Origin of the sequence: Thermoleptolyngbya sp. C42_A2020_037 (assembly GCF_015272455.1) — a bacterium.
Taxonomy (GTDB): Bacteria; Cyanobacteriota; Cyanobacteriia; order Elainellales; family Elainellaceae; genus Thermoleptolyngbya.
The window spans coordinates 57,672-115,045 of sequence record NZ_JACYLP010000032.1 but is presented as its reverse complement, the minus strand read 5'-3'; the positions used below and the strand labels follow the sequence as shown (position 1 = coordinate 115,045).

Sequence of the window (57,374 nt, the reverse complement as noted above, 5' to 3'; positions counted from 1 at the left end):
AACATTGGGAAAAACCTGGCGATCGCCATCCGATACAGCATTTTTGGCAGCCAGAAATTCTCACATTCAAAAGTTCTCACCTTGCCGTCATCACTCCCAGACAAAACATCTACAAAACCGGCTCGCAGTCAACAACCTTGCTAAGTTTAGAATGGTCTCTCTAGGCAAAGTAATTGCCGACTGACAATACCCCTGCCTGGGCATCGCCCGGATTAAAGGCGATCGCCGTAACGTTGATTAGCAAATCACGACCAGCAGAAAAGCCCGCTTGATTATCGTTCACCGACAGATAGGTACGGTTTCGCCATTCAAAGAAGACCGCTTGGTTTGCCAGGAGTCGCTGATTGCCTCGCCGGGCCTGGTTTTTGTCGAGGTAGGCGGCTTGGACTGCGGCTTCGAGCGATCGCCCAGTTTTCACCCCGGCATTAAACAAACTGCGGGGCAGATCGGGCGTAGCCAGGTTGTTGTCAAAGTCAAGCAGGATGCGATCGCCCTCCGTGGCATCAAAATCTTGAATGCGATCTGGGTTTGCCAGCCGCGACTGGCTAAAGGCTGCCTGCTGTGTGCGTCCAGAATACACAAAGCGATCGGCCCCGGCCCTGCCCGTCAAGGTGTCGCCACCTTTGCCGCCGATCAGCGTATCGTCGCCATCGCCGCCCCGCAGCAAGTCTCTACCGCTGCCGCCTCGCAAGGTTTGGTTGACCGGAATCTGGGCGCTGGCGACGGTCAGCCCCACTAGCCCAGTGCTGCCATTTCCCACGTTGCCCAACCGTGTGGCTGCCCCTGTGCCCAGGTTGATGCTGTAAAGACCCGTGATTCCATCCACCGTCAGCGCCGCGATTCCTTCACCTACCGCAGGCGCATTTGCCGTCGCCACCTGCACCAACGCAGGAATATCGAACCCATTGACGCTGCTAAAGTCCAGCCGCGCCCCGTTCAGCGTCACCATCAGCGGATTAGTCTGAACCCCGTTGTTGGGCGGGTTTTGGATAAACAGCGTATCGGTAGCAGAATCCAGCGTGTATTGAGTCGTGACGGTCGCCCCGGCAAAACTGTTGGTATACGCCGTCGCGTCAACTGTTGTCGTACCGCCGCTGATTGGGCCGTCGGGCTGTACCCCCGGATTCGCCGAGTCACCGTCTACAAGCGCCCCGTTGTTAGGGTTCATGCGAAAATTGAGTCCTGTCGAGGTGACAATCCGCAGCCGATCGACCGTGGGGTTAAAGTCCAGCCCAAACTGGCTATTGCTCAGGCTAATGGGGTCGCCGTTTGTGTCAACAGGCTGCTGGAAGGAGTCTGTCAGAAAAGTTGCTGCCCCCGTCTGCGGATCAAGAATCGCCAACCGCACTCCCGCACCGTTGCTGGTCAGCGCAAACAATTGCCCCGTCGCTGGTCGAAAGTCGATGCCCACCACCCGTTCGCCAGTGGTCAACCCAGTAATGGCGACGCTGACCGGGGAACCGGGCGCAGTGCTGTTGAGCCGCAGCAGATTATTGTTGGTGTCTACTGCCACGATCGGCAAGCTGCCGCCGCTCTGGTTTGCAAAGCCCTGTACCAGAGCCGTCCCAGTGCCCACCCGGCCCAGGAACGTCGCTGCTCCAGTCGATAGCTCAATGGCGTATAGCCCCGTCACTCCGCCCACCGTCAGCACGGCCAACCCCTGCCCAGTAGCAGGCGTGTTGGCGGTGTTCACGGCCACGCTGGGGGGAATGTCGAATCCGTTGGCAGATGTGAAGTCTAGCGGGCTGCCGTTGAGCGTAATTGGCAGCGCCGTTGTTTGTGTGCCAGCGTTGGGGGGATTCTGGATAAACAGGCTGTTGGTGGCGGCATCTAGAGTGTATTGCGTCGTAACGGTGGCATTGGGAAAACTGTTGGTATAGGCTGTGGCATCGACCGTCATTGTGCCGCCGTTAATTGTGCCGTCGGGTTGAGTTCCCGCGATCGCCATGTTGCCGTCCACAATTAGCCCCGTGTTGGGATTAAGGCGGAAGTTGATACCTGCGTCAGTGACCACGCGGATGCGGTCAACGGTTGGGTTAAAGTCAAAGTCAAAATTGCTGCCTAAGATTGGCCCGTCGCTGAACTGCACCACATCCCCCGTGAGCGCAGTTGCTACACCCGTGCGGGGACTGATCACATACAGCCGCACGCCGCCTGCGCCATTGGAAGCAAGGCCATAGAGCAGTCCGTTTTGGGGACGCACGTCGATGCCGACGAGGGTTTCGCCCGCGCCCAGCCCGGTAATGGCGATCGCTGGAGCAGGGTTGCTTGGGTTAGACGTGTCGAAGGCGATCAGCGTGTTGTTGCTCAGCACATAGCCGGTGCCAAACGTGCCCGCATAGTGCTGCTGGAGTTGAGGAGAGAAGGCCAGACTGGCAGCGATCGCCCCTATTTGCTGATCCAGTTGCCAGTTGCCCTGTCCCACCGGCTGACTTGCAGCGGCGATGCTGGCTCCCGTCAGGGTGTGCAGCGCGTTCACTAGGCCCAACCCCTCCGCCGCAACACGACAGCCATAGAGCAAGATATTCGCGCCCTGGGCGATCGCCCCCCGCCACTGCCTCAGCCGCGCCGCATATTGAGGCAGCGTCTCCAGGCTCAGCCACGCATTGCCCAGGTATAGACAATCAGGACTGCCGTGCGCCACCAGGTGAATTTCGCTGATGTTTTGGTGGTGCTGAAGTACCTGGCTGATTTGTTCAATCCCATCGCGATCGCGCTCCAAAAGCACCACGCGGCTCTCTGGTTTGGCATGGGCCAGCAGTTGGGGTACGTCACAAACCTGACGATCAATAAAAACGTAAGACGTTCCTTTCATGGGGCAACCTTGTATAAATTCCTTGCGTTTTTTCATTCGAGCGAGAGACACTCGCTGCACACACGGGGAGCAACGCAGCGCAACGCGGCATCACCGCGCGTCAACCAACGCGCAGCAACGCCCAAGCCGGATACGACGGCAGCCAATCTTGCTTTTTGCAAAACTTGCGCTACCGAGTGAAAATACGCAGAAATTTCACGGACAGATTTCTCGATTGCCAATCATCAAACTGGCGCTGCGTCCTAAGAGCCGTTGGGCAAATGCACAACAACCGCAGGACAAATGAGTTTGTCTGCGTAACGGACTTCTGTTAAAATGAAGCTTCGGCATCTTGGAGAGATGGCTGAGTGGTCGAAAGCGGCAGATTGCTAATCTGTTGTACGGTTCGAAAGTCCGTACCGAGGGTTCGAATCCCTCTCTCTCCGTTCTGGGTTCCTGGGTTTATAAGCCTTCGGCGCTGCTCGGAGAGCGCTTGGTCATAGCTCACTTGGTCATAGCTCAACAGATCAAGCGCACTCAGTCGTGGAGCGGATCAGAGTTGCTGAGGGTGGGGCGATCGCCTCTACCCGCTGAACGCAGCCTTAGCTGTGTCTATTAAGCTTTTTTGCACTTTTCGTTACATTTGTTGACCGCATAAGCATTGGGCACCGTTCCGGGATAGTCTAGATCCGGCAACGGTGAAAACCGTATGCAGCATCAGTGCTGCGGGTGTTTCGTCGATCATTTCCTTTACTTTTAGCAACTGTTCTTTTTCCATCATGGCAACGTCTCCCTCTCCCGAAGCGACTTCTCCGTCTCCCAGTTCCGTCTCTACAAACGCTGCGGTTAATGTAATGCCCCCTGCGGATTCGCGGGAGCGCGTTAGCACGGCGCTGAAGGCGCTGCAAGACAGCATCTGTCAGGGACTAGAGGCACTGGACGGCGAGGGCAAGTTTCAGGAAGATAGCTGGGTGCGCGAAGAGGGCGGCGGCGGGCGATCGCGCGTGCTGAAGGGCGGTCGTGTGTTTGAGCAGGGCGGCGTGAATTTCTCAGAAGTGTGGGGCAAGGATCTGCCACCGTCGATTTTGGTGCAGCGCCCAGAGGCGGCGGGGCACGGCTTCTATGCCACGGGCACGTCGATGGTGCTGCATCCCCGCAACCCCTACATTCCTACGGTTCACCTCAACTACCGCTACTTTGAGGCGGGCCCAGTGTGGTGGTTTGGCGGCGGCATTGACCTCACGCCCTACTATCCCACCCGCGAAGATGCCGCCCATTTCCACAAAACCATCAAAGCGGCGTGCGATCGCCATCATCCGCACTACTACCCTGCCTTTAAGCGCTGGTGCGACGAATACTTCTATCTAAAGCATCGCGGTGAAACGCGCGGTGTGGGCGGCATTTTCTTCGACTATCAAGACACGCAGGGCATCCTCTATCCCATTTCTTATCCCGGTTCCCACAGCGACACCCCCGCAGCCGACTACAGCAAGCAGGTTGGCCCCGTGCAGGGACGCACCTGGGAAGATCTGTTCGCCTTCGTACAGGACTGTGGAAACGCCTTTTTGCCTGCCTATGTGCCCATCGCCGAGCGCCATCAAAATGACGAGTATGGCGATCGCGAACGCAACTTCCAGCTCTATCGGCGTGGGCGCTACGTCGAGTTCAACCTAGTCTACGACCGGGGCACGATTTTTGGGCTACAAACCAACGGCCGCACCGAATCAATCCTCATGTCGCTGCCGCCGCTGGTGCGCTGGGAATATAACTACAAGCCAGAACCGGGCACACCCGAAGCAGAGCTATACGAGGTGTTTCTGAAGCCGCAGGACTGGGCCGAGTGGAACGGTTAGGGCATCAAAAGCTGAGCATCTCCGGGGCGTGGCTCTAGCGGCAGGGGCTGAGTGGAGCCACGCCCAACGGGGGGCGCGTTCTGCTGGGGCGTTTCGGCGGACACGCCAGAGGGTGTCAACTGGGGCGGCGGATTTAGCACGCTGGGGTTGAAGAATGCAACAAGGGTGTTCACCAGTGCATCGCGCTGGGCACGGGTGAACTGGTTGACGATGGCGGTGTCTGCCTCCAGCGGATTGGTGGTGAGGTTGATAGCACCGGGGTAGGAGCCGGGAACCATCGGCTCGTTGATGCCCAGGTAATCCGCAAGGGTCAGCTTCCAGTCAAACCGGGAGATGGGCGATCGCCCCTTGATCAGCATGTGGTATCGAATCATCCGGCTGAGAAAGGTATCTTCAGGATCGACGGCTCCAGTGCGCTGCGAAACATACTCGTTGGCCAGCGGCATATCCGGCAAGCGGCGATAGATCTCCTCCGCCACGCGGCTGGGAATGGGAACGCCATACTGCTGGGCGATCGCCCGTTGTGCCCCCAGCGGCGAATTGGCATAGCGGGTCTGGGTCGGCGCAATCAGCCCCATCGCCAGCAACATGCCTGCCGCAATCAGCAGTGCGGCAATTAACCGAGAGAGCAGCCGAATCCGGGTTTGTCGGCGTGAGCGCGATCGCATGGTCTCCCCTCCACATTCCTTCCAACTGAGCTTGCGCTATTCACCGATAATTTCTGGTTGAGTTAGCTCGTCCGACATTTCAATAATGGCGCGAATCACGGGCTTCATCTTGGGATCATCCAGGCTGTCAAACTCCTCGAAGCGGCGGCGCTGAGCGCGGTTGGCCACCTGTACCGTGATGCGATACCGATTGGAAGCCGCGTTGATAAGATCCTCAGCCCGACGCATTAAATGGCTGGAATCAAAATGAGACCGTTTCATAGCTGCCAATCCTTAGAACGAGTAAACAGAACAAGTAAACAAGTCAACGCGCAAACCAACTGACGTACTCCAGTGTAGCCAATCGAGTCGCGGTTGATGCCGACCATCAAACCAAAGTTGCGCTCAGAGTAGCGCTGGGTTCATCAATCCATCGCTCTATAGACACTCTGTTGGCAAAGGTTTGAATTCAATCACTGGGCAAAACCTCTGGATCTCTGGATTAAGCTGGATTAGCTGGATCAACGTGATGGAGCAAAATCTCTAGACAAAATCGGAGTGGGCATAGTTTCGGAACCTGACCGCATGTTAAGATATGCACCAACTATGAGATCTGTGTTGGAGAGGTTATTTCACTCATGGAAGCGGCTCTGTTACTCGCAAAACTGCCCGAAGCCTACGCAATTTTCGACCCCCTGGTAGATGTGCTGCCGATTATTCCCGTGTTCTTCTTTTTGCTGGCGTTTGTGTGGCAAGCCGCCGTGGGCTTCCGCTAAGCCGCTTTGCCTAAGCTGCTTTACCGAGGTTTTGATTTTCTCAGGTTCTTTGAAGGGGGTGGGGACAGGTTGGTTCCCGCCTTTTTTCATGCCTTTCATGCCGTAGTTTTTTGTGTCCTGAGGGTCTGCCCCAGTTAGCTGATTCGCCCAGTCCGCCCGATTCGTTTACACAAGGAACTTTCTAATCCGCATCATCCGCTAGTGGTCGCCTGCCAGTAGCCTGCCAAGGGGGCTTTGCTTCTGTATGCCAGTTTTGAGCGCCCAACGTCTGAGAAAAGTCTATCGAGACAAGAAGATAGAAGTGCCCGCCGTGCGAGACGTATCGCTGGTGCTGAGTGCGGGCGAGGTGCTGGCGTTTCTAGGCCCCAATGGGGCCGGCAAAACCACCACTATCAAGATGATTGCAGGGCTAATTTTGCCCGATGCGGGCCAGGTGCAAATCGTTGGGCGCGATCCGCACCGAGACAGCCGGGCGCTGCGATCGCTCGGCGCAGTGCTGGAAGGAAACCGCAACCTCTACTGGCGCTTGACCTGTGAGGAAAACTTGGAATACTTTGGCGTGCTGCGGGGGCTATCGCGACGGGTGGCGCATCAGCGAGGCAAGGCGCTGTTGGAGCGGTTTGGGCTGACGGAAAAGCGCAAAACCGTGGTGCAAGCTCTGTCGCGGGGGATGCAGCAAAAGCTGGCGATCGCCGTTTCGCTGATCCACGACCCGCAACTGCTGCTGCTCGACGAGCCGACCTTAGGGCTGGATGTTGAGGCGACGCAGGCCGTGAAGGCACTGGTGCGAGAAATCGCCGCTGAGGGCCGCGCCATCCTGCTGACCACGCACCAGCTGGACATTGCCGAAGAATTGTCCGATCGCGTTGCCATTATCCGTCAGGGTGAAATTGTGGCAGAAGAAGCCACCCCCGACCTGATTCGCCAGTTTTCTGGCTCTGCCTATCACATCGAGTTGGAGAGTCCGCTCACGGGCGATCGCCTGCAAAAGCTAGACGCGCTGGGGGTTTTAGTGCAGGGTTGCACCCTCACCGTCCCCGATTCGTCCCTGCTGTATCCGGTTCTGGACATCCTCAACCCCCTGCCCCTGCTGAGCATCACCCGCGACGAAGCCAGCCTCACCGATATTTTTCTCAAGCTCACCCGCCTCAAAGCTTGAGTGGATCTGCATACGAACTCCGTACACGAACTCTGCACGCTATTGCTGCACGGCAACACCGCAGCAGAAAAATGTGGGGCACGTCCTGACCTGCTCCATCTCCGGTGTTTCCTGTAGAAATAATGCGAACCAAAGTCGCAATTCTTACCCGAAAGGGGCTGAACTGCTTTCAGTTAAGGGGATACACGCGCCCTCACTATTACATCCCAACACAGCTTTCATTAATTCTTTATGCTGCCCCTACGGATATCTTTAGCATTCATCCCGCATAACAGTATTGGAGACTGTTGGAGCATAGGAGACTGTTGGAGCCATTTCCAAATCACCCGGTTCCAAAGGCGGCAGATGATGCTCACCGATGCCAATCGAGCCGATCGATGTCAATTGCAGTTGTCAATTGCCGTCAATGCAATTGCAGTAAGTGCAAAAGTCAGAATCATGCGGAAGCTCGTAAACCCTAATCAGGCAACCTTCTAGCCCTGCTCGCCCCAGCATGACAGCGAAAGTTCCCTGACCCTCTAGCGTCTGACCCCCAAAATCCCGTTTTGCTATGACTATTTCCGTGCTAATTCCCCCGGTACAAGCCATCTCATCCCCCATCCCGCTAACAGACCTGGCGCTGCTGCACCGATCGCTCCAGCCTCAGCTTGAAGCAGTAATCCAGACGGCAATGCTCCAGGGAGACTTTGTGTTGGGTGGGGCGCTGCTCGATTTTGAAATAGCCTTCGCCCGCGCCTGTGGCAGTGAGCATGGCGTTGGGGTTGGCTCTGGGACGGATGCGATCACCCTGGGGCTGCGGGCCTGCGGCATCGGGCAGGGCGACGAGGTGCTGCTGCCTGCAAATACCTTTGTGGCGACGCTGATCGGCGTGCTGCAATCGGGCGCAACCCCGGTGTTGGTGGACTGCGAACCTGATACCGCGCTGATAGATCTGGTGGCCGCCGAAAAGGCGATTACGCCCCGCACGCGGGCCATCATCCCGGTTCACCTCTACGGGCAAATGGTGTCGCCTCGTCAGTTGCTCGATTTGTCTGGCACCTACGACCTGATGATTTTTGAAGACGCAGCCCAAGCGCATCTGGCGGAGCGCGAAGGCTATCGTGCGGGTTCTGTTGGCATGGCGGCTGCCTTTAGCTTTTATCCCAGCAAGAACCTGGGGGCGCTCGGCGATGGCGGCATGGTGGTGACGCGGGAAGCGCAGATTGCCGAACGGCTGCGATCGCTCCGCAACTATGGCGCACCCTGCAAACACTACCACACCGAGTTTGGCGTAAACAGCCGCCTAGACACGCTGCAAGCCGCCGTGCTGGGCGTGAAGCTGCCCCATCTGCCCCACTGGAACCGCGATCGCCTGCGGATTGCCCAGCGCTACGACGAACTGCTGTCCCCCCTCCAGTTTGCGGGAATCTATCCCATAACCAACAGCAGCGGCGGCGGCCACGCCTATCATCTCTACGTGGTGTGTGTAACCAATGCCTGCCCACTGGAGCGAGTTGCTTTACAGGCTGCGCTAGAGTCTCGCCGCATCAGCACAGGCATTCACTACCCTGTTCCCTGTCATTTGCAGCCCGCCTTCCGCTATCTGGGCTATAAACTGGGCGATTTTCCCAATGCCGAGCGGCTGAGCCATCAGGTGTTATCGCTGCCGATTTACCCCGGTATGACAGACACTCAGATTCAGCGCGTCGTCGGGGCGATCGAAGCAGCGGTGAGTGCGCCGTTTTCAGTGTCGTGCTGAGGCATGGTGGGGTGAAGCATTGGGTGCAGGGGTGTTGGATTGTCAGGGCGCTGGGACGTTAGAGCGTTTGAGTGGTTTAAGTTGTGAATGCTAGAGTAAACTTCTAAACCTCGTCCTTTCCCGCATCCCTGCATCACCTCCCGCACAGGCACTACCATGCATCCTCGCTATTCTGGCTCTGGCATCTGGCGATCGCCCTCTCGATTTCGAGGCTGGCTGCTGCTGGGGCTGCTGGGGCTGCTCTACGGGCCGCTGCTGCTGCACTGGGCAGAGGGCTGGCTGAACAAGACCATCAGCATTGAGCATGAATACTATAGCTATGGGCTGCTGGGGCTGCCGCTGGCGGCATGGCTGGGGTGGCAGCGGCGAGGCGACTGGGAAACGCTGCCGGAGCCGAGCATGGGCTGGGCGCATGGGCTGGGGCTGGGGCTGCTGCTGCTGGGGCTACGGCTCTATCTTCACCCTGCTGCCGAAGCGGTAAACCTGTCGCTGCCGCTGGTGCTGACAGGGCTATGCCTCTGGCTTAGAGGTGGGGCGGGGCTGCGGCTAATGGCGTTTCCGCTGCTGCTGGTGGCGCTGGCCACGCCGACGGCGTTTCCCTATCTGCTGACCCCCTACATCCTGCCCTTGCAACAGTTGATTGCGATCGCCGCTGGGTTTGTGCTGCTCCAAATGGGTATGGATGTGCGCGTGGATCAAGTGTATGTGTATGTGAACAATCAGGTGGTGGAAATTGCGCCCTACTGCGCGGGGCTAAAGCTGTTGTTCACCGGGTTATACGCAGGGCTGATCATCCTCTACGCTACTGAGGGCTGGCAATCGCGCTTCAAGACAGCCTTGTTCCTACTAGGGATTGTCGGATTGACGGCGATCGCCAACATCCTGCGAAACACGATGCTGGCCTACCTGCACGGCACCGAGCAAAAACTTGCCTTCGACTGGCTGCACGAAGGCTGGGGCGGCGATCTCTACTCTGCGCTGACGCTGGGCGGGTTGCTGTGGGTTTGGCGCGGGGTCGAGTGGCTGGGCGATCGCTGGCAGCCTGCCCCAGTAGAACAGACTCCTCTTGCTGAAGGGCCTCGCTCAGAACCGCTGCTGCCGCGCCGTTAGGAGAAATCGCCGTGAAATCGCCCCCTGCCAAACTCACCCTATCCCGCTCGTGGCGCGGCTGGGTGGCGCTGCTGCTGCTGGCGATCGCCCTGGCCGCTGCCCTTCCCGGCTACTTTGGCAAGCCGTGGCCCTGGACACAGCCGCCCCAAATAGCGAATCTGGAGCAAGTGCAGACATTACGGCAAAGCGGGCTGAGCCTTGCCGGATGGCAAACCGAGAGCCACGAGGAGATTCGCATCGGCGTGCGGCGCTGGTCAATGCAGACGATAGTGCGGGAACCGTCTAGCCCTTTAGCCACACCATCGAGCGAGTCTCCTGCATCTGCGATTCTGCTGCTGCGATCGCCCATGCGGTCAGAAGATGCACCTGAAATCGATTGGGTCAGCTTTAGCGGCGAATTTGGGCTGCGGGTGGATTCGCGGCGAAATTTGCGCTTCTCTGTCAACGCTTCTGATGGTCAGCCCATTCCGGTTAATACTCGATTTTCGCGCCACTGGAACGCCGAGCAGACCTACGCCGTCGTGCAATGGTATGCCTGGCCGACGGGCGGCAGTGCCGATCCGGGGCGCTGGTTTTGGGCCGACCAGCGAATGCAGTGGACGCAGCAGCAGCGGATGCCCTGGGTGGCGATCGCCCTACTGCTGCCGATGGAGCCGCTGGGCAACCTGGAGGAATCCCGCGCCGATGCCGAGTTATTGGCAAAGGCCGTACAATCAGCACTGATGGCGGGTGCATTTCGACGAAGATAGAGTCAAATCTAATCAAAATCTAATCAACCCGAGCCAGAATCGATCCTGTGTCTCGAGCTGGCTTGGGTGGAGTTTATCCTGCGTGTTTATGACCGCTCCCGCAACGTGTTTCCCCTGGGCGATCGCCCGTTTGCCTGGCTGGGCTGGTTTGCCCCTGATCTCGCTGACCATCTGGGGCGCTTCTGTCTGGGGCGCTTCTGCGACCGCGCAAACCGTAGACATCCCGGTGCCGCCGCCCTCGCTCGATCGGCTTGATATCAAAAAAGACCCGCCGCCGCCCAACAGCCCGCCACCTGCCAGCCCGCCGCCCGCCGCCCGCACTCGCCCGCCCGCCCGCCCCGCGCCCCTTGCCGATTTCAACCGCTATCGCCTGGGGCCTGGCGACTCGATTTTTGTAAACGTCCTGCGGTTTCCCGACCTCAGCTTTCAGGGCACGCTCGACCTAGAAGGAAACCTGCTGGTGCCGCTGGTCGGGTCGCTGCGGCTAGAAGGTCAAACCCTCAATTCCGCACGATTACAGATTCAACAAGAACTCAACCGCTTTGTGGTGAATCCGCAGGTAGACGTGATTTTGGTGGCGCAGCGGCCCGTCCGGGTAACGGTGTTGGGCGAGGTATTTCGACCAGGCTACTACCCAATGGAAAGTCCGCAACTCTCTACCGCGCTGCTGGCATCAGGCGGCACGACGCGCCAAGCCGATCTTCGGCGCGTCACTATTCGCCGGACTGCCCCAACGGGAGCAGCCCTGGAGCGCACCTTTGACCTGTATACGCCCCTGCGCGACTCGACTGCGCTGCCCGCCGTGCGCCTCAGCGATGGCGACACCATCATCGTACCTGCCCTCACCGCTGCCAACCGAGACGGCTATGACCCTGACCTGACCGCCCGCTCGACCCTCTCCCAGCCGCAGATCAACATCCGCGTGCTGAACTATTCCAACAGCCTGGGCGGCCGCAGCGGCGGACGGGCGATCGCCAACATCACCCTACCCAACGGGAGTGATTTCCTAGATGCGATCGCCGCCATCGGCCCCAACCCCGACACCGCCGACCTGCGCGACATCGCCCTGATTCGCTACGACCCCGACCAGGGCCGCGCCATCCGCTTCGACTTCAACGCCCGCCGGGCCCTGCGCGGCGACCCCGAAGAAAACCCCCGCCTCCAGCACAACGACGTGATTATCATTGGGCGCAACCTGATTAGCCGTGTCACCTACGCGCTCAATGTCTTCACGCAGCCTTTCCGCGATGTGCTAGGCTTCCTGCTATTTTTCGATCGGCTCACCGAAGCGTCGGAAAGCCTCTTCGAGCCATAATCCAGCCTGAGACTTCCGTCTGATGCGTTACGGTGGGTATATCAAATTGAACGTCCTTGAACGTCTGATTTCCGCAGATGCCGCAGATGCCGCAGGAGTCCAGCAGCAACCTTCATCTCCCGTCCCTCGTCCCCAACCCCTGATTCCTCAATGGTTTCCCCTGTGATCAAGCGATATCTCGTAGCGCTAGACCGCCACAAGTGGGCCGGGCTGACGGGGTTTGCGCTGGTAATGGGGCTATCGGGCGTGGCTGCACTCCAGCCTGCGCCGCCCACCAGCTATGCCTCGCGGGGGATGCTTGGCTATGCTGCGCCGCCTGTTACCGTCAGCCAGACCAACACTGCCCTCCAGCAGCAGGCCCAGGTGATGACGGAAGAAACGCTGCTGTCGGATTTTGTGGTGGAAACCGCCGTGCAGCAGCTTGCCACCCAGCAGGTGAGAACTGATGCTTTTATAGTTCGGCGCAACGCCACAGTAGTGGTCAACCCCCGCCCCGAAGGAGAAAATCGCAATCGGAATGCGGAGGAAGTGGGGCTGCGGGTGCTGGTGATCTATCGCGATCCAAACGATCGCGTGGCCCAGGCGACGGTGGTGGCGCTGATGCAGGCAATGGTGGAGCAGAGTCGCCTGTTTAACCGCCAGCAAATCCAGCAAATCATCGACAACCTGAATCGGCTGCTGCCTGTGGTGACGCAGGAGCTACGGCTAGCGGAGCGCGACCTGGAAGAATATGTGCGCGTCGAAGGGCCCGCAATTCAAGCCGCGCAGGACGGGCAACTGGTAGGCGCAATTACCGCTAGCCAGCAGCAGCAGCGCCAGATCCGGCTGAATTTAGAGGCGATCGCCGCCCAGATCCGCAGCCTAGAATCGCGCCTGGGACTTTCCGCCGACCAGGCCTATACCTCTGCCGCCCTCAGCGCCGACCCCATCATTGCCGACCTGCGGGCCAAGATTTACCAAAACGAGCTACAAACCCAGTTGCTCTCGCGCAACCTGCGCCCCGAACATCCCACCATGCTGGACTTGAAGCACCAGCAGCAGTCCTTCGAGGCGCTGTTGCAGCAGCGGGTGACTGAAGTGATCGGTGGCAACCAGCTTGCTGCACCCCTAGCCAGCCTGTCCACGATCCGCCAGGGCAGCAGCCTCGACCCCGCCCGCCAGCAGTTGGCCAATACGCTGGTCAACCTGCAAACCGAACGAGAATCCCTCCAGCAGCAGCTTGAAGCCCTCCGCGCCGCCGAGCAGGAACTCCGCCAGGAATATACCGCCGTGCCCAACCGTCAGTTGGAGCAATCGCGGCTAGAGCAGCAGGTCGTGCTGAAGCGAAACTTCTACGACCAGATCCAGGCAAAGCTGGCGGACGTGCGGCTGGCGGCGGAGGAAACCGTTGGCAGTCTAGTAGTCGTGCAGCCGCCTCAGACGGAGATCGCCAACGCCGAAGGGCGCAACAGTCTGGCGATCTTACTGGTGGGCGGGCTGGTGGGGCTGCTGGTGGGCGGCGGGCTGGTGCTGCTGCTAGATTCGCTAGATGCCACCTTCCACACGCTGCCTGACCTGCAACTGGCGCTGCGCCAGCAGGAAGTGCCAATTTTGGGTTTACTACCTGATTTGTCTGGAGTTGCCGATATGGAGGACATGCCGCTGGTGCTGAAGGCAGATTCGCCCTACCTGGAGCCGTATGAGCGGCTGCGGGGCAATCTGCGGCGGGCAGCGGGAACGGGCGGTCTGAAATCTGTCGTGGTGACCAGTCTGCTGGGCGGCGAGGGCAAAACGGTGACGGCTTACAACCTGGCGATCGCCTCTGCCCGCGCTGGCAAACGGACGCTGCTGATAGAAGCCGATCTGCGATCGCCCTCCCAAGCCACCACTCTGCGCGTTGCGCCCAACCCCGACAGCCAGCTAGAGCCGCTGCAACACTTCGACCGGGGTGAATTTAGCTTGGTGCCTCAGATTGAAAACCTTTACATTTTGCCAAGCCCCGGCCCCCAGCGACAGGCAGCCGCTATTCTAGAGTCGGGCGAGGTCAAGCGCCTGCTCGAAGATGCCTGCGGTCGATTTGACCTGGTGGTGATTGACACGCCTCCCCTCAGCCGCCACACCGACGCGCTGCTGCTAGAGCCGCATACTGACGGGCTGCTGCTGGTGACCCGGCCCGGCATGACGGAAGACGGTCTGCTGACCGAAGCGGTCGATCAGTTCATCGAGTCAGAAACGATCCAGTTTCTAGGTGCGGTGATCAACGGTGCAGACGTGCCTGTGCGTTCCTTCAGCCCCACAGAGCCAGAGATTGAGCCAATTGAAGAACAACCCGACCTGTTTCCCCCCGCCGCCGACCCCAACCCGCTCTCTACCCGCCTGACCCGTGCCGGAAAGCGATAGCTTCGCCGCTGTCTCAGTATCCCAAATCGCCAATCCAAAATCTAAAGTCTAAAATCTGCTCGCCCCACTATTCATTCCTGCGGTGACTCTATGCTGAAAAAACTGGTGACTCTATGCTGAAAAAACTTTTGTTCGTTGTGATGCTCGTCTGCTGTCTGGTCTGCGTTTCCGTTGCTCCCGCCCAGGCCCAAGCCACCCTCAGCGCCGATTCTCGCGTGCAGCTCAAGGGCATTGGCCCGGTGCGCGTGGGCATGACGGTCAACGAAGCCAAGCAGGCGGCAGGCGTTCCGCTGGTGCGGGCCGAAAATGCCTACAGCGAGGGAGATGCCTGCTATTTTCTGAATGCTCAGGGAATCGCCGATCTGGGCTTTATGGTGACCGATGGGCGGATTGCACGAGTGGACGTGGGCAGAAACAGTCCTATCAAAACCCTCAGCGGCGCGGGAATTGGCAGCACCGAGGCGCAAATTCAGCAACTTTATCCGGGTCAAATCGTCTCTAATCCCCATGAGTACTTTGACAATGGCAAGTATTTGACCTTTGTGCCGAAGGATGAAGCGGATAAGAGCTTTCGGGTGATTTTTGAAACGGATCGGGGGCGCGTAGTGGAGTATCGCGCAGGCAAGCTGCCTGAGGTGCAGTATATCGAGGGCTGCGCGTAGTCGAGAGCGTCTTTGGGTCGTTGTGAGAGTCTTTGTAACTTCGGGTGATCGTGTGACTTTGAGTGATCATGAAAATGATGCAGCTTAGGCAGTGTGAACAGATTCGTCGGAGTGTGGGCGTGGCTCTGGCAACCTGCATGGCGATCGCCCTATCCGCAGGGGCCGCCCTGGCCCAGATCGGGCGCGTCACCATCGACGGACTTAGTGTTCGCACTGGGCCCGGCGAAAGCTATCCCATGACCAACGTGTTTCGGCGGGGCGATCGCGTCGAGGTGATTCGCCGCGATGGGGATTGGGTCTACGTGCGGGGCGATCGCGGGGCAGGCTGGGTGCAGCGTCGCCATCTGTCGGTCGAGGAGGGCAGTTCCTCTAGCAGCCGTCCGCCGTCTAGCTCAGACGTGGTCTATGAGTCGCAGGGCCGCATTGAAACCCGGCGCTACCGCACGTCTGGCGTGGCGGAAATCATTCGTCTTCGCCGCGACAATGAGGTGAGCTTGCGGCTCCGCAGCTCCCGCGCTGTGCTGGAATATGTCGGAGAGGTAGGAGAAACCCTGGGCGGCGACTCAGTGCTGCGGGTTCGCTATTTCCGCTCATCGGAATTGGGCGATCGCTATGTGCCTGCCCGTGGCACCTGCGATTTGCAAACCCGCGACGACGATCGCAGCCGCGATCGCATCCGAGAAATTTACTGCGACGTGCAGCCCGACGATCGCTACAGCGAATACTGGGAATACGCCGCTAGTCGGTTTACGACACACTGATTCGATTTTGGGTTTTGGATTGCCGATTTCAGCCGGGCTATCCAAACTCTAAAATCCAAAATCTAGAATCCAAACTCTGAAATCCAAAATCCAAACCCATCCTCCATTTTACCCAATTTCCACCATCAGCCCTCCAACGCGCCCTGGCGGAGGGCGATCGCCAGACCAACAAACACAATCAGCATCACCACCAGCGAAAACGCCGCACCCAGTGGCCAGTTATAGGACACACCGAACTGAGACGAGATCACATTGCCCAGCATAATGCCGCTGGGACTGCCTACCAGACTCGGCGTGATGTAGTCGCCCATCGTCAGCGCGAACACGCTGATAGAACCCGCAAACACGCCCGGTGTCACCAGGGGCAGAATGACTCGGCGAAAGGTTGTGAGTGGCGGCGCGTTCAGATCGGCGGAGGCTTCCAGCAAGTCTTGGGGCAACCGCTCGAAGGCGGTGATGATGGGCAAGATCATGAACGGTAGCCAGACGTGAACAAACGTGAGCACGGTCGAAAACTGGTTGTAGAGGAACACCGTGCTGGGTTCCTGAAGAATGCCCAGCGACAGCAGCGCCGTATTCAACACGCCGTTATAGCCCAGAATGATTTTCCAGGCAAACACCCGCACCAGATAGCTTGACCACAGCGGCAGGATGACGAGAATCGTCAGGAGCGATCGCCACTTGCCGCCAAACCGCGCAATAAAACAGCCCAGCGGCAGGGCCAGCACGATATCAATCAGCGTCACTCCCAGCGCCGTGCCCACGGTTCGCAAAATCACCGTGCGATAGGCGGCATTCGTGAAAATCGTTTTGAAATTGACCAGGCTAAACTCTTTGACAATATCAAACGCCTCCAGCCGCCACACGCTGTAGGAAATCAGCAGCGCCAATGGCACAAAATATAGTAGCGTCGTCCACACCAGCGGCGGCAGCAGCGAGGCGTACAGCCCCATCGGGCGGCGGGTGTGGCGCTGGGGAAACGTCTCAAGCCCCGTCATCTCGTCCTTCCTCACATTCGCTGCATGATTTTACGAAAGGCCTGCTCTCGATCCGTGCTGGCGATCGCCTCTAGTATATTGGCAGCCAGATGGGGCGCGGCCATCACCACCCCCAAATGCACCCGCCACTTACTCCAGTTGGTGAGCGATCGCCTCCAGGGTAGGACATGCCAAAAGCGATTCACCGAGCAAACCACTCCCTGCCCCAGACTCGTGACCTCATGCCACCAGCCCGCAGGCAGAAATAGCGCCTCACCTTCCTTCAGCACCGTCTGCTGGCAATGCTCAAGCGCTTCACGATAGCGCGGAAATGCCTCAAAATCAGGGCGATCGGGATAGACCTGACTGTAAACTGCACGCCGCTTCATGCCGTGGCGCACATAGTTGAATAGGGAAAACGGGTAGAGGTTATAAAGCTGGGACGGCGGAAACAAAATGACCCGCTTTTCACCCTGAAGCTGCATCAGCGTGCCGTCCATTGGGTCATAGTGCAAGCAAGACGTATGGCCCCCTGGCCCAACCCAAAGATTAATCGCCGTTGCGGGCAGTCGGAGTCCCAGCTTGGCTTCGGCCGACCGGATCTGCGGCGCAGCCTCCAGCGGCGTTCCCTTGAGCGAACAGCGCCCCAGATAGGCATCTCTTTTCAGCGCTTCGCCCGATTTCAGCATTTCAACATAGCGCGAAAAGTTGAGGCTTTGCGTCGGTACACCGCTGCCAGTGTCTTGCCAAGTGCGCTTGTCTTGCTGGTAGCGATCGCGCCCATACTGCCGCACCGGAAAGGTCAAATTGCCCAAATGTTTCAGCAGGAAGTCTAAGTTCCAATTCAGCCCATCCAGCAACCCTGTGACCACAACGGGCTTTCCGGGTGCAAGATGCTGTTGTCGAAACTGCCTCTGTGTCAGATTTTGTGCGTCTATTCGGGGAACTGGCTTGGCAAATGTTTGGAGATCAAAATCTTGAGGATCAAGAGGACTGTTAGGGAATGAGTTTGGTTGAATCATAGGAAAATACGCCACGTCACACCACAGTTACAGAATGCGTTCGGGAATGCGTTCAGGAACTCTTTTAAGAATGCGTTCTGCACGCAAGGCGCTGAAATTGCAAACCGCTGAAAAGCATTTCATAACCATTCATATTGGAACGCTGCTAGACGGATATACGAACTGAAATGACATTCCAGCGCACCCGAAGCGAGATTACGCCCGGTCAAAACTAAATCAATCGCAATCAAAAGCAGCCATCAGAACAGCAAAGTCAAGAAAACAGCAAAGCGCCCATTGGTGATGACCTCTGGGTGCGCCGGTATGTTTCAACCTTAAATATTTGCTGCGAAGCTTGCAGCAGTCTAGAAAACAAGACTGCGAAACTTAATCATAAAAATACCAGCTTATGAAAAAGTATTCGAGGGCGATCGCCTACTATACTCTTGAGACTCTTGAGCTTTGCTCCATCTGTATATTTCACATGCAAATCGTCTGCTGATCAGCATTGAGGGCGATATCTTATTTTGAGGCGGTCAGATGAGTCCATCAAAATGGAGTTTCGTATGCACAGAAATATCGAGCCACAGCGCAATTGGATAGTGAGCGCTGGGCTGGGACTGGTGCTGGCAGTGGGGGCCGGATCGCGGGGGGCGATCGCCCTCCCAGTCTTGCTCAGCAGTGACGAGATAGCCCGGCAAATGCAGGATCTATCTGACTGGGATCTAGCGGGACAGGAAATTTCCTGCACCTACTCGTTTGGGAACTTTGTGGAGGCGATCGCCTTTGTGAATCGCCTGGTGGAACCCGCTGAAGCCGCCGCCCATCACCCCGACCTGACGATCGCCTACAACCGCGTCACGCTGCGGCTCACCACTCACGACGCAGGCGGGCTGACGGATCTCGACTTTCGCGTTGCCCAGGCTGCTCGCGCTGCGACCAATCCTGGCGGCTCGCCGCTGACCTGTGCTGCGATGGAATAACGTGAGTGATGCAGAGATAGGGTAACTGACTCCCACAGCCCCGCCCGCTTACCAGGCATCCTGCAAGCTATACAGACTAAACATCCCCCGCAGATACCACGGGCGCAGGTGGGGCAGCGGGAAGCGGCGGAGAGGCTGGCGGAAGGGGGTTGCCAGATCGGTTTCTGAAATCTTGCCAATTAGCAGATAGGCGATCGCCCGGCCGCTCCAAGTGGCGGTGGCCACGCCGTTGCCGTGATAGGCCAGCGCGTAGGAGATTGTGGGATCATCGGCAAGCTGCCCGACATGGGGCACTAGCGCCCTAGAGCCGCAGAGCAGCCCGCTCCAGTAGTGGGAAATTTCCACGTCGCGCCAGGCGGGAAACATTTCGCCTAGCCTCCGCCTCATCCACTGGCGATAGCGGTCGGCTTCTTGGGGGGTGCCCCGTGTGCCGCCGCGCGTCCCCAACAGAAAGCGCCCATCTTTCAGCAGGCGAAAGTAAAACAGCAGATTGCGCGTGTCGTAGATGGGGGTTTCGGTTTTCCAGCCCTGGGCGGCGAGTTCGGCGGCGGTGAGGGGGCGCGTGGTAATGATGTTGGAAACGACGGGCAGCAGGCGGCCAGACATGGCCGGGTGGAGGGAGTCTTGGGTGTAGCCGTTGGTCGCGATAATGACTCGCCGGGCCCGCAGGGTTCCCCCTGGCGTGTGCAGCCGATGTCCATGTCCGTCTGTTTCCCAGCGCTGAACAGGGCTATAGGCGAAGAGGGCAACCGATTTCTGCTGGAGGGCGATCGCCAGTCCGCGACTATATTTCATCGGGTTCAGCCCAAAGCCTACGCCAACATGCAGCGCCCCGTGCGCTTCGGGACTATGGTAGGCCCGTTCGGTCAGTTCCTTGGGCGACCAGAGCTGGCAGGGATAGCCCGCAATGTCGCTAAAAAATTCGTAAGCCGCTTCGAGCGATCGCCATCGGTTGGGGCGATGGGCCACTTCGATCTCGCCGTCGCCCTGCGCGTCCAGGTCAATGCCTTCCTCCTGAGCAATCTGGCGCACTAGCTCCGTGCCCTCCCGCTGTTGCCGAAAAAATCGCCCCACCTCCTCGCGCCCAAACTGGTTCAGCAGTGCTTCCGGGTCGAGCCAGGTTGCCCCGACACAGCAAAAGCCGCCATTCCGCCCCGACGCGCCCCAGGCCGGAGTTCCCGCTTCCAGCACACACGCCTCTACGCCCGCCCGCGCTAAATGCAGCGCTGCCGACAGTCCCGTGATGCCGCCGCCGATAATGGCCACATCGCAGGTGCGATCGCCCGCCAGCGCCGCCCCTTCCACCGGGTCTACCGTGGTTTCCCAAAAGCTGCCGACAGGACGAGTGCGATCGTAGAGGAACGGGGTATACATGAGCTAATGGAGTGACCAGGTGATGAGGTGACAGAGGTAACCGGAGCAACAAGGTAATAGAGTGAAATAGAGTGACGGGGTTGCTTGAGTCTTATTCCCGTACCCCAATTCCCCAAAAGCGTCCCTCCAAAAAACCTGCTATTCTTGTGGATGCTAACCCAGACCATTGTATTTCGTGTGTTCCTGACAAACTGAGTGTCGGCTGCGGGGTTCCGATGAAAACTCTGTATCGAGCATTACGAAACTGGCTGGGAGCGCCCTCTCTGAGGGACGCTAGCTTGAGATTCATAGGCACTTTGCCACGCAAGCCATCTAAACACTGCTCGATTTGGGATTTCGGCGCTCCCGTGTCAACTCACCTGCGTAGTTACCGAAATCTGATGAGTGTTGGGTACTATGGCAGGGTTTCTGGATTTTGGGCATATTTGCTTTGCTGGAAGATAGGCTGCAACGATGTCATGTGCTGAGGAGAGTCCGTGTAGTGAGTCAAGGGAATTTGCCTCAGAATTCGCAGCCTTCGGTTTCAGCACACCCAGCCAACAAGCCTCCTCAAGGATACACGGAGCTGGAGGCGGCGCTGGATCAGGTTGAGCAGTTGCTGTTGCGACTGTCACCAGAGCGTCTTGCTAAGGGGGAGGAGCAGCAGCAGGATCGGGGCGATCGCCCAACCAGTTCCAACGCTTCCAGTACCAAATCCTCTGGAGCCAAAGCCGCTAGCGCCAGATCCTCTCAATCAGCTAAACTCCCTCAAGCCTCTGACTTGCTGCCTGCATCGTCCACTACACCACAGAATATGGACTTTGCAGACGCGCTGTTGCAGATTCGCGCCAATTTGTCGCGCGTGCTAGATAGCTACGATCATCAGGTTGAGCAAATTCAGCAGCAGTCGGCCCAGTCGCACTCGGTCGCCAGCATCACCCAGCGAATTCGTCAGTCACTTGATCCGGGCGAAATTTTGAACAGCACGGTGATCGAGGTGCAGCAAGCGCTCCAGGCAGACCGGGTGGTGATTCACAGCTTTGAAGACGATGCCGGGTCGGTGATTGTGGCAGAGTCGGTAGCTGCCCCGTGGCGATCGCTGTTAGGAGAGCGGGTTAGTCAGGCGATCGCCGAACAGCGCATTGCCTACTTTCGCCAGGGCCACTACCGGATTGTGGATGATATCGAAACGGGCGACTATTCGCCGGAACTGCTGGAACTCTTTCGGCAGCAACAGACGCGGGCGGTGTTGGTCGCGCCGATCCTGCGGGATGACCAGCTTTTGGGGCTACTGTCGGTGCATCAATGTTCTGGCATCCGCCACTGGCAGCCCCACGAGGTGGATTTGCTGCGCTATCTCAGCGAACAGGTGGCGATCGCCCTCCAGCAGTCGCGCCTCTATCAGCAGGCGCAGCAGTTGAATGCCGACCTAGAACAGCAAATCGTGCGCCGCGCCGAGCAGATGGAGCGGGTGCTGAAATACGAATCCATGCTCAAGCGCATTACCGACAAGGTGCGCGACAGCCTCGACGAAAGCCAGATCTTGCAGGCGGCCGTGCAGGAGCTAACGCTGGTGCTGGGGCTGGCGGGCTGCAACTCGGCGCTGTACGACCTAGAGGAAGGCACGTCCACCATCCGCTACGAATATACCCACTCGATTCCCACCTTCTACGGCCGTGTGGCCCAGATGGACGACTCGCCGGATATTTACCACCAGCTCAAGCAGGGGCTATATTTCCAGTTTTGCTCGCTCTATCCCAACCCGCAGCGGGGTCGCGTAGCCATGCTGGCCTGCCCCATTTTCGTCGATGCCAACTCGTCCGAGGGTATGGAGCAGGCAGTGCTGGGAGATCTCTGGCTGATTCATCGCAAGGAGTACGTGTTTAACGAGTTTGAGATTCGCATGGTGCAGCAGGTGGCCAACCAGTGTGCGATCGCCATTCGCCAGGCCCGCCTCTATCAGGCAGCCCAAGCCCAAGTCACGGAACTAGAGCGGCTCAATCAGCTCAAAGATCAGTTCCTTAGCACCGTTTCGCATGAGCTACGCACCCCCATCGCCAACGTCAAAATGGCGATCCACATGCTGAAAACCGCCCCCAGCGAAGCAAAACAAAAACAGTATCTCAGCATCCTGGAAAGCGAACTGGCGCGAGAGGAAGAACTCATCAACGACCTGCTAGACTTGCAGCGGCTAGAGGAATCCGTCTTTCCCATCACCGTCGAGCGCATCGACCTGCCCAACTGGCTGCCCGCCCTCGTGGAACCCTTCCGCACCCGCATCGCCAACTCCCAGCAAACCCTCGAAGTCTCCTGCGCCGAAGATTTGCCGCCGCTAGTGACCGACCCGACCATCCTGCGGCGCATTCTGGCGGAGCTATTGAACAATGCCTGCAAGTATACGCCCAAAGGGCTGAGCATCGCGCTAGATGTCTCGCTCCAGCCGCCTACCGAGGAGAACGGGTTCACAGCCTACACCATCTTCCGACTCCAGAATCAGGCCGAAATTCCCAATGCCGACCTACCCCATATCTTTGAAAAGTTCTATCGCGTCTTGCAAGTCGATCGCTACAAGCACGGCGGCACGGGGTTGGGGCTGGCGCTGGTGCAAAAGCTGGTGGAGCAACTGAGCGGCACGATCAGCGCCGACAGCGCCGACGGCTGGACGAGCTTTACGGTCAAAATTCCGTCTCGCTAGCAGGGCACGGCTGAGCAACCTCTAGTTGAGATTGAGAATTTCGCAGTGGAGAATTTTGCAATTGTGAATTCTGCCCGTCGAGTCGGCTCTACATTCCTGGGATCAACCCGGCACTGAGGCGTTGAATAGCGCGGTTGGCTACATCGCGATAGCCCAGCTTGCCGCAAAGAATTTGCCCCATCCGCTCCGTGGCAGAGGGCCGCTTGATCCCCAGCCGATAGCCCAGGCTGGGAGCGGCGTAGAACACATTGGCCAGCCGTTTTGCCCAGATCATTTCCTGCCCCCACTCTTGCTGAATGGTGTGGGTATAGCCTTCGAGCGCTTCTAGGTTGCCGCTCAGTGCCGCATGAATTGCCTCCGCCGCCTTCACGCCCGTAAAGATCGAAGGGCGAATCCCTTCGGCTGTCATGGGATCAACCACGCAGGCAGCTTCGCCAGCCAGCAGCGCGTTTTGAGTATGCAAGGTCTGGTCACCATCCCACAGACATAGGGGATGCCCGTGCTGCTCGGTGGTTGCAAAATCGACGTTAAACAGCTTTGAATATTCCGTCAGGATGCGCTTGAAGTCCTGCGCTTCGCCGCCGCGAAAGGTGCCAATGCCGACGGAATAGCCGTCTGCCTTGGGAAAGTTCCAGATGTAGCCGTTTTTGACCATGCCAAACTCGAAGTGGATGGTCTGGTCATCGGCAATGGGCTGACGGGCCTCTGCCTCCAGCGCACCGCCCAGTTTCCGCTTGCGGTTGCCAAATCCCAGCCACTTTGCCATGAAGCCCTTTGCTCCATCGGCAGCGATCAGATAGGTTCCTAGAAACGGGCCCTGCGCGGTGTTGACCTGCCAGCCGTTGCCTCGCCATTCAATACCCGATACGGCGGTACGATCTTTGAGCGTTGCGCCCTGTTCCTGCGCTTTTTTGACCAGGAAATGGTCGAACACGTCGCGCCGCACCATCCAGATCGGCTCTAGGTTTTCAAGCTGAGCCACCACCGGATCGTCCATGTTCCAGGTGTAGCGGAGGGTGTTGACCTTGAGCGAAATCGCCGGGCTAAAGTCAAAATCAAACCACTCGGCCACCTGGGGCGACACGCCGCCGCCGCAGGGTTTATAGCGGGGCAGGGATTCCTTTTCTAAAAGCAGCACCGAGCGATCGCGCTTTGCCAGGTGATAGGCAGCACTCGCGCCCGCAGGCCCAGCGCCCACGATGATGCAGTCATACATGAACAGGTCACTCCTGAACGCGGGTCATAACCTCAATATTCCAGTCTGGAGCAGGGTCAAGCGCCATGCCACAAGCTCAACCCAACCTCGATGCACTACTCTAAATCTGGGGCACAGACGAAAATCTGACGGCTAAACCGTCATAATATCAGCCTCTTTTTCTTTCAGCAGCGCGTCGATTTTGGCGACATACTTATCAGTCAGCTTTTGGATGCTGTCTTGCAAATCCAGCGCAGTGTCTTTGGGCAGGTCGCCGTCTTTTTCTTGCTTGCGAACGCTGTCCACGGCATCGCGGCGGATGTTGCGGAGGGCAACTTTGCCTTCTTCGGCGTATTTGGCGGCGATTTTTACCAATTCTTTGCGGCGATCGCTCGTCAGGGGCGGAATATTCAGCCGCACCACAGAGCCGTCGTTATTCGGCGTTAGCCCCACATCAGACATCTGGATCGCCTTTTCGATCAGGTTCAGCGTGCCCCGGTCGTAAGGCTGGATCAAGATCGTGCTGGCATCGGGCGTGCTGATGTTGGCCAGAGACTTTAATGGCGTGGGCGTGCCGTAATATTCCACCTGCACCTTGTCGAGGATGCTCGCATTTGCCCGTCCTGTGCGGATGGTGTTAAACGACCGCTGAGTAGCCTCAATGGTCTTCTGCATATTGCCTTCAATTTCAGCTAATTCCACAAGAGCCTCCAACAAGTGTGCCAATGGGTTCACCCATCAAGGCGCGGCGAATGTTGCCTTCAACCGCCAGGTTAAACACCATGATAGGGATATTGTTATCTTTGCACAGGGCGATCGCCGTTCCATCCATCACCCGCAGGTCTTTTTCCAGCGCATAGCTGTAGGTCAGCGTTTGGAACCTGCGGGCATCGGGGTTCACCTTCGGGTCAGCATCGTAAATGCCATCCACTTTTGTCGCCTTAAACACCACCTCTGCGCTAATTTCCGCTGCTCGCAGGGCCGCCGTCGTGTCCGTCGTAAAGAAAGGATTGCCAGACCCCGCACCAAAGATAACGACTCGCCCCTTTTCCAAATGGCGAATGGCGCGGCGGCGAATGTAAGGTTCTGCCACTTCCTGCATCTCGATCGCCGTCAGCACACGAGTTTGCACGCCCTTTCGCTCCAGCGAGTCTTGCAGCGTCATCGCGTTCATCACGGTGGCAATCATGCCGATGTAATCCGCCGTCGCCCGATCCATCCCCGCCGCCGCGCCCTTGATGCCGCGAAAAATATTGCCGCCGCCCACGACGACGGCCACTTCTACGCCTGTATCGACTACATCTTTAATCTCTGCACAAATTGCATCCACCACTGCCGGGTCAATCCCATAGGAGAGATCGCCCATCAGTGCCTCGCCGCTCAGCTTTAGCAAAACCCGCCGATACGTGTTCCCCATAGGTCGTGACAATTCTCTAGAACTTTAAATTGTTTCCAACCCAAGATAACAGTAGACCGGAAAAATCCGTCAGCGCCAAGCGGCCGGTTTACCACCGGCTCCAGCAGACAGATAGGCATCGCAAAAGGACATCGTAAAAGGACATCGCAAAAGGGCATCGCGAAAGCCGCAAACCCTGCATTCGACCCCAGGGATTTCGCTAAGATTGTTAAGTAATGTTTCAGAGTCCTCGGATTAATCCTGGGTTAACACTATGACTGCCGCTTCCGCCTCTATCTACGACTTTTCAGCCACCAGCATCGACGGCAAGCCCGTATCGCTCGATGCGTTCAAAGACAAGGTGCTGTTGATTGTGAACACGGCCAGCCAGTGCGGCTTTACACCCCAATATCAGGGGCTTCAGTCCCTCTACAGCAAATACGCCGATCGGGGTCTGGTGGTGCTGGGCTTCCCGTGCAACCAGTTTGGTCAACAAGAACCGGGGACAGCAGATCAGATTCAAACGTTTTGCGAAACGCGGTTTGGGGTGACGTTTCCGCTGTTCCAGAAAGTAGACGTAAACGGCAGCAATGCCCATCCTCTATTTCAATATTTGACAAAATCTGCGCCAGGAATCTTTGGCACAGAAGCAATCAAGTGGAATTTCACTAAGTTCCTTGTTGATCGTCAGGGCAATGTGGTGAAGCGCTACCCACCCACGACAAAGCCAGAAGATCTGGAAGCCGATATTCAGGCATTGCTGTAGTGCCGTAATTGGTCTGTAGTGCCGTAACTTGGTGCAGTGCCGTAATTCAGACGGCAGTCCATAGCCGACAGGGAGAGGTTGCTATGCTTCGCTCGGCTGTCGCCATTTTACGGAGCAACCGATGGTGTGCGTGTGGGTGTCGGCGATCGCAGTGCCGGAGAGAATGCTGGCGATCGCCTCTTTCAAATAAGCCTTCTGCACCCCGTCAGGATTCTGCGGGCTATCGTCAATTGCCCCGTTATACCGGAGAATGCCCTCGCTATCCAGCAGGTAAATCTCCGGCGTGCGCTCTGCGCCAAACGCCTCGGCCACCTCCTGCGTCACGTCGCGCAGGTAGGGAAAGTTGATCGCCTGCTCGATGGCAAAAGACTTCATCTTGTCGAAACTATCGTCGGGGTAGCGCGTGTCGTCGTTGGGATTGATGCCGATCAACGTCACGCCCTGCCCCTGAAAGTCGTCCTGAATTTGCTTGAGGCGATCAATATACAGCCGCACATAGGGGCAGTGGTTGCACATGAAAACCACACAAACCGCCCGATAGGATTTCAGATACCGAGCGAGATGATGCACCTCGCCATCTACACCGGGCAGTTCAAAGTCGGGCGCGTAACTACCAATCGCGGTTCCAGTCATACAGCAAGGAAATTTGCAGAAAAAATTTGCAGGAGACACTAGCCATCATACGCGAATCCTTCAGGGACGCTCATTTGCAAGATGGCCGATTCTTTGCCGATGATTTGCAGCCTACTTGCTTTGTAGAGCCGACAGACTCAGGGTATGGTGACTAGGGGCAATCTGAACCACTCGACAACCCAGTTCCCTGCCGCACCCCATTCACACAATCAACCATTTCTCAGCCCTACTCACCGAGGACGCAGGCCATGCTAGAGCTTTATCAATTTGAGTTATCCCACTACTGCGAAAAGATTCGGCTAATTTTGGACTATAAGGGCTTGCCCTATCGCAAGGTGGAAGTGACCCCTGGTGTCGGCCAGCTTGATCTGTTTCGGATGTCTGGCCAGCGCCAGGTGCCCGTGCTGAAAGACGGCTCCACCATCATTGCCGACTCCACCGAAATTGCCGAGTATCTGGAAAAGACCTATCCCGATCGCCCGATTATTCCCACTGACCCCAAGCAGCGCGGGCTGTGTTTATTGATGGAGCAGTGGGCTGACGAATCCATTGGGCTGAATGCCCGCAAGTGCATGATTGGCGCACTGGGCAAAGACCAGAGCTTCCGCCAGTCGTTTCTCCCCAACACGATTCCTGATTTTCTAAAAACGGTCGTTAGCTCTGTGCCCAATGAGCTATTTAGCGTACTGGAACTGGGCGTGGGGTTAACCCCAGATGCCCTCAAAGAAGCCGAAGCATCCATGAAGCGGGATCTGGCGGCGCTCTGCTTTATCTTGCTCGATCAGCCCTACCTGATCACCGACCATCCCACCCTGGCAGATTTTGCTGTGGCGGGGCTGACGATGTACGTCAAGTTTCCCGATGGCGACTACCTGGATATTCCCCAATCGCTGAAGGGCAAGGGCGTTCCGGGCATCGCCGACGTGGGCACGTTTGCGCCGTTTTTTGAATGGCGCGATCGCCTCTACACCAACTTCCGCAAAACTGGGACGACCAGCACCAGCAGCAGCGCCAGTCGCCCCACCTCGATTCAGATCGACTAAATTGACTGGGCGTTTGGAATCAGGAGTCAGGTTTTGGGTTCCATCCTGATTCGCACCTGACACCTCCTCCCTAATCTCTCTCTAGCCTCCATAACCTGCCCATAACCGCCAAACGTACCCTGTTTATGGCACTCTGGAACGTAGAGCCTTGTGAAGGATAGCCTAGTGGCTTTCGCACTGGCTGTCAGTCGCGGTTTCTGCTTTCCAGATTCTCCATCGCCAATCTTTACTCACGCCCAAGGGTATGCAAACGCTTCCTAATCCTGTCAATGCGCCCACTCCTCCGTCTGCCCCTGCCGATGCCAACGTGGGCATTGTGCGCCGCAAAACGCGCCCAGTTCCCGTGGGCGACATTACCATCGGCGGCGACTATCCGGTGGCGGTGCAGTCGATGATCAACGAAGACACGCTGGATATCGAGGGTTCCGTTGCGGCAATTCGGCGGCTGCATGAAATTGGCTGCGAAATTGTGCGGGTGACTGTGCCCAGCATGGCCCACGCCAAGGCGATGGAGGAAATCCGCGATCGCCTCTACAAGTCCTACAAGCCCGTGCCGCTGGTGGCCGATGTGCATCACAACGGTATGAAAATCGCCCTGGAAGTGGCAAACTATGTGGACAACGTGCGGATCAATCCGGGGCTGTACGTGTTTGAAAAGCCCAAGAGCGATCGCACGGAATACACCAGCGCCGAATTTACTGAAATTGGCGAAAAAATCCGCGAAACCCTGGAACCGCTGGTGATCAAGCTGCGTGACCAGAACAAGTCCATGCGGATTGGCGTGAATCACGGCTCTTTGGCAGAACGAATGTTATTCACCTACGGCGACACGCCCGAAGGCATGGTCGAGTCGGCGCTAGAGTTCATCCGCATTTGCGAATCGCTGGATTTCTACAACATTGAACTATCGCTGAAAGCCTCTCGCGTACCCGTGATGATTGCCGCCAACCGCCTGATGGTGAAGCGCATGGACGAGCTGGGCATGGACTATCCGCTGCACTTGGGCGTGACGGAAGCCGGAGACGGCGAATACGGACGCATCAAGTCCACCGCAGGCATTGGCACGCTGCTGGCCGAGGGCATTGGCGACACGATCCGCGTCTCGCTAACGGAAGCCCCGGAGAAGGAGATTCCGGTCTGCTACGGCATCTTGCAGGCGCTGGGGCTGCGGCGAACGATGGTGGAATATGTCGCCTGTCCGTCTTGCGGACGCACGTTGTTTAACCTGGAAGAGGTGCTGGCCAAGGTTCGCGCTGCTACAAATCACTTGACCGGGTTGAATATCGCCGTGATGGGGTGCATCGTCAACGGGCCCGGAGAAATGGCCGACGCCGACTATGGCTATGTAGGCAAGCAGGCAGGCTACATTTCGCTGTATCGGGGACGTGAAGAAATTAAGCGCGTTCCGGAAGATCAGGGTGTGCAGGAGTTAATTAACCTGATCAAGGCAGATGGACGCTGGGTTGAGCCGTAGGGTCTAGAGAGCGAGAGCGCGATCGCCCTCATTCCACCCTGGACATCTCAGCCAACGTCGGTTTTGCTCAGTTCCTCACTCCGATTGGGCGAACTTTGACACGCGAACTTTGACACAGGGATTTTCTCGTCAATGCTTCTGTTGCCAATGCTTCTGTGCTTCTGTAATGATTAAGCAGACCGACCCAAGATGCCTGTGCTAGATTGGGCATACCCTCGTCGTGACCTTCTCCTCCTATCGCTATGGATATTACAAAACGCGGACTCGTTTTGGGCAGCACGGCATTTGCTGTCGCAGCAATGACCGTTACCGGGGCGGGGATGCACCTGTCCAAAGGGCAAGCGTTCTTCCAGGAAAGCCCGAAGGAGCTAATTGACGAGGTTTGGCAACTGATCAATCGCACCTACGTCGATGCCACGTTTAACCAGGTTGATTGGCAGTCCGTCCGACAGGAGTATTTAGGGCGCAACTACACGAACCGTGAAGAGGCCTACGCTGCCATCCGCGAAATGCTGGAGCTATTGGGTGATCCCTACACGCGGTTTATGAACCCGGCTGAGTTTCGGGATATGCAGGTCGATACGTCGGGCGAACTGACGGGGGTCGGCATCCAGCTTTCCCAAGACGAAGAAACCAAAGAACTGGTGGTTGTCGCGCCGATCGAAGACACGCCTGCATCGCAGGCTGGCATTCTGGCTAGAGATGTCATTACCAAAATCAACGATCAGACGACTGAGGGCATGGATGTGAACCAAGCCGTGTCCTTGATTCGCGGCCCGGTCGGCACTGAGGTTACGCTTACCATTCGTCGGGGCGATCAGGAGCTAGAGTTCAAGTTGCAACGGGCCCGGATCGAGCTACATCCAGTTAGGTACTCTCTTCAAGACTCCTCGCTGGGCAAGATCGGCTATATCCGCCTCAACCAGTTCAGCGCCAACGCCTCAGAAGAAATGAAAGAGGCAATTCAAGATCTAGAGCGGCAGCAGGCAACGGGCTACGTGCTCGATCTGCGCTCCAATCCAGGCGGACTGCTCTACGCCAGCATCGACATTGCCCGCATGTGGCTAAATGAAGGCGTGATCGTGTCCACCGTAGACCGCCAAGGCATTGCAGAACAGGAGCGGGCCAACGGCAGCGCCCTGACAGACAAGCCGCTCGTGGTGCTGGTGGACGGCGGTTCGGCTAGCGCCAGCGAGATTTTGTCGGGCGCGCTGCAAGACAATGGTCGTGCGGTGCTGGTGGGAACGCAGACTTTTGGCAAGGGACTGGTGCAGTCGGTGCGGGGACTGGGCGATGGCTCTGGGCTAGCGGTGACGGTTGCCAAATATCTGACCCCAAGCGGGCGCGATATCAACAAGCAGGGGATCGAACCCAATGTGCTGGTTGAGTTGACCGACGAACAGCGGGAAACCCTCAGCCAAAACCGGGATCAAATCGGTACGCTGGCTGATCCGCAATATGCGCGGGCACTGGAGGCCCTGCGGCAGGAAATTGCGGCCCATCGGCAGCGCCGAGCCGAATCGCTGCCCTAGCGCGACACTTTGCGAGCCAACTGTTCTAGCTATTCGATCCCAACTATCTTTAACGCGGCAGACATTTTCCAGCGCGAATCAGCCCCACCCGACGGGCGATCGCCTCGCTTTGGGACGCAAACGGCCCCCACTGCTGGATTTCGGTGTCTCCTGCGGTCTGCGACGGGCTGGCAAGTTCAGGGTTCAGATCGGCCGCAGTCACGATATCGCAGTGGCCTTCGGGCTGCTTGACGATGTACCAGTCGGTAGGAGCATTGGTTGATCCATTCGTCGCTTCGTGGGTCGATGCATTCATAGGGGCAATGGCTTCTGGAGTAGGGCAAGATGCAGGGAAGGGCGATCGCAGGCGATCGCTTCTTGGCGCTTCAATCCTAGCAGCGTCCCTACAAAAATCCCCCCTTAGCCAATAACAGCATAGAGGGGGGATTTTTTGATTAGCCAACCGATTGACTAGCCAACCGACTCCGTCCAGAAATGACAGTCGGCAAATAATTTAGCGGCTACTTCGTGGATTCTACGCGCTCAGACAGCGGATCACCTTCATAGGGCTGCACGCCCGTTTTTGGATATTCGTCTCGGTCAGGGCTGAAAATCTCCGATGCTCCTTCGGTAAGGAATTGAATCGCCTGTCCAATGACCTTAAAAAGATTCATAACGCTGGCCTCAGCAACGAGTGAACGAGGAGCGAGTCATCTGGATAGAGCGGAAATCGAAAGGAAATATAAACTATCCTTAACTTGCTCCACTTCAATCATAGGAAATCCAAGGCTTTTTTTGTTGCGTTCGCTACCATTCTTTACAGGCAGCGCAAAAGCCTTAACCCTAGCCTTAGCCCTGAAACAGCGACAGGCAAACTAGAACCAGCAGCACGCCAATTAGATAGAACCGCCCAACCACCTGAGTTTCTGACCAGCCGGTCAGTTCCAGATGATGATGCAGCGGAGCCATCTTGAAGAGACGCTTGCCGATACCGTTTTCATCCTTCGTGGCTTTGTAGTAGCCGACCTGAGCGATGACGGACAAGGTCTCCACCAGAAAGATACCGCTCAGAATTAACAGACCAAAGAGCGACTGGCTGACGATCGCCGCAGCCGCTAGCGCTCCGCCCAGCGCTAGGGAACCCGTATCGCCCATAAATACGCGGGCGGGGTTATGGTTGTGTACCAAAAAGCCCAAGTAGCTGCCGCCCATCGCCGCACAGAAAACGGCTAGCTCAGGGTGAGCCGGGGCAACGAGTGCCGCCAGACCGAGCAGGGCGATCGCCCCTGTGCCGCCCGCCAGCCCATCCAGCCCGTCGGTCAGGTTAGTGGCGTTGCTCTCGGCCACTAGCACAAACCACGACACTAGCCAGAACAACGCCCCCAAGGGCAGCGCCAGTCCAAAGGGCAGCAGCACCGTGGTCATACCTGGAAATGAGTGGCTAAAAGCCCAGAGGCAGAACAGCCCCCCAAAGCCGATTTGCAGCGCCAGCTTGGTGCGGGGAGAAATGCCTTTATTCGACTTGCGGCGGAGGATTTGCCAGTCATCAAGCCAGCCGATAAACCCATAGGCGAGGGTCAACGCTGCAACCGCCAACACGGTCGGGTGAAACCCGGAGAGCAGCAGGGCGATCGCCACGCCGACGGGAACCACGAAAATGCCGCCCATCGTCGGAGTGCCCGCCTTTTTCAGGTGCGCTTGGGGGCCATCCTCGCGAATCACCTGGCCCGCTTTCCAGGCGCGGAGTTGCGGCACGGCCGCATAGCCCAACGCTCCGACCCCCGCCGCAGACAGGGCAAAGGGCAACGTCAGACTAGCCACTTGCCAGGGCGATCGCCCCGCAGCCACATCCAGCGCCGCCATCAGACAGACCAGAATCGCGGATAACGTCAGGAGCAAGGTGCGCCCCGTTACTGAAATTGACCGACCTGGAGAAATCTTTGCATCCACAGTTTGCGCCTTCACTCCTCACCACAGCCTCCTCTTGCTGCTCAAACCCTCAAAACCTGGACTCAGAAGCCAAGGCGACCTACTTTCGCCCGCCTAGAAACTGTCGAAATGTTTCGAGAACTTAAACCCCAGAAGAGTTATCTAAATTCTGGATTACTCAGCGTAATGCCTAATGCACGATTTGAGCCAAAAATCTAGAAGCTGATATTAAACTTCAAACTCAAACCCGACGAATCCAGAAATCGTAAGCAAACGTCACACCACAAATAATACAGACGGGCAGGCTTTTTTCCACCCCTCATTCGGAAATTTACATTAGTTTACGGCGATCGCGCGTCATTTGAGTCACACATTTGAAAAATAAGCCTTAAAAATGAGCCTGGGAAATTAAGCTCGAAAAATCAGCCCAAAGAAATCGTCCGAATCGCACGAGAACCCAGGCTGAGCAGAAAACAGAAAGACCGGCGGTTTAGAAAGCGCGTGGCTCCAGCCCAGAAAATCCGAATCTCGCACAGGTTCCAATCTCACGCAAAATATAGAAGTAGTCCTCAAACGGGAGGCAGCAGCAATGTCCCACATCTTGGCGCTAGTCGTTGCCCTGGGCAGCTTTGGGCTGTATATGTCGGCATTTTTTCTGCCAGAGGTCTACCGCAAAAACGACTTCATCTGGAGCGGCGTGGGCATGTTCTATGCCCTAGTGCTGTGGGTGTGCGCGGGTCGCATCACAGGCGGCGTGCTGCTGGGACAGATGGCCAGCGTCGCCCTGCTGGGCTGGATGAGCTGGCAGTTGGTCGAATCGCGGCGACTGCTTACACCCTACGACCAGCAAACGCGGTTGCCCGGATCATCGCGCAACTTGGGCGATTTGCTAAAGCTGGCGGCCGAGGAACTGCCGGGCCGCCTCCAGACCCAGTTCAAGGCTCTGCCGCATCAAGCATCGGGCTGGATGAGTCAGGTGACGAGTCGCGTCGGTAAAGCGCCCAAGCTGGCGGGCAAACCCGTGCGATCGCTCCCCAAAGCCAGCCCCAAAGCCAGTCCCAAAGCCGTCCCACCCCAGCCCGCGCCTGTCGATGCGTCCAGCGATCCCCCTGCGCTCGCTACCCCGGCCGCTGCCAGAACTCGACAACCTCGCCCCCCAGCCAGAACCACCTCTGCGCCTGCTGCCTCCAGCGTTACACCAACTGTGCCCGGGGAATCGCCGACCCCATCCGTAGAAGGGGCTGAGCCGCCAGACCAAGCCGTTTCATCGACCGCCCTGTCTACAGTGTCGGAGGCAGCACCAGCCGTATCTGATCCCCTCGCTCCTGCCCCATCGACTATCCCATCGACCGCTCCATCGACCGCTCCATCGACCGCCATCGCTGCATCCGATCCTGCATCCGATGCTGAACCTGGGAGGACTCTGGAACAGGTCGCTGTTGACGAAACCTCGGAGCCAGCAGCGTGGGTAGAACTGGCTACAGACTCAACAGACTCAACAAACTCGGCTTCTCCAGACGCATTCCGGCCCGCGACTGAGGACTCGTTTACGCTGGACGAGGTACTAGTAGAGCTAGCGACCGGGGAAATGTCGGGCGAAATGTCTGTTAACGTGCCTGCCGATCGCAGCCCTCCTGATACCCCTCTTCCCTTTTCGGCTGCACCCGAAGCGCTGGTTGAGCAGCAGCCAGAGCCGTTTGAACTGGAGCCTGATGCGCGAGCCACGCAGCCCAGTTCTCCAGCGCCTCTGCCAGATTTACCAGATTCAGATCTATCAGATTTATCCGATATACAGCCTGATAGATGGCCTGAACGTTCTCAGGCTGAGAATCAGCTTCAACCTCAGATTCAGGACTTGATTGAATCCGCCGATGGGCTATTCGAGTTGGCAACGGAGCCTGAACCCGACTCGTCGCGTCTGGATGCGCCTGTGGAGAAATTGCCTATGGAGGAATTGTTGGATGCGCCGCGATCGCTCGATGTGCAGCCGCTGCCTGCTCAGCCCGAAGACGCAGCCTGGGAGTTTGACTGGGACCTGCCATCACTAGACTCGCCGGGGTCAGGCTCTCCAGCGCCGGATTTGCCAGCGCCGGATTCGCCAGCGCCGGATTCGCCAGCGCCAAATCTGCAAGACTCAGATTTGCAAAACTGGACAGACGAGGCCGGGGCGATCGCCCAAAACTGGCAGGACGAGTTTGACGACGACTTCAGCGACGACTTTGATCTCGAACCGGAAAATGCTGGGGAAAATGCGGTAATTGTCTCCATTGAGCGCCTTGATTTATCGCCAGCGCTGGCAGACCCCATTGAGCCGCGCCCCAACGAAGCAGCCTCTACCCCACACGTCAACGCCGCCGAAGTGACTGAGGATCTGGAACCCACGAAATCAGAGCCGTCCTTTGCCGATGAAGACCCCGATGACGATTTGCTGATCTAGGATATCTCGCTATCCCGCCCCAATTATTCCCAGCCAACCCGAACCCCCGATTCTGAATGTCCCGTTCCTCCGCCCTCCGCAACTACGTCCTCTCGCGCCTGCTGCTGGCTCCGCTGATGCTGCTCACCATCACGACGCTGGTGTTTCTGCTGCTGCGGGCCACGCCCGGCGACCCGGTGGACGCAATCCTGGGGGCACGGGCACCGGATGAGGTGAAGGAAGCCATGCGAACCCGACTGGGGCTAAACGACCCGCTCTGGCTGCAATACGTGAACTATTTGGGGAGTCTGCTGCGGCTAGATCTGGGCACCTCGCTGACCACGCAGGGGCAACCCGTCTGGCAGATTATCCAGCAGCACTTTCCCGCAACGGTAGAGCTAACCGTATGCAGCATGGTGGTTTCGGCGCTGGTGGGAATTGCCATTGGGTCGCTGGCCGCGTCGCGCCCCAATTCTCCGCTGGATGCGGGCGGGCGGCTCTTTGGCATCCTCACCTACGCGGTGCCGATGTACTGGTTTGGGATGCTGCTGCAATTGCTGTTTGCAGTGCAGTTGCGCTGGTTTCCCATCGGCACGCGCTTTCCGCTGGCAGCGACCCCGCCGCCGCGCATCACGGGGCTATACCTGTTCGACAGTTTGCTAGAGGGAAATCTGGGGCACTTCTTCACCACGATCTATTATCTGACGCTGCCCAGCCTGACGCTGGGGATCTTGCTCAGCGGCGTGTTTGAACGGATTGTGCGGGTGAACCTGAAGCAGACGCTGCGGTCGGACTACGTGGAGGCGGCGCGGGCGCGGGGCGTGCCAGAAGTGCGAATCGTTACAGCACACGCGCTGAAAAATGCCATGATTCCTGTGATCACGGTGTTGGGGCTGATGGTGGCCTCGCTGCTGGGCGGCGCAATCCTGACGGAAGTGACCTTTTCCTGGCCGGGGCTGGCGAATCGGCTCTACCAGGCGATTGAATTTCGGGATTATCCCGTTGTGCAGGGAATTATGGTGTTTTTTGGGGTGATTGTGGCGATCGCCTCCATCCTGATCGACATCTTCAACGCCTGGGTCGATCCACGCATTCGATATTGATGAATTGATGAATTGATGAATTGATGCAAATTGCTCCGAACGGTATTGAGCCAAACGGCTAAATCGAATCCAACCGACGGTCTAATATCAAAAAATGTATCAAAAGGCACGGAATGCGCCATTTGCATGGTAGGGCGATGATTCCCGCATGGCGCTTCTCCGTTCGCCAAAGACAGACGATACACTGACGGAAACAGGGGTCAGGTCGCTTACGCCAACCCTCCAATGCCTCATTCACTCATTTCCTTTCTTCCTTCTATGCAAACTCCCCTCGGCAAAGTCTACCTAGTTGGCGCGGGCCCCGGCGATCCGGGCTTGTTTACCCTGAAGGGCAAGACCCTGCTGGAACATGCAGACGTGGTGGTGTATGACGCGCTGGTGAGTCCGCAGATTTTGGCGATGATCAACCCGAAGGCGGAGCAGATCAACGCAGGCAAGCGGCGCGGGCGGCATTCGCTGGTGCAGGAAGAAACGACTCGCCTGCTAATTGCAAAGGCACAGACCCACGCGATTGTGGTGCGGCTGAAGGGCGGCGACCCGTTTGTGTTTGGGCGGGGCGGCGAGGAAATGGAGGATTTGGTAAATGCGGGTGTGCCCGTGGAGGTGGTTCCGGGGGTGACATCGGGAATTGCCGCGCCGGCCTACGCCGGAATTCCGCTGACCCACCGCAGCTACAGTTCCTCGGTTACCTTCGTCACGGGGCACGAGTCGGCGGGCAAATATCGCCCAGAGGTAAACTGGCGGGCGATCGCCCAGGGCAGCGAAACCATCGTCGTCTACATGGGCGTTCACAACCTGCCGCACATCGTCGCGGAACTCCAGGCGGGCGGACTCTCCCTCGACACGCCCATCGCCCTTGTCCGCTGGGGCACACGCCCCGACCAGGAAGAATTGCTGGGCACGCTGGGCACGATTGCCCAACAGGTGGAAGAAACGGGCTTCGAGGCTCCGGCGATCGCCGTCATCGGCAACGTGGTGCAGCTCCATAGCCTGTTAGCAGGCTGTCGTCCCGCTATTTACCCTGCGCTCTGAAGAAAAAGCTGGGTAAGCGGAATCGGGATGTCGGGAAACGCAAGTGGGGCGATCGCCGCATTCACTGGTTGCGTGTTCAATTGCCGATAGCCGTCCGGAGTTGGCTCCCGAAACACCAGCACTTCGCGGCGATTCACATCCAGAATCCAGTAGTCTGCAATGTCTGTTCTGGCGTAAATTTGTGCCTTAATCTGGCGATCGCTCAGCAGGGTTGAATCCGCGACTTCGATCAATAACAAAATATCGCTGGCAGCAGGATGGCGATCGCCATATTCATTCGGGTCAATGTGAACCACCACAATATCCGGCTCCGGCTCTGAGTTGGGTCGCAGCGTCACCAAAAGCTGCATTCGCACAGAGGCAACGCCTTCCAACAGTCGATCCAGATACCGGGGCGCGTTGGGTCGTTGCAGCGTGGGGCGGCAGTTGTGGATTCATCTGGATAATCTGCCCATTGAGCAATTCGAGGCGATCGCCCTCTGCCAAAATCCCCGCCGCAATCATGCGGTGATACTCATCCACAGTCCAAGATTTCAGCAAAACAGAGGACATTTGCAGGGTTCAGGTTTGGGGGTTTAGGTTTAGGAGTTTAGAAAAAAAACAGCGATATTAACTTTCTGATGATTAACTTTCTAACGCAAAAGGGGGTGCGGATACCGATCCACGCCCCCTCTGAAAATTTTAGGTAGAGGTTCAGTCAAAGAATCCTAGGAAAGGCTAAGCCGATTGCAGGCTTAACACACGGGTTCGCGCAGATTCAAACCAGAACCAAACGCCTAACCCCCAACCCTCTAGCCTGCCAGGTTGCCAAACGTTTCAAACACGCCCGACTTGAACACCTGGAACACGAGATAGGCGAAGGCTGCGCCGCCGATGCCGCCCACCAGGAAGCTGCCCGCAAACTCGCTCCAGCCTTCAGAAGTTGCCAGCGCTTCTGGCGGGTTGGGCGTGGTCACCGTGGCAATCGGCTTCTTCACGCCAGCGCTGCTGTAGAGCGACAGGCACACCGTCAGAATCACCACCAGAATCACGGCTTCGATCAGCCCCACCAGATCGCCTACGCCAGAGTTACGGAACTGGCTGGTGTAAGCAAAGGGGCCAAAGAGCAAGTAGCCATGCGCCATGCCCACCTCTAGCCCGCGACGCTGAGCCGACAGCCCAGGGCGATAGGCGGGCAAGTTATTGATCAGCGCTTTGGTAAAGCCGGAGGAATTGATCGGGGTTGCCAGGTTGCCGATCTGGGGATCGCCAGCGGGCTGCACTACGTCTGTCATGTTCGAGAATCTCCAAGAAATTTGTAACGGTTCGTTGCGATATCTGAGAATGAGGAGAAGAAAGCCTCAGATAGGAATCGGGCAAAGTTGGGCAGAGTGAATTACTCGTCACGCTCGATGTAGATGAACAAAAGCGCCATCGTCACAGCGGGAAACACCCAACCAATAATGGGAACAAAGATGGAAGGCAAATAAGAAGCTGCCATATCAAATTTCCTATCGGGAACTACAAGCGGTTCAGAACCGAATGTACTGCGAATTGTGCTGCAATGTCGAAACGCTAAGAATTTTTAACAAAATCTGCTCAAGTCAGGCTGGTGGTTCCACTTCTGTAGTAATTCGATACACTAAAACCGTGCATTGGACTGTGTATTTGTGTAATTAAAGAAGCACGGTGATTATCCAGTCTGAGCGAGTGCTAGAGACATCTTGAAACATTTGTTTCAGCCTGCTTTTCAGGGTGTGATGCTGGCCTGAGTTCTGACCGAAAGCTGACCGAAAGCTGACCGAAAGCTAACCGAAATTTAGTATTTTGCGTTTCCCCAGTCCTGGCAAGAGGTTCTGATGGCGTTTTGGGAATTTCTGATTCAGCAGGAGGGCGATCGCTCGTGGTTGCCGCTAGAGTCTCCCGATGTGGAGGTTTTAGAAGGGCGCTATCGGGTGGTGGCCCGTTCCAGCCGGGTGAATACACCCGTCGAAATTTCTATTATTCAGACCATCACCACCGAGCATCCACCCCGACGGCGCGTCCAAAAGCGGATGGGGCAGACCAATCCTGACGGGCTGCTGGTGGTGCTGCCTTTTACTCGGCTGGAGCCGGGGGCGTGGGAGTTGCGCTGTGTCGGCGATCTCATGTCTGACCTGGTGGGTGAGGGCTGGGGCTATGGGGTCAAGCTCCAGGTCTTGAGCCATGAGATGGATGCAGACGGGGACGATGACCTGCTGCCGGAAGACTGGCAAAGCCGCATTGCAGTGACCGATCAGGTGGCAGAACAGCCCCCAGATCGAACGGCCGAGCCTTTGGAGCCTGAAACGCTGCCAGAAGCCCAAAGTTTTGCCCAAAGTTTCCCCGATCCAGAGGAGATGGGCGATCGCCCCCTAGCCTTACCTCCAATCGAACCCGCTACTGCCGAACCCGCCACTACCGAGCCAGCTACTACCGAGCCAGTTTCGGCAACAGACGACTTCCTGGCAGCATTAGAAGCGATCGAGACCGAATCCGCCGAAGCGTCTGAATCTGGGGCAAAGGTAGCAGCCGCCAGTGAGGCAGAGGGGTTGGCAAACGCTGCTGGTGCAGCAGGTGCAGAAGTTTCACACCGTCCAACTGAGCCGTCGGAACTTGACCCGGCTGCGGCGGCAGCGATCCTCTCCCCCGCCGACCTGCCGCCACTGCGCCTGGTGCTACAGCCCGACCACTATGCCGCGCAGTGGGGCAGCACGCTGCGGATCACTGGCCAGGTGGTTGCAGCAAATCACGAATTAGCCCAAGACTCTACACAAGGGGTTCCTGCCCTCTACCTAGATCTGGCTCTGCGCGATCCGCAAAGCGGCGAACCGCTGGCGCAAGTCAGGCATCATTTGCCAGGTGGCACCCTGCCCTGCGTGGTGGACTGCGCGATCGACATTCCCGATGTAGACACCACCCGGCTGATGCTAGGCGAAGCAACGCTGTCCGCGCCTCAAGGAGAACCGCAGGAGCCATTTTTGCTGGCGGCCCAGAGCTTCACGGTGACGGCGGCGCTGGATGATCTGCTAGAGGCGATCGCCAACGACTTTCCGGGCGACCTCACCTCGCCGTTTGTAGACGAGGAAGACCTAGATCTGTCCTTGCTCAACCTGGTGGATGGCCCCCCTGCTTCCGCTGCGCCATTGCCAGAAATCCGGCCAGCAGGCGATCAGGTGTTGCCGCCGCAGATCTTTCAGCCAGCAGCGGCTGCCGATGCGCCGACCGCCAAGCCTGTGGAGCTACCGCCCCGGGGCAACCCGCTTCCTGGCTTTGAAAACGGCATGAGCCTCTGGCAGTTGGCAGCCGCCGTTTCGACTGGGCAAACCCCTGTTACTCGCCTCGACAGCAGCGCCCCGCCGCCCGACCCATCCCATACGGACGAATCCCCATCGACAGCGGATCAAACCGAGGGCGAATTGACCCATCGCCTGCTTCCCGACGATCAAGCGGCATGGGTTGAGGAGATTGCAAATTTTGCGGACTCCGACGCGGCAACTCCAGAATCGCCTCCCCCGCCCCTCGCCGCAGCAGACGATGCCGATCTTTCGATTTATCTGACTCACGTCAATCGCGCCAGTCGGTCAAAGCCGCCCGTCGAAATCCCCCCGGACGAACCCAGAGCTGCCGTTCGAGAGGTGTCCCCAGCAGAAGCCGACCCTTTGGAGGCAGGCAGTTCCGAAACCGCAAACCTGGAAGCCGCAGGCTTAGAGCCGCAGCCCGACCAGACGCAGCCGACTCCGGCGATCGCCGATTCGGCAGATACCCCGCTGGAGTGGAACCACGAAGCCTTCTCTCTAGGGCAGCCTGCGCCCTTGCCCAATGGCACGCCCCGCTTTTTGTCGCCGGAGGATCGGGCCTTTCAGGCGTTGAACTTGCAGCGTCGCTTTTTGTCTCGGCTGACGGCGCTGGCGACCGATCGAGAACTGGGGACGCTGATGCAGCCGGGTTCGCCACCGCTGGGCCGTGACCTGGACTTAACCACGGATGAAATCGTAGTGGAAGACGCGCCCCTGCCGCCGCCCCAGCGCTCCAGCCTGTATCGCCCTGAACACGCACCAGAGCCGCCGCCCGTGGTGTTGCCTGCGGAAGAGCCTGTGCCCTCACCTGTGATGGACGTGCCCCAGGGCGAACTCACCTCCGGCCAGCGTATTGAAATTGGCATTGCCTTACCCGATCTGGAGCCGCGCTTCTACATCAAGCTGTGGCTGCGCGATCGCCAATCTCGCACGATTTTGGACGGGCCGCGCTGGGTGATGAACTTTGCACCCGACGGCCAGGGCTACCAGATTGCCTACACCCAGGTCACCGTGCCCTTTGGCTGCGTGGAAACGCAATTCGAGGCGATCGCCGTCGAAATGTCTACCCAGCGCGAGAGCCGCAAGGTCGTTCAATCGCGCCGCGTCGTGCCGCCTGACCTGCCCCAGCTTGACTTGAACGATCTGGGCATTTAATTAATCTCAGTTAATCAACGAATCAACTTGTAAACTGGCTCGGATTGATCCAGCATGACAATCCCGAAGCCACAGCTGAATCGCCTGCGCGACCACACCTTCGCTGCTGTCGCGGGGCGGGCTGGCGGGCTGCCGCTGGGGATAGCCACCCAGACTCGACAGCGCACCTGCCAGTTGCCACTGGTCTGCCTGCTGCGTTAGAAAAACCCAATAAAATCCCTGGAATCGGGCATAGCCGCCGTAGCCATACTGCCGCTCTAGCGTGGTGAAAAAGACCTGCTGGGGTTGGTCGTCGGGAGCGATCGCCCGATATTCTGCCAGCCCCAGTTCTTCCAGATTTGCAGGCAGGGGGCGATAGTCGGGCGGCCCCGCCAGCAGCACATAGCTCGGCGGCAGGTCGGTGGTGCGGTTCCGGGAGCGCGATCGCGCAATGACGCGATTGGCATAGCTGGGCAAATCACGCAGCAGCAGCGGCATCAAGGACTCGATCGTGTCGGGACAGCGGGTTTGCAGCACGCGCCGGGATGGCTCGCGAGAATGCTGGGCGATATGGATTGGCTCCATCGGGCGCAGAAGCGTTCCCCTGCTGCCTGCCAGATCGAAACCCCTAGCGGCAGATGGCATGATGACTATCGGCGCAAACAGGGCGATCGCCCACCATCTATTCCCCATAAAGTTCTATAACCTGCCACGAGAAAACCAAAACCAACCAGACTCAGGCCCTTCAAGCCTCTAGCCTGATCTCCCTAACAAACCGGAAACCAAGTCGTCGCCGCTCCCCAACTCTGCTCTGCTGCATAGATTACACTTCATTGCGATTCACAAACTGTGTAAACCCATCATGCTACGGTCGATACTGTTAATTAAACACATGTATTCGAGATATCGCAGGCAAATGAAGGAGAACATTCTGATTTCTTCGGCTGAATCTATCGCCGCTCCCACCCTGAGGGAAGACTTCAGCGAATACGTTGCACATCTTCAACTTCACATGGCCCTGCACGCCCGCAAGCTGGTTCCCCACTTAAACAGCACCGATGGCAGCCGTCAGCAGCTGTTGCACCAGACGCAGGCCGACTTCGAGAAGTTTGTGTCTCGCCAAGGTCTGTAGGCTGGCAGTCTGTAGGCAGGCGTTATCCGAGCGCTTTTCTTTCAGGAGGCGCTGCTTGCACAGAGTCTCTATTCAGTCTACATATCAAGTCTCTATTCAATCGACTCGGATGCTCACCACTCCAGCCGCCAGGTTGTGATTGGCTCCCAGCACCTTGAGTCGTTCTGATCTCATTACCTAGGATACGGGGATACGACAGAGGCTTGGACCAGCCGCCGAGTTTGTAGCCGGACGTTTGCCTTTACCGCGCAGGTGAGGCGATCGCCCGGCTTTTGCATATAAACTGCATATAACCTAATGGCAGCTTCGCCTGAGAAATTCGTAGATCTTTGCAGATTTCAGGAATCAGGTCAGGAGAAAATCTGTGGTTCAAACAAATCTAGCTCGACTTAATTTAGCTCGACTTAATGTAGACGACTTTATTGCACAGTATGGCGATCGAGACTCCTATGAATTGATTGATGGAGAGTTAATTGATTTGGAGCCAACAGGGTTACATGAGCAAGTCATTGGTTTTATCGCTCGAAAACTCAATGTTGAAATTGATCAACTGAACCTGCCCTATATCATTCCTCATCGTTGCCTGATCCGCATCTCTGATAACACAGCGTTTCGCCCAGATATAATTGTTCTTGAGCAGACCCAGTTGGTACATGAACCGCTGTGGCAATATCAGGCAGTGCTTACATCAAGTGTGGCAATTAAGCTGATTGCTGAAGTAGTGAGTCCAAACTGGCAAAATGACTATGCTCGGAAGACTGAAGACTATGCGCTGCTGGGAGTGCCTGAGTATTGGATTGCAGATTATCTGGGGTTGGGGGGTCGAGATTATATCGGAACTCCCAAGCAGCCAACGATCACCATTGGTCAACTCGAGGGCGATCGCTATCAAAAGCGCTTATTCTATCAAGATGACGACTTAAGCTCAGCCATCTTCCCAAATCTGCGGCTCCGGGCAAGCGCAATCTTTGCCGCTGGGAAGGGCTAGGGAACGGACAAGGGGAACTCAAAGATTACCAAGATTCCCAAAACTTGCCAAAGGCGCTCCATAAACTCTATAAGCCAGAAACCATAAGCCAGAAACCCAGGTTGAGGTTGACCCTAACTGTCAACCGCTAGCTGCTTCAGCTTCCAAGTGCCGCTAGAAATCAGGTTCGTCACAATATGCGCCACAATCGGCACCAGCAGGTTGCCCGTCAGCAGCGCACTAGCCCCCAGCGCTGCGCCCACCAGCGTTGCCCAAATCACGTAGGCCCACTGTTGCGACCCGCTGTAGTGCAACACGCCAAAGCACAGGCTGCTGACCAACAGTCCGAACCAATTTAGCCCGATCGCAGGCAACATCACGCCGCGAAACAGCAGTTCCTCGCTCAGCCCTGGCAGCAGCCCCAGCCAGATCAGGTCAACCCAGGTCAGCGGCTTGATTACCAGCGCCAGGTAGGTGTCTGCACTGGTGCGATAGGCCGGCCAGAGGCGATAGGCTCCCTCACTGGCCAGACTAATACCCAGCGCCAACGCCACTCCAAGTCCCACCGCAGACGGACGAACGCTGACAGGCAGCATATCCACCGTGTCAAACGCCAGCCAAAACCGAGACACGATCAGCAGCACCAGCGCCGTGATGCCCATTGCTGTTAGCACCTGGGTGCGATCGAGGGGTTCGAGTTGGGGTTGCGTGGGGGTGGGCACGGTGGAGAAGGGCTAGGGTGCTGATGATGGGCTGGGGTCTTGGAGAGTTAGGGAATTAACAAGGGGACAGGGGCTTCTGAACATCCCGTTGCGCCTGATCTTAATTATCCACTTTCTATTACTCCATCCCGTCTGCTACTCCATCCCGTCTGCCTGTTGCCGAATTCTCTCAGGCTAGCATTTTGGGGAGGTTTGCCGTGAGGGATTCCAGGCTGGCGGAAGGGGTGAGCGCCCGCAAATTCTCCACCGTCGGCGATAGAGCAGCGGGGTCGAGGCCAGCGCGGTGGGCGACCAGCACGCCGAGGGCTTCCAGATAAGACTGGACGGCGATCGCCCGAATGCCCATTGCCTCAGCGGTAGCCTGCATCCGCGTCGTGTTGTCTGCCACGGTGATGATTTGGGTGTGGGTTTGCCCCAGGCTGAGAACCGCACTGCTGCCGCAAGCTGTAGCGGGAATCACCAGTGCATCAACCTGATTGGCCCAGATGTCCTGATTCGACTGACCCTGAGCGGTCTGGCAAACAAACTGCGGGGCGCGGCTAAGGCCGACTAGCACGCAGGGAAGAAACGTGTGCCCCAGTTCCTCAGCAGCAGACTTGGGAGAAAGCGTCGGATCGAGGGGCAGCGGCGACAGGGCGGGCGCGTGGGCGCACGGAACTTGGAAGGTTCGGACGACGAGATGACTAATGACGGCTTCGGCTCCGGCCAGAGGATCGACCCCTTGCCCGTGGCGATAGTCCTGCAAGGCATCGCTGCCCTCGTCGTCGGGAAAGCGGGCCACAACGGCGATCGCCTCTGCTCTGGCCTGCGTAATCAGCGTTTCTACCCCGCGCAGCAGGCTGTCGGGATGTTGCAGCGTGCCCCAGGTTGCGCCAGAAGCTGCCGTTTGCAGGCTCACGCCCAGCGGCGCATCCGTCACGACATACTCCGTCAGGCTCAGCCCCAGGGTTGCCCGCGCCGCGTCTGCCGCCTGCAAGTGCCGCCAGCGCAGTTCCGGCTCGATGCCCGCATCCAGCAACAGCCCCACCCGGTTCTGGCGCACGGGCCGCAGCCCCCACTGTCCTGCGGCAAACTGATCCAGCCCATAGCCCTCGACGTACAGCGCGTTGGGCAGCGGCCAATACAACTGCGCCCCGTTCAGCACGTTGGGATGGGTAATCAGCCGATCGGCCACCTGGGCGATCGCCCTTGCCACGGGCAGCGCATCCCCCGCATAGCCGCCAATTGCCGCGCCCACCCCCGTCGGCACAATCAGCATCACAGTATAGGGGCGATCGCACGTTGGGTTCATAGGAATCAGGTTTTGAGGATTAGGATTCAGGGAGTAAAGCTCCACACTAGCCACAGTAGCAACTGATTATAAATCAGGGTGCATCTGTATCCAGAGGGGATTCAAAGTAACTCGAATTGCGGTTTTTAAGGATCATCCAGAAGTCCATCTGCCCAGGTTTCTGAAGATTCTGGGTGGTTGGGCGTTGGCTGAAAGACGGCGATCGCCCAGCGCAGTTTGGTACAACGGTCTGGCATGGGTTTGCATCAACTTTGCATCAGTTTTGCATACGTCTTGCTGCGTCTGAATTATGTCTATTTGTGCAGCCCAAGCTGCGACCCGGATAATTTTAATTCAGATGGATATTAGTAATGCCAGACCTCACTGACGCTTCATTGCCCGATACCTTGAGTGCTGACTTGCCCGGCCTGTCTTCAGGCTTTCACTTGTCTGGACTACCAGGCACAACCGATGGCTTCAGTCGCGTTGGCAGCAAAGCATACTCGCAGCAGACCGCCTTAAGTTCCAGATACGATCGAGATACATTCAAAAACTTATCCGATATCGATTCAATCTCAGGTTCAAGAAGCCGTTCGTTATCGTTTAATTCATCCATATCGGGTTCAAATATTTGGAATAGTTCTCGGTTTGTATCCAGTAATCTCTTTAGTGGATACTTTAACGGACAAGAGGAGGGCGATCGCCCGTCTTTCGCGAATTCCCAACCCGGTCAGCGCCATACCTCAAAGCCAGACGCGCTAACGGGCCTCGCAGACAAGGACGGACTGGTCGCCACAGCCACCCGAAACCGCAGATCGGGCGGCGTGAATGCTCAGCAAACCATCCACGAATCGCTTTCACGGTGGGATGCCCGCAACCCCACTCGCCCCAATACTTACAAAGATGACTACAGGCTGCAAAGCACAACAGGTGGACAAGTACAGCTAGACCTGACTTCTGGCGCGTTTGATGCATACCTGCAAATCGTCGATAGCCGCACGGGCCGGGTCATTGCCGCAAACGACGACGGGGGCGGCGGCACAAACGCCCGCCTGACGCTCAATCTGCAAGCAGGGGTTGGCTATATCGTCCGCGTCACCAGCTATTGGGCCAACGAAACGGGGAACTACTCGCTGACGCTGAGTACGCCCAATGCTCAGCCCCCCGCTAACGGGTTCAACAGCACCTACGGCTATGGTCTGGTCAATGCCGCTGCGGCCGTCGCCCAGTCGATTGGTCGCACGCCGTTTGCCCCAGTGGCAGACACAGATCATAGCTGGAGCAATAACCTAGTGAATGCGCCAGAGGTGTGGGCACAGGGTTATATCGGGCGCAACGTGGTGGTGGCTGTGGTGGATACGGGCGTGGACTATACCCACAGCGACCTGGATGCTAATATCTGGCGCAACACGCGGGAAATTGCGGACAACGGCATCGATGATGACGGCAACGGCTTTGTAGACGACGTGCGCGGCTGGAACTTTGCCAACGGCAACAACAATCCGATGGACGTGAACGGGCACGGCACCCACGTTGCCGGGACGATTGCCGCAGAGAACAACGGCACAGGCATTACCGGAGTTGCCTACAATGCCCAGATTATGCCCGTGAAGGTGCTGGGAGACGACGGATCGGGCACGAATCTGAGTGTGGCGCGGGGGATTCGCTACGCGGCCGACAACGGGGCAAACGTGATTAACCTGAGCCTGGGCGGTGGCTATAGCAGCGATATTGAATCAGCGATCGCCCATGCCGTTTCCAGAGGGGCGATCGTGGTTATGGCGGCAGGCAACGAAGGCGCAGCCCGCCCCAGCAACCCAGCCAGCCTTGCGATTCAGTATGGTGTCTCCGTCGGGGCGATCGACAGCAGCGGCAACCTGGCATCCTTCTCCAACCGCGCCGGAACCGATAGCCGAATGCAGCATGTTGTGGCACCGGGGGTAAATATTCTCTCGACCCGTCCGGGTGGCCGCTATCAATCCCTGAACGGCACGTCGATGGCTACGCCCCACGTCGCGGGTGTGGTCGCCCTGATGCGTCAGGCAAACCCCAACCTGACCGATGCCCAGGTGCGCCAAATCCTGACCAGCAGCGCCATCCGCGCCAGCAGCAGCCTGTCCAGCCCGGTCGATCCTGCGTCTCTGACGCTGACGCTCGTACCCCGGCGATCGCGCCGTTAGGGGATTCCCGAACCGGGAGCAGGCGCTCCTGGTTCGTTTTGGAAAATTTTCCTGAATGCTGCGGGCTACGCCCAGACGGTTTGGCCTCTGGCGTTTCGACCCACTGGGGGGTTAATTTAGGACAAAGCTAGACCTCTACCCCCCTCCCTTGTCTTATGAACCTCCCAACCTCGCAGGTCTATCCTGTGATTTGGCAAGACGACCATGTTTGGCTGATTGACCAAAACCGACTGCCGACCGAATATGACCTGGTGCAGATTAGCCGCTGCGACGACATGGCGATCGCCATTAAAACCATGATCGTGCGCGGGGCTCCCGCGATCGGCGTGGCGGCTGCCTACGGGATGTATCTGGGAGCCAGAGAAATCGAGACGGGCGATCGCGATCAATTTTTGCGCGAGCTGGAATCTGTGGCCATGAAGCTGCGGGCTACCCGGCCCACCGCCGTTAACCTGTTTTGGGCCACAGAGCGGATGCTGAAGGTGGCACGGCAGACCATCGGCCCGGTGGACTATCTCAAAACGGCGCTGCTGCAAACGGCGCAGGCGATTCAGACCGAAGACCTGGAAACCTGTCGGGCGATCGGCGACCACGGGCTGGCCGCGCTGCCCACCACGCCCCACAAGCTGCGCCTGCTGACCCACTGCAACGCCGGGGCCCTGGCCACCGCAGGTTACGGCACGGCCTTGGGGGTTGTGCGCTCCGTGTGGCGAGAAGATCGGCTGGAGCGGCTCTATGCCGACGAAACGCGCCCCCGCCTGCAAGGGGCCCGCCTCACTGCCTGGGAATGCGTGCAGGAAGGTATCCCCACCACGCTGATCACCGACAGTATGGCCGCCCACTGTATGCAGCGCGGACTGGTGGATGCCGTCGTGGTAGGCGCAGACCGCATCACCGCCAATGGCGACACCGCCAACAAAATCGGCACCTACAGTCTGGCGCTGGTGTCCCGCGCCCACAGCATTCCTTTCTACGTCGCTGCGCCGCTCTCCACGGTGGACTTCAGCCTCAGCGACGGCAGCAAAATCCCCATCGAGGAGCGCGACCCCATCGAGGTCTATCAAATCGGCGAAACTATTATCGCGCCGGAGGGCTTGGACTATTACAATCCCTCGTTCGATGTCACGCCTGCGGAGCTAATTACGGGCATCATCACCGAATATGGCGTAGTGAAGCCTGCGGACTTGGTGGACCTGCAAGCCAAGCAGGTGAGTTAGCTCTCTGAACCTCTGCCGAACTGCAACGAAATTGCGTCGAACTGCGCCAAACTATGCCAAACTGCGCCGAGATGCGCTGAACTACGCTGCTGCGCCACTATCCTTCACCTTTGCCCTGATATTCCATGCCGTTCGCCTCGGCATAGCGATTCATAAACCGCATAAACCGCGCCCAATGTTCCTCGCGGACTAGCTCAAAGCGGCATTCCACCCGCTTTAGCTCGTCGCCCTCGTCGCCGCCAAAGATAAACTTCACGCTGTCGGGTTCGATCTCGATGCGGCCTTCTTCATCGGTCAAGCAGAGGGCTTTATTAAAGCGGTTGGTAAAGCTCTGGAACCGCTCGATAGACTTGAGCTGCTCGAAGGTCATGACGACAAACTGATCGCCCGTCGCGCGATCGCGCCTCAGGCTCACGCCGCTCAGGTCTTCGGGAATGCCTTCAAAAAATTCAATCGTCGGTAGGGTCATGAGGGATTGGGGATTGGAGATTGGGGAATTTGGCGCAGAACATCCAGCAACTTGCCCGCCTCACAAGCTCCCATTTCTATCATCAACCATCCCATTGGGAAAAGAATCTGTCTGGGGGCAACCCCCAGCATTTGATGCGCCGCGCCACCACGTATCAAAAACCGTAACGTCGCTCTGGGAGAGCGTTTCCCAGCTTAGATTAAGAGTGTTCACTCCTCATGCGCTCAGCAGCTTCGTCGGGTTCGTCGGGGCTGCTGTTTATTTCCAAGGGATTTACAGAGGGATTTGCACCTGAGACTGGCGCAGCGATTCCGATGCTGTAGTCGAACTGGCGGGGGCAGTTACCTCCCCAACGGCCAGACCTGGAGCAGTCGGTTTGCGGGAGCAGGCAGCGTCGTTTCAGCCGTCCACCCAATCGACAAGCCAATGACCGAAATCGCAGTCAGTACGCCGAGGGACTGCCAGCGGCCTAGCTTGGCCTGCTGCAAATCGAGCCGTGCCAGAATCTCCGCCGCAACTACTACCAGGATGTATTCAAAGACGTGATACCAAACGAGGATGACGGCGATCGACATGGCTCCCAGCAGCACCAGCGAAAAATAGCCCAGGCTAGACTGGAGCCAATTTCTGATGAAGCGCCGCAGTCCCCGTGACCAAGTGGTGAGCAAGAGGGCTTGTGCCAGCGCAAAGACCATCGCCAGCGCCCAGGCGACCCAGTTTTCGGTGTTTTGATAGAGGAACCAGCTAAAGCTGGTGTAGGCTGCCAGCAGCAGCGGTAGAGAAACCCAGAGCATGAGCGATGGGGTAAAACGCTGAACCACGTTTCTACAGGTTACCTACAGATTAGTGGAGATTGCCTGCACCGGGCAGGCAGGGATGCACTGTTCGCAAACAATGCAGCGCGATCGCCCGAAATTGAGCCGGAACGTCTGCGGGTCGAGGCTCAGCGCTTCCGTTGGGCAGACCCCCGTGCAGAGGCCGCAGTGGACGCACAGGTCTTCATCAATCAGGATTTCGCGGCTGGCGGTAGAAATGCCAATATCCTGCGATCGCAGCCAGTCCAGCGCCGCATCCAGCTGATCAATATCGCCCGACAGCTCCACTACCAGCGTCCCGATTTGATTTGGCGCAACTTGGGCGCGGATGATATTCGCCGCCACGTTGAAATCCTTTGCCAGCCGATAGGTGACGGGCATGTGAACCGAGCGCTTGGGAAAGGTGAGGGTGACGCGCTTTTTCACAGATCTTTCACAGGTGACTCCCCAGCCTCGACTAGGCTAGGCCGGAGCAGACAGCTTTGCGGCCAGTTCTTCGGCAGTGGTGTTTTCGTAATACTCAAAGGGCTGATGAATCCAAGGGTTGTCTTCCAGGTAGTCTACGTAGTAATCCGGCTGGAAAATGGAGCAGGCTTTGTACCAGAGAACGCCAGTCCGCATCTCGTCAATATAGAAGCCGTAGTTGTGATTTAGCCATTCGACGCTGCGCTTAAGGCTGATGCCCGAATCGACCAGATCATCGACCAGCAGAACATGGCTGCCCAGGTTAGGCGTGGTCATGGCCAGGTCGCGAGAGAAGGTGATGGCTCCGCGCGATCGCCCCCCAGGCCCATGATAAGAAGCCGTAGACAAAATCGCCAGCGGCAAGTCAAACACCCGCGACAGCAGATCGCCAACTCGCAGACCGCCCCGCGCAATGCAAACAATCTGGTTAAATTCCCAGTCGGATTCATAAACCTTAACGGCAAGCTGTTCAATCAGGCGATGATAGTCGGGCCACGAAACGTAGAGATCTGACATGGGAAAAAAATCAGAGGATGAGTGGGATGAAAACGAGCAGACGGGCAGGTTTACTTTAGGATTAAGGTTGCATCATGGCAGCCTGCATACTAAAACGGCTTGCCTAGAACCGCTTCCTTAGACAGGCGATCGCCCGCCACATCAGGCCTAGATGATGAGCATCCTACAATTTGCTGGCTAAAATCAAGCCGCCAGCGAAGTCCCTCAGCGTAATTTTATTCCCCGTTTCTCAGGTTTTAGAGCCGATGAGCGAGTCTGCATCCAAACTGCCTAAATCCGCCGAAGACACCCTCAGCTTTGGCACCAAGCTGGCCTATGGGGCTGGGGATCTGGGAACTGCCATCACGGCAAACATTCTGGCCGTGTTTTTGCTGGTGTTTTTTACCAGCGTGGCAGGCATTCCAGCGGGTATCGCAGGCAGTATTCTGCTAGTCGGCAAAATCTGGGATGCCGTGAATGACCCGATTGTGGGGATTCTGAGCGATCGCACTCAGAGCCGCTGGGGCCGCCGCTACCCCTGGATTGTCGCAGGCGCAATCCCCTTCGGCATTTTCTTCTTCTTGCAGTGGATTGTGCCCCGCTTTTCCGATGATCCCACCACCAACCTGTGGGCGCTCGTGGCCTACTACATCGCGGTTTCCGTGCTGTTCAACGCCTTCTACACCGTCGTCAATCTGCCCTACACTGCCCTCACGCCCGAACTCACCGACGACTACGACGAGCGCACCAGCCTCAACAGTTTTCGCTTTATCTTTTCCATTGGCGGCAGCATTCTGTCGCTGGTGATTGTGTTAGCCATTTTCAACGCCATTCCCGACGACGTAGCCCAGCAATATCGGGCGATCGGCGCAATTTGTGCGGTGATTTCGGTGCTGCCCTTTTTCTGGTGCGTGTTTGGGACTTACGGCCATGTGGCGCGGCGACAGCAGGTTCGCGGCGCAGTCGAAACCAGCACCCAGGAAATGCCCATCCTCCAGCAGCTCAAAGTGGCCTTTGCCAATCGCCCCTTTTTGTTTGTCATTGGTATCTATCTCTGCTCGTGGCTGGCGCTGCAAAACACCGTCACGATCATTCCCTACTTCGTGCGCGACTGGATGGGTCTGTCGAACGCGGTCTACACCCAGGTCGTGATGGCGGTGCAGGTAACGGCGCTGGCAATGCTGCTGGTGTGGGAGCGAATTTCGCGGCGCGTGGGCAAAAAAGCAGTCTACATCCTGGGCATGGTGCTGTGGGTGATTGCAGAAATTGGGCTGTTTTTTCTTCAGCCCGGACAGGTGGGCTGGATGTATTTCCTGGGCATTTTGGCCGGAATGGGGGTGTCTACGGCTTACCTGATTCCCTGGTCAATGGTGCCCGACGTGATTGATCTGGATGAACTACGCACCGGGCAGCGGCGTGAGGGCGTGTTCTATAGCTTTATGGTGTTTTTGCAAAAAATGGGGCTGGCGATCGCCCTCTTCCTGGTCGGGCTGGCGCTGGATGCTGCTGGTTTCATCGAAAGCACCGCTGGCGAAGCAACGCCCATCCAACCCGCCTCAGCGCTCACTGCCATCCGCGTGATGATTGGCCCGCTGCCGGCCATCGTGCTGCTGCTGGGCATGGGGCTGGCCTATTTCTACCCCATCTCCCGTGAAGTCCACGCCAATATCCTGCTGCAACTGCACGAGCGCAAGCACGCATCGGGAAATCCGCTGGATACCAATCCAGACCTACGCTGAAATTTTGACGTAGCTCACAATCTCAGGTGCGATCGCCAGCAGAGATGCGCTCCTGGCCAGGGCAGACTGCACCGCATTCCCCGCCAAGTGAGTGGCGATCGCCGCCTCATCCTGCCACTCCTCAATCGTCACAAATTCAACCAGCCGAGCCGGATTCTGAAACAGGTCATAGCGAATGCATCCTGCCTCTTGCCGAGTTTGGTTCACCAGATCCAGCAGCACTGAGCGCAGCCCAGCCTCACAGCCAGCCTGAGCCACAATCCGAGCGACCACATGCAGAGTTGGTGTTGTCATCGTGAAACTCCTTGATAATTCTGTGTTTCAGCCCATCAAGCAAGACATTGGACAAAAGATTTACCGTTAAAATGGCAAGTATCCTCCATTACGCGGTTTGGCGCTGCGCGGTTTTCTCATGGCTCCTGTTCCATCCGAACCTCAGCCGTCTGTTCCTGAACTGTCGCCAGCAGGCACACTCCCTAACACGCCAGACAGTACCCGTCCAAATGTAGAGCCAGTTTGGGTTTGGAGTGCGATTGGTCTGGTACTCCTCCTCGTGCCGGTTGGGGTTGGCTCAGTGGCAGTGCGAGAATTATTAATGCTGCCTGCCCTGCCCCGCTGCTGGAGTGTGGCTCAAAGCAGCAACTCTAGCTCGACTCGGATCTACTGCGCTGAGATTTCAGCCAATAAACAGACGGTCGAAGACCTGCGACGCGCTATCCAGTTGGCCAACCAGGTTGATGCAGACGATCCGCTGCGCGATAAGAGCGATCGCCTGATTGAGCAATGGACTCAGGATATTCTGCGGCTGGGGGAGGCAGAATTTCAGGCAGGCTCCCTCGATCGGGCCCGCGATATTGCCAAGCGCGTTCCGTTTCACGTCGCCACCTATGCGACGGCTGAAGCAAAAATCAAAGAATGGGAAGCAATTTGGGCAAAGGCTGAGAAAATTTACAGCGAGGTCGAAGCCGAAATCGATCAGGAAAACTGGTTTGCGGCAATGTCTGCAGCCCGAATGCTGTTGACCGTGGGCAATCAATATTGGGCAACTACCCAGTATCAAGCACTCATGCGGCTGCTGCAATCGTCTCGTGAAAGTGAGGCAACCGCGCGGCGATCGCCCAATTCAGCCAACAAGGGAGGCGGGCTAAACGATCTGATCCGTCAGTGGGAAACCGAGCAAACCAAGACAGACACAGAACGGTTAAAGACGGCCCAGGAACTGGCGCAGGGCGGCCGCGTTGAGGATTTGCGGGCCGCAGTCGATGCCGCAGAGCAGGTACTTTACGGCACGCCGCAATATGACCAGGCCCAGTCTTTGATCAACACCTGGCGACGGCAAATTGAAGCGATTGAAGATCGCCCCCGGCTGGCTCGTGCAGATGAGTTGGCTCGCCAGGGCGATGTGCGATCGCTGGAAGCTGCTATCGACGAGGTAAACCAGATCACCTGGGGGCGATCGCTCCATGAAGAAGCCCGCACTCAAGCAGATACCTGGCGGCGACAGGTTCATGAACTGCGACTACGAGAGCAAGAAGAGATGCTGCGTCGGCTGGATCGATCTACCAGCACCACTCCACCGCCTTTGCCTGCGCCTCTGCCCCCGGTCGTTCCCGTCGTGCCGTCTGCCCTGCCCATCTCCGAACCGGTTCTGACGCTGCCTGCGGAAGGAACGCCGCCCGCGCTACCTGCCAGCGTGCCTACAAATGTGCCGGCCAGCGATAGTATTGCTTTGCCGGGCGATCGCTCTACCCCAAATGCAATGCCTTAGCCTGCTTCAGGCAGCCAAATTTCGTTGCTTGCACTCCAATCCGTTCCAAAAGCAGAGCCGTGAGGTCAATCCACGGATAGATTTTTATTTCCAAAAATCACGGATGATAGAGTGATATCAACTTTTGATTTTGGGTTTGCGATTTTGGATTGCCAGTCCGGCATCTGCGAAATCTCCTGCAATCTCATTCCTGTTGACCTATCGGATACTGACGGTCAGTAATTTCTACCACCCGGCACACGGGCCCGGAATTTCAGTAACGGATACTACTTATATCAAAAGTTTCTATAAGGCGCTAAAAGTTGTAAGAAGTGCCATTAAGTTTTCGTGAAGAACCGGAATGGTTAAGTGTGACGGTGAATACCATTGGATATATCAATTCCAAACCTAGCCAGCAGAGATTCCGTCTCCTACGCTCTGCTCAGGTTGTTCTCTCAACTGAGTTAAGGGCGATCGCCGGAGCTCTGTAGCCCAAAACATGGGCTTTAACCCGTAATAATACGCATGTAGGCTGATGCTGGTATAAAATGATTCTCGAGCTTGCAGCAGCACAACAGGTGAGGGGTTAGACCCTGCACCCACTGATTTTCTGAGGATTCTGCCCAGCCCTAGCCAGCGATTTAGAGTCAAAATTTCAGCATATATACTTATAAAAATCAGGATATTCGGCTATACTATTCGGTGTAATTGGTGAATCTACTGTCTGTCATTAGGTTCTATGAGTAGTTCTTTTAAGTTCACAAGTTCGGCTTTGCTGGCAGTTGCGCTTTCCCTAGCGGCAACCCTTTCTGCAGCTGCTCAATCGCTGGAACATCGGTCTGCTCACAGTAACCGCACAGATGGCAACACCCCAAGCGCATTGTTGGGAGGCAGCACGTTAGCGTTCACGCATCTGGATTCGCTGGGTGTTTCGTCCCCTGTTGCCACTCCTTTACGAGGTTCTCCGGTGGAGCGGGTGCGAGATATGATTGAGCCTCAGAACTCGTCCTATGATCCACCAGTGCAGGGGGGCCCCCAAAGTTCTCAAGGTTCTGGGACTCGGTAGAAGTGCAAGGCTGACGCGGGTACCCATGTAGGGCTTTGGCATTAGGCTTAACGGGGCACCCTATTTGTCTTGTTAGGGTTAAGTCCCATAGGGTCAAGGCTCAACTGACGACTTCCACCACCGTTCAGATTGGATTAGCGTGTGGGCTTGCCAGTCCGTGTTGTTCGGGTATGGATAGTCTGAGCGATAGTGTCCGCCCCGGCTCTCGGTTCGGAAGGCAGCACTTTTTACCAATAGGTAGGCTACATCTAGGAGATTGCGCGTTTCTCCCCAGGCTCTCATCTGAGGGGGAGTCAGCCCCAGTTTATCGAGAGAAACAGGGGCCTCCAGATGCAGAGGGCAGCGGTTGAGAAACTGACTTAGCGGCAAAGCGGCAAACTGAAGCCGCCATTCTTGAATTTGGGCGATCGCCCGTTCAAGCGACTGCTGCTCTCGACAGATGCCTGCTGCTTGCCAGACCAGTGGCGGTAGGTTTTGGCGAATGGTTTGAATCGCTAATTTTTGAGACTCCCAGTTGGCAATGGCGCTGCTGGGAGGCAGGCTCGGCGAATTTCCTAACTCTTTGATGTTGGAGATATTGGGGTCATTGGGGTCATTGGGGTCATTGGGGATATTGGGGGCGATCGCCGCTGGCCAATTTTCAGGCAGTGCGACATGCCGGAGTTGCGCCCCAAACACCAGGCACTCCAAGAGTGAGTTGCTGGCCAGGCGATTTGCGCCGTGTACCCCCGTGCTGGACGTTTCCCCGACGGCATACAGCCCCGCAATCGAGGTCTGGCTGTGGAGGTCGGTCAGCACGCCTCCCATCCAGTAATGAGCTGCTGGCGCAACGGGCACGGGTGCTTGAAACACATCCACTCCCCACTGCCGACAAACCTGCACAATGTTGGGAAAGCGTCGCTGAATGGTTTCAGGCGGAATCGGGCGCAGATCTAGCCAGACATGCCCATGTGCCGGATCGGGATGACGACTCTGTAGATAGCTGAAGATTGCGCGGCTTACCACGTCTCGCGGAGCCAATTCGCCCTCAGGGTGATAGTCAAAGGCAAATCGCCGCCCTTCGTCATCGACCAGGTGTGCCCCTTCGCCGCGCACAGCTTCGCTGACCAAAAATCTCGGCGCACCCGGTTTTGTGAGCGCCGTGGGGTGAAACTGGACAAATTCTAAATCCCGCAGCACTGCGCCGCCCCGCCAGGCCATGGCCACGCCG

The 57,374-nt window shown here is 57.4% G+C and carries 51 protein-coding genes and 1 tRNA gene (1 of these 52 only partly in view); 27 read left to right on the top strand and 25 right to left on the bottom strand.

The features are described from left to right. Positions 1-160 precede the first annotated feature (160 nt). Entirely contained in the window at positions 161-2,815 is a 2,655-nt protein-coding gene (locus IGS16_RS10135) for a DUF4394 domain-containing protein (RefSeq protein WP_297085245.1), read from the bottom strand. 333 nt (positions 2,816-3,148) lie between these two features. Between IGS16_RS10135 and IGS16_RS10130 the strand changes: the two genes are divergently transcribed. Together IGS16_RS10130 and hemF are read left to right on the top strand one after the other, a co-directional pair. Continuing rightward, positions 3,149-3,240, top strand: a tRNA-Ser gene (locus tag IGS16_RS10130). A gap of 408 nt (positions 3,241-3,648) precedes the next feature. Further along, positions 3,649-4,647, top strand: a complete 999-nt coding sequence (gene hemF, locus IGS16_RS10125) for an oxygen-dependent coproporphyrinogen oxidase (protein WP_297085350.1) — start codon at positions 3,649-3,651, stop codon at positions 4,645-4,647. Here hemF and IGS16_RS10120 read toward each other — a convergent pair. Beyond that, complete coding sequence (locus IGS16_RS10120; RefSeq protein WP_297085244.1) at positions 4,644-5,315, bottom strand: hypothetical protein; 672 nt, start codon at positions 5,313-5,315, stop codon at positions 4,644-4,646. The genes hemF and IGS16_RS10120 overlap by 4 nt on opposite strands. Positions 5,316-5,351: 36 nt before the next feature. Then, the gene (locus tag IGS16_RS10115) at positions 5,352-5,576 is read right to left on the bottom strand and encodes a DNA-directed RNA polymerase subunit omega (protein WP_068509385.1); all 225 of its coding nucleotides are present in this window, start codon (positions 5,574-5,576) and stop codon (positions 5,352-5,354) included. A 356-nt stretch (positions 5,577-5,932) separates the two neighbouring features. Here IGS16_RS10115 and IGS16_RS10110 point away from each other — a divergent pair, with 356 nt between their 5' ends. From IGS16_RS10110 to IGS16_RS10070, 9 genes are all read left to right on the top strand, one after another. Continuing rightward, a complete protein-coding gene (locus IGS16_RS10110) occupies positions 5,933-6,070 on the top strand; it encodes a photosystem II reaction center protein K (protein ID WP_068509389.1) in 138 nt (45 codons plus the stop codon). A 244-nt stretch (positions 6,071-6,314) separates the two neighbouring features. Beyond that, complete coding sequence (locus IGS16_RS10105; RefSeq protein ID WP_297085243.1) at positions 6,315-7,229, top strand: ABC transporter ATP-binding protein; 915 nt, start codon at positions 6,315-6,317, stop codon at positions 7,227-7,229. A gap of 550 nt (positions 7,230-7,779) precedes the next feature. Continuing rightward, positions 7,780-8,967, top strand: a complete 1,188-nt coding sequence (locus IGS16_RS10100; RefSeq protein ID WP_297085242.1) for a DegT/DnrJ/EryC1/StrS aminotransferase family protein — start codon at positions 7,780-7,782, stop codon at positions 8,965-8,967. Between the two features lie 156 nt (positions 8,968-9,123). Next, a complete protein-coding gene (gene crtB, locus IGS16_RS10095; RefSeq protein ID WP_297085241.1) occupies positions 9,124-10,077 on the top strand; it encodes a cyanoexosortase B in 954 nt (317 codons plus the stop codon). Between the two features lie 11 nt (positions 10,078-10,088). Next, complete coding sequence (locus IGS16_RS10090; protein WP_297085240.1) at positions 10,089-10,826, top strand: cyanoexosortase B system-associated protein; 738 nt, start codon at positions 10,089-10,091, stop codon at positions 10,824-10,826. 88 nt (positions 10,827-10,914) lie between these two features. Then, a complete protein-coding gene (locus IGS16_RS10085) occupies positions 10,915-12,141 on the top strand; it encodes a polysaccharide biosynthesis/export family protein (protein WP_297085239.1) in 1,227 nt (408 codons plus the stop codon). Positions 12,142-12,291: 150 nt separating this feature from the next. Then, positions 12,292-14,520, top strand: coding sequence for a polysaccharide biosynthesis tyrosine autokinase (locus tag IGS16_RS10080; RefSeq protein ID WP_297085238.1), 2,229 nt, complete (start codon positions 12,292-12,294; stop codon positions 14,518-14,520). A 113-nt stretch (positions 14,521-14,633) separates the two neighbouring features. Then, a complete protein-coding gene (locus IGS16_RS10075; protein ID WP_297085237.1) occupies positions 14,634-15,182 on the top strand; it encodes a hypothetical protein in 549 nt (182 codons plus the stop codon). A 74-nt stretch (positions 15,183-15,256) separates the two neighbouring features. Then, positions 15,257-15,943, top strand: coding sequence for an SH3 domain-containing protein (locus tag IGS16_RS10070; RefSeq protein ID WP_297085236.1), 687 nt, complete (start codon positions 15,257-15,259; stop codon positions 15,941-15,943). Positions 15,944-16,068: 125 nt separating this feature from the next. On the opposite strand, the gene IGS16_RS10065 is transcribed toward IGS16_RS10070, so the two are convergent. Both IGS16_RS10065 and IGS16_RS10060 read right to left on the bottom strand, forming a co-directional pair. Further along, a complete protein-coding gene (locus IGS16_RS10065; RefSeq protein WP_297085235.1) occupies positions 16,069-16,941 on the bottom strand; it encodes an ABC transporter permease in 873 nt (290 codons plus the stop codon). An 11-nt stretch (positions 16,942-16,952) separates the two neighbouring features. Next, entirely contained in the window at positions 16,953-17,942 is a 990-nt protein-coding gene (locus IGS16_RS10060) for a cupin-like domain-containing protein (RefSeq protein WP_297085234.1), read from the bottom strand. A 545-nt stretch (positions 17,943-18,487) separates the two neighbouring features. Here IGS16_RS10060 and IGS16_RS10055 point away from each other — a divergent pair. After that, positions 18,488-18,904, top strand: coding sequence for a 4a-hydroxytetrahydrobiopterin dehydratase (locus IGS16_RS10055; protein ID WP_297085233.1), 417 nt, complete (start codon positions 18,488-18,490; stop codon positions 18,902-18,904). Positions 18,905-18,952: 48 nt separating this feature from the next. Here the strand turns inward: IGS16_RS10055 and IGS16_RS10050 are convergent, their stop codons facing one another. Then, positions 18,953-20,278, bottom strand: a complete 1,326-nt coding sequence (locus IGS16_RS10050) for an FAD-binding oxidoreductase (protein ID WP_297085232.1) — start codon at positions 20,276-20,278, stop codon at positions 18,953-18,955. A gap of 481 nt (positions 20,279-20,759) precedes the next feature. On the opposite strand from IGS16_RS10050, the gene IGS16_RS10045 reads away from it, so the two are divergent. Further along, positions 20,760-22,952: a GAF domain-containing protein gene (locus IGS16_RS10045; RefSeq protein WP_297085231.1), complete on the top strand. Its 2,193-nt coding sequence runs from the start codon at positions 20,760-20,762 to the stop codon at positions 22,950-22,952. An 88-nt stretch (positions 22,953-23,040) separates the two neighbouring features. Here the strand turns inward: IGS16_RS10045 and IGS16_RS10040 are convergent, their stop codons facing one another. The 3 genes from IGS16_RS10040 to pyrH form a co-directional block, all read right to left on the bottom strand. Next, on the bottom strand, positions 23,041-24,168 hold the full coding sequence (locus IGS16_RS10040) for a geranylgeranyl reductase family protein (protein ID WP_297085230.1): 1,128 nt from the start codon (positions 24,166-24,168) through the stop codon (positions 23,041-23,043). 132 nt (positions 24,169-24,300) lie between these two features. Beyond that, positions 24,301-24,849 (bottom strand): ribosome recycling factor, encoded by a 549-nt coding sequence (frr, locus tag IGS16_RS10035; RefSeq protein WP_297085229.1) that lies wholly within the window; start codon positions 24,847-24,849, stop codon positions 24,301-24,303. Next, on the bottom strand, positions 24,836-25,564 hold the full coding sequence (gene pyrH / locus IGS16_RS10030) for a UMP kinase (protein ID WP_068509415.1): 729 nt from the start codon (positions 25,562-25,564) through the stop codon (positions 24,836-24,838). Before pyrH ends, frr begins: the two co-directional genes overlap by 14 nt. Positions 25,565-25,817: 253 nt before the next feature. Between pyrH and IGS16_RS10025 the strand changes: the two genes are divergently transcribed. Further along, complete coding sequence (locus IGS16_RS10025) at positions 25,818-26,309, top strand: glutathione peroxidase (RefSeq protein ID WP_297085228.1); 492 nt, start codon at positions 25,818-25,820, stop codon at positions 26,307-26,309. 81 nt (positions 26,310-26,390) lie between these two features. Here IGS16_RS10025 and IGS16_RS10020 read toward each other — a convergent pair whose 3' ends face one another. Then, on the bottom strand, positions 26,391-26,942 hold the full coding sequence (locus tag IGS16_RS10020) for a thioredoxin family protein (protein ID WP_297085227.1): 552 nt from the start codon (positions 26,940-26,942) through the stop codon (positions 26,391-26,393). A gap of 248 nt (positions 26,943-27,190) precedes the next feature. Between IGS16_RS10020 and IGS16_RS10015 the strand changes: the two genes are divergently transcribed. From IGS16_RS10015 to ctpC, 3 genes are all read left to right on the top strand, one after another. Then, on the top strand, positions 27,191-27,985 hold the full coding sequence (locus IGS16_RS10015; RefSeq protein WP_297085226.1) for a glutathione S-transferase family protein: 795 nt from the start codon (positions 27,191-27,193) through the stop codon (positions 27,983-27,985). A 244-nt stretch (positions 27,986-28,229) separates the two neighbouring features. Beyond that, positions 28,230-29,459, top strand: a complete 1,230-nt coding sequence (ispG, locus tag IGS16_RS10010) for a (E)-4-hydroxy-3-methylbut-2-enyl-diphosphate synthase (RefSeq protein ID WP_068509423.1) — start codon at positions 28,230-28,232, stop codon at positions 29,457-29,459. Between the two features lie 242 nt (positions 29,460-29,701). Beyond that, a complete protein-coding gene (gene ctpC, locus IGS16_RS10005; protein WP_297085225.1) occupies positions 29,702-30,991 on the top strand; it encodes a carboxyl-terminal processing protease CtpC in 1,290 nt (429 codons plus the stop codon). Positions 30,992-31,040: 49 nt separating this feature from the next. On the opposite strand, the gene IGS16_RS10000 is transcribed toward ctpC, so the two are convergent. The 3 genes from IGS16_RS10000 to mraY all read right to left on the bottom strand — a co-directional run bounded on the left by IGS16_RS10000 (position 31,041) and on the right by mraY (position 32,920). Next, positions 31,041-31,286: a hypothetical protein gene (locus IGS16_RS10000; RefSeq protein WP_297085224.1), complete on the bottom strand. Its 246-nt coding sequence runs from the start codon at positions 31,284-31,286 to the stop codon at positions 31,041-31,043. 205 nt (positions 31,287-31,491) lie between these two features. After that, on the bottom strand, positions 31,492-31,644 hold the full coding sequence (locus IGS16_RS09995; protein ID WP_068509430.1) for an isochorismate synthase: 153 nt from the start codon (positions 31,642-31,644) through the stop codon (positions 31,492-31,494). A 175-nt stretch (positions 31,645-31,819) separates the two neighbouring features. Continuing rightward, positions 31,820-32,920, bottom strand: coding sequence for a phospho-N-acetylmuramoyl-pentapeptide-transferase (mraY, locus tag IGS16_RS09990; RefSeq protein ID WP_297085349.1), 1,101 nt, complete (start codon positions 32,918-32,920; stop codon positions 31,820-31,822). Positions 32,921-33,488: 568 nt separating this feature from the next. Here mraY and IGS16_RS09985 point away from each other — a divergent pair. The 3 genes from IGS16_RS09985 (at position 33,489) to cobA (ending at position 37,450) form a co-directional block, all read left to right on the top strand. Next, the gene (locus IGS16_RS09985; RefSeq protein ID WP_297085223.1) at positions 33,489-35,336 is read left to right on the top strand and encodes a Ycf66 family protein; all 1,848 of its coding nucleotides are present in this window, start codon (positions 33,489-33,491) and stop codon (positions 35,334-35,336) included. Positions 35,337-35,392: 56 nt separating this feature from the next. Next, a complete protein-coding gene (locus IGS16_RS09980; protein ID WP_297085222.1) occupies positions 35,393-36,418 on the top strand; it encodes an ABC transporter permease in 1,026 nt (341 codons plus the stop codon). A 258-nt stretch (positions 36,419-36,676) separates the two neighbouring features. Continuing rightward, entirely contained in the window at positions 36,677-37,450 is a 774-nt protein-coding gene (gene cobA, locus IGS16_RS09975) for a uroporphyrinogen-III C-methyltransferase (RefSeq protein WP_297085221.1), read from the top strand. On the opposite strand, the gene IGS16_RS09970 is transcribed toward cobA, so the two are convergent. The 3 genes from IGS16_RS09970 to psaI all read right to left on the bottom strand — a co-directional run bounded on the left by IGS16_RS09970 (position 37,435) and on the right by psaI (position 38,930). Next, a complete protein-coding gene (locus IGS16_RS09970) occupies positions 37,435-37,824 on the bottom strand; it encodes a Uma2 family endonuclease (protein ID WP_297085220.1) in 390 nt (129 codons plus the stop codon). The two genes, cobA and IGS16_RS09970, sit on opposite strands and share 16 nt — an antisense overlap. A 417-nt stretch (positions 37,825-38,241) precedes the next feature. Beyond that, positions 38,242-38,724, bottom strand: a complete 483-nt coding sequence (locus IGS16_RS09965; RefSeq protein ID WP_297085219.1) for a photosystem I reaction center subunit XI — start codon at positions 38,722-38,724, stop codon at positions 38,242-38,244. Between the two features lie 101 nt (positions 38,725-38,825). Beyond that, a complete protein-coding gene (psaI, locus tag IGS16_RS09960) occupies positions 38,826-38,930 on the bottom strand; it encodes a photosystem I reaction center subunit VIII (RefSeq protein WP_172358117.1) in 105 nt (34 codons plus the stop codon). Between the two features lie 358 nt (positions 38,931-39,288). On the opposite strand from psaI, the gene IGS16_RS09955 reads away from it, so the two are divergent. Continuing rightward, positions 39,289-41,901: a hypothetical protein gene (locus tag IGS16_RS09955; protein ID WP_297085218.1), complete on the top strand. Its 2,613-nt coding sequence runs from the start codon at positions 39,289-39,291 to the stop codon at positions 41,899-41,901. Positions 41,902-41,907: 6 nt separating this feature from the next. On the opposite strand, the gene IGS16_RS09950 is transcribed toward IGS16_RS09955, so the two are convergent. After that, a complete protein-coding gene (locus tag IGS16_RS09950) occupies positions 41,908-42,573 on the bottom strand; it encodes a hypothetical protein (protein WP_297085217.1) in 666 nt (221 codons plus the stop codon). A 223-nt stretch (positions 42,574-42,796) separates the two neighbouring features. On the opposite strand from IGS16_RS09950, the gene IGS16_RS09945 reads away from it, so the two are divergent. Both IGS16_RS09945 and IGS16_RS09940 read left to right on the top strand, forming a co-directional pair. After that, entirely contained in the window at positions 42,797-43,012 is a 216-nt protein-coding gene (locus IGS16_RS09945) for a hypothetical protein (RefSeq protein ID WP_297085216.1), read from the top strand. Positions 43,013-43,376: 364 nt separating this feature from the next. Further along, positions 43,377-44,000: a Uma2 family endonuclease gene (locus tag IGS16_RS09940; RefSeq protein WP_297085215.1), complete on the top strand. Its 624-nt coding sequence runs from the start codon at positions 43,377-43,379 to the stop codon at positions 43,998-44,000. A 113-nt stretch (positions 44,001-44,113) separates the two neighbouring features. Here the strand turns inward: IGS16_RS09940 and IGS16_RS09935 are convergent, their stop codons facing one another. Both IGS16_RS09935 and IGS16_RS09930 read right to left on the bottom strand, forming a co-directional pair. Continuing rightward, positions 44,114-44,641, bottom strand: a complete 528-nt coding sequence (locus tag IGS16_RS09935; protein WP_367185770.1) for a lysostaphin resistance A-like protein — start codon at positions 44,639-44,641, stop codon at positions 44,114-44,116. Positions 44,642-44,870: 229 nt separating this feature from the next. After that, positions 44,871-45,992: a DUF3326 domain-containing protein gene (locus tag IGS16_RS09930; protein ID WP_297085213.1), complete on the bottom strand. Its 1,122-nt coding sequence runs from the start codon at positions 45,990-45,992 to the stop codon at positions 44,871-44,873. A gap of 803 nt (positions 45,993-46,795) precedes the next feature. Here IGS16_RS09930 and IGS16_RS09925 point away from each other — a divergent pair. Both IGS16_RS09925 and mtnA read left to right on the top strand, forming a co-directional pair. Next, positions 46,796-48,151 (top strand): S8 family peptidase, encoded by a 1,356-nt coding sequence (locus IGS16_RS09925; protein WP_297085212.1) that lies wholly within the window; start codon positions 46,796-46,798, stop codon positions 48,149-48,151. A gap of 155 nt (positions 48,152-48,306) precedes the next feature. Further along, positions 48,307-49,368: an S-methyl-5-thioribose-1-phosphate isomerase gene (mtnA, locus tag IGS16_RS09920; RefSeq protein WP_297085211.1), complete on the top strand. Its 1,062-nt coding sequence runs from the start codon at positions 48,307-48,309 to the stop codon at positions 49,366-49,368. A gap of 97 nt (positions 49,369-49,465) precedes the next feature. Here the strand turns inward: mtnA and psb28 are convergent, their stop codons facing one another. The 4 genes from psb28 to IGS16_RS09900 form a co-directional block, all read right to left on the bottom strand. Then, entirely contained in the window at positions 49,466-49,837 is a 372-nt protein-coding gene (gene psb28 / locus IGS16_RS09915; RefSeq protein WP_297085210.1) for a photosystem II reaction center protein Psb28, read from the bottom strand. A 341-nt stretch (positions 49,838-50,178) separates the two neighbouring features. Continuing rightward, the gene (locus IGS16_RS09910; RefSeq protein ID WP_297085209.1) at positions 50,179-50,631 is read right to left on the bottom strand and encodes a hypothetical protein; all 453 of its coding nucleotides are present in this window, start codon (positions 50,629-50,631) and stop codon (positions 50,179-50,181) included. Between the two features lie 42 nt (positions 50,632-50,673). Next, positions 50,674-51,078: an NIL domain-containing protein gene (locus IGS16_RS09905; RefSeq protein WP_068509462.1), complete on the bottom strand. Its 405-nt coding sequence runs from the start codon at positions 51,076-51,078 to the stop codon at positions 50,674-50,676. Positions 51,079-51,114: 36 nt separating this feature from the next. Continuing rightward, complete coding sequence (locus IGS16_RS09900) at positions 51,115-51,633, bottom strand: phosphoribosyltransferase (protein WP_297077510.1); 519 nt, start codon at positions 51,631-51,633, stop codon at positions 51,115-51,117. Between the two features lie 245 nt (positions 51,634-51,878). Between IGS16_RS09900 and IGS16_RS09895 the strand changes: the two genes are divergently transcribed. Continuing rightward, positions 51,879-53,351, top strand: a complete 1,473-nt coding sequence (locus tag IGS16_RS09895) for an MFS transporter (protein WP_297085208.1) — start codon at positions 51,879-51,881, stop codon at positions 53,349-53,351. Here the strand turns inward: IGS16_RS09895 and IGS16_RS09890 are convergent. After that, the gene (locus tag IGS16_RS09890; RefSeq protein ID WP_297085207.1) at positions 53,343-53,645 is read right to left on the bottom strand and encodes a putative quinol monooxygenase; all 303 of its coding nucleotides are present in this window, start codon (positions 53,643-53,645) and stop codon (positions 53,343-53,345) included. The two genes, IGS16_RS09895 and IGS16_RS09890, sit on opposite strands and share 9 nt — an antisense overlap. A gap of 118 nt (positions 53,646-53,763) precedes the next feature. Between IGS16_RS09890 and IGS16_RS09885 the strand changes: the two genes are divergently transcribed. Continuing rightward, entirely contained in the window at positions 53,764-55,119 is a 1,356-nt protein-coding gene (locus IGS16_RS09885; protein ID WP_297085206.1) for a hypothetical protein, read from the top strand. Between the two features lie 1,138 nt (positions 55,120-56,257). Here IGS16_RS09885 and nadB read toward each other — a convergent pair. Next, positions 56,258-57,374 carry the 3' portion of an L-aspartate oxidase gene (gene nadB / locus IGS16_RS09880; RefSeq protein ID WP_297085205.1) on the bottom strand. It continues 638 nt past the right edge of the window, so the window shows 1,117 of its 1,755 coding nt (coding positions 639-1,755); its start codon lies off the right edge, out of view; its stop codon occupies positions 56,258-56,260.

Coding starts and splice junctions, on each gene's coding strand:
- IGS16_RS09930 (WP_297085213.1), bottom strand. CDS start 45,992: ATGAACCCAACGTGCGATCGCCCCTATACTGTGATGCTGATTGTGCCG.
- IGS16_RS09900 (WP_297077510.1), bottom strand. CDS start 51,633: ATGTCAGATCTCTACGTTTCGTGGCCCGACTATCATCGCCTGATTGAA.
- ispG (WP_068509423.1), top strand. CDS start 28,230: ATGCAAACGCTTCCTAATCCTGTCAATGCGCCCACTCCTCCGTCTGCC.
- mtnA (WP_297085211.1), top strand. CDS start 48,307: ATGAACCTCCCAACCTCGCAGGTCTATCCTGTGATTTGGCAAGACGAC.
- psb28 (WP_297085210.1), bottom strand. CDS start 49,837: ATGACCCTACCGACGATTGAATTTTTTGAAGGCATTCCCGAAGACCTG.
- IGS16_RS09985 (WP_297085223.1), top strand. CDS start 33,489: ATGTCCCACATCTTGGCGCTAGTCGTTGCCCTGGGCAGCTTTGGGCTG.
- IGS16_RS10080 (WP_297085238.1), top strand. CDS start 12,292: ATGGTTTCCCCTGTGATCAAGCGATATCTCGTAGCGCTAGACCGCCAC.
- IGS16_RS10070 (WP_297085236.1), top strand. CDS start 15,257: ATGATGCAGCTTAGGCAGTGTGAACAGATTCGTCGGAGTGTGGGCGTG.
- IGS16_RS09895 (WP_297085208.1), top strand. CDS start 51,879: ATGAGCGAGTCTGCATCCAAACTGCCTAAATCCGCCGAAGACACCCTC.
- IGS16_RS10065 (WP_297085235.1), bottom strand. CDS start 16,941: ATGACGGGGCTTGAGACGTTTCCCCAGCGCCACACCCGCCGCCCGATG.
- pyrH (WP_068509415.1), bottom strand. CDS start 25,564: ATGGGGAACACGTATCGGCGGGTTTTGCTAAAGCTGAGCGGCGAGGCA.
- IGS16_RS10120 (WP_297085244.1), bottom strand. CDS start 5,315: ATGCGATCGCGCTCACGCCGACAAACCCGGATTCGGCTGCTCTCTCGG.
- IGS16_RS10135 (WP_297085245.1), bottom strand. CDS start 2,815: ATGAAAGGAACGTCTTACGTTTTTATTGATCGTCAGGTTTGTGACGTA.
- IGS16_RS10105 (WP_297085243.1), top strand. CDS start 6,315: ATGCCAGTTTTGAGCGCCCAACGTCTGAGAAAAGTCTATCGAGACAAG.
- IGS16_RS10025 (WP_297085228.1), top strand. CDS start 25,818: ATGACTGCCGCTTCCGCCTCTATCTACGACTTTTCAGCCACCAGCATC.
- IGS16_RS09885 (WP_297085206.1), top strand. CDS start 53,764: ATGGCTCCTGTTCCATCCGAACCTCAGCCGTCTGTTCCTGAACTGTCG.
- psaI (WP_172358117.1), bottom strand. CDS start 38,930: ATGGCAGCTTCTTATTTGCCTTCCATCTTTGTTCCCATTATTGGTTGG.
- IGS16_RS09965 (WP_297085219.1), bottom strand. CDS start 38,724: ATGACAGACGTAGTGCAGCCCGCTGGCGATCCCCAGATCGGCAACCTG.
- IGS16_RS09890 (WP_297085207.1), bottom strand. CDS start 53,645: ATGACAACACCAACTCTGCATGTGGTCGCTCGGATTGTGGCTCAGGCT.
- cobA (WP_297085221.1), top strand. CDS start 36,677: ATGCAAACTCCCCTCGGCAAAGTCTACCTAGTTGGCGCGGGCCCCGGC.
- IGS16_RS10100 (WP_297085242.1), top strand. CDS start 7,780: ATGACTATTTCCGTGCTAATTCCCCCGGTACAAGCCATCTCATCCCCC.
- IGS16_RS10115 (WP_068509385.1), bottom strand. CDS start 5,576: ATGAAACGGTCTCATTTTGATTCCAGCCATTTAATGCGTCGGGCTGAG.
- IGS16_RS10075 (WP_297085237.1), top strand. CDS start 14,634: ATGCTGAAAAAACTTTTGTTCGTTGTGATGCTCGTCTGCTGTCTGGTC.
- IGS16_RS10050 (WP_297085232.1), bottom strand. CDS start 20,278: ATGTATACCCCGTTCCTCTACGATCGCACTCGTCCTGTCGGCAGCTTT.
- ctpC (WP_297085225.1), top strand. CDS start 29,702: ATGGATATTACAAAACGCGGACTCGTTTTGGGCAGCACGGCATTTGCT.
- IGS16_RS10085 (WP_297085239.1), top strand. CDS start 10,915: ATGACCGCTCCCGCAACGTGTTTCCCCTGGGCGATCGCCCGTTTGCCT.
- IGS16_RS10060 (WP_297085234.1), bottom strand. CDS start 17,942: ATGATTCAACCAAACTCATTCCCTAACAGTCCTCTTGATCCTCAAGAT.
- IGS16_RS10015 (WP_297085226.1), top strand. CDS start 27,191: ATGCTAGAGCTTTATCAATTTGAGTTATCCCACTACTGCGAAAAGATT.
- IGS16_RS10110 (WP_068509389.1), top strand. CDS start 5,933: ATGGAAGCGGCTCTGTTACTCGCAAAACTGCCCGAAGCCTACGCAATT.
- IGS16_RS09995 (WP_068509430.1), bottom strand. CDS start 31,644: ATGAATCTTTTTAAGGTCATTGGACAGGCGATTCAATTCCTTACCGAA.
- IGS16_RS09955 (WP_297085218.1), top strand. CDS start 39,289: ATGGCGTTTTGGGAATTTCTGATTCAGCAGGAGGGCGATCGCTCGTGG.
- IGS16_RS10020 (WP_297085227.1), bottom strand. CDS start 26,942: ATGACTGGAACCGCGATTGGTAGTTACGCGCCCGACTTTGAACTGCCC.
- hemF (WP_297085350.1), top strand. CDS start 3,649: ATGCCCCCTGCGGATTCGCGGGAGCGCGTTAGCACGGCGCTGAAGGCG.
- IGS16_RS10040 (WP_297085230.1), bottom strand. CDS start 24,168: ATGTATGACTGCATCATCGTGGGCGCTGGGCCTGCGGGCGCGAGTGCT.
- IGS16_RS10055 (WP_297085233.1), top strand. CDS start 18,488: ATGCACAGAAATATCGAGCCACAGCGCAATTGGATAGTGAGCGCTGGG.
- IGS16_RS10000 (WP_297085224.1), bottom strand. CDS start 31,286: ATGAATGCATCGACCCACGAAGCGACGAATGGATCAACCAATGCTCCT.
- IGS16_RS09935 (WP_367185770.1), bottom strand. CDS start 44,641: ATGGGCATCACGGCGCTGGTGCTGCTGATCGTGTCTCGGTTTTGGCTG.
- IGS16_RS09950 (WP_297085217.1), bottom strand. CDS start 42,573: ATGGGGAATAGATGGTGGGCGATCGCCCTGTTTGCGCCGATAGTCATC.
- IGS16_RS09910 (WP_297085209.1), bottom strand. CDS start 50,631: ATGCTCTGGGTTTCTCTACCGCTGCTGCTGGCAGCCTACACCAGCTTT.
- IGS16_RS09980 (WP_297085222.1), top strand. CDS start 35,393: ATGTCCCGTTCCTCCGCCCTCCGCAACTACGTCCTCTCGCGCCTGCTG.
- IGS16_RS09945 (WP_297085216.1), top strand. CDS start 42,797: ATGAAGGAGAACATTCTGATTTCTTCGGCTGAATCTATCGCCGCTCCC.
- crtB (WP_297085241.1), top strand. CDS start 9,124: ATGCATCCTCGCTATTCTGGCTCTGGCATCTGGCGATCGCCCTCTCGA.